The organism is Rhizobium leguminosarum (assembly GCF_001679785.1).
Lineage (GTDB): Bacteria > Pseudomonadota > Alphaproteobacteria > Rhizobiales > Rhizobiaceae > Rhizobium > Rhizobium leguminosarum_R.
Genome location: NZ_CP016286.1, coordinates 3,387,256 through 3,444,170, shown reverse-complemented (window position 1 = coordinate 3,444,170; position 56,915 = coordinate 3,387,256). Strand labels below are relative to the sequence as shown.

The window sequence follows — 56,915 nt, the reverse complement described above, 5'->3', positions numbered from 1 at the left end:
ATCGACCGCTCGCTGGTCATGGGCGTGAGCGAAGACAGACGCCAGCGCGAGATGCTGCAGGCGACGGTAGCACTTGCCCGTTCGCTCGATATTCCGGTGACGGCCGAAGGCATCGAGACCGAGGAGCAGGCGATCGCCATGCGCCTCTTCGGCTGTGACTGCCTGCAGGGCTATTTGTTCGGAAAGCCTGTGACATCGGACCTTATCACCGAGATGCTGAACGAGCGACGTGCAGCGGAGCCGGAAGCTCGGCCGCGCATCCAGGCGGCAGGCTGATCCAATCCGAATCCTGGCTCAGCTGCCGATATGTCGCTGGCCGCGCTTCTTCGCCAGGGCGATCTGGTGCTGACGCTGACGGTAGCGCAGCCGATCTTCCTCCGTGCGCGTGTGGTAGCAGTGGCTGCAGGAAACGCCTTCCTCGTAAAGCCGCGACGTAATTTCCTCGGCAGTGATCGGGTTGCGGCAGGCGTGGCAGAGCCGGTGTTCGCCTTCCTTCAAACCGTGCTCGACGGAGACGCGCTCGTCGAAGACGAAGCAGGCGCCATCCCAGAGGCTTTCTTCCTGCGGCACTTCCTCCAGATATTTCAGGATGCCGCCCTTCAGATGATAGACCTCGTCGAAGCCCTCAGCCTTCATGAAGGCGGTGGCCTTCTCGCAGCGTATGCCGCCGGTGCAGTACATGGCGACCTTCGGCTTGTTGTGCAGCCCGGGATTCTGACGCACCCATTCCGGAAACTCACGGAAGCTCTTGGTCTTCGGGTCGAGCGCGCCGCGGAAGGTTCCGATCGCCGTCTCGTAGTCGTTGCGTGTGTCGATGACGACGGTGTCGGGATCGGAAATCAGCGCGTTCCAGTCCTTGGCCGCCACATAGGTGCCGACCACCTTGTTGGGGTCGATATCTTCGACGCCCATGGTGACGATTTCCTTCTTCAGCTTCACCTTCATGCGCAGGAAGGGCATTTTCGAGGCGCGGCTTTCCTTGTGCTCCAGGCCCGAAAATTCCGGCTGGGCGCGCAGGAAAGTGAGCACGGCGTGAATGCCGGCATCCGGGCCTGCGATCGTGCCGTTGATGCCTTCATGCGCCAGAAGCAGCGTTCCCTTGACGCCGTTCTGCTCGCAAAGCGTCTGCAGCGGCGCCTGCAGGTCGGCAAAGCGCGGCACGGAAACGAAATGGTAGAGTGCGGCCACGAGGAACGGGCTGGTGTGTGTCAGGCTGTCGGTCATAGGCCGGAAATACAGAAAATCGGCGGGCCGCGCAATTGTCTTCGCCAGTGGCGGCCTTCTCTCAGTTTCCAGCCATCAACCAGAGAAGCTCGATGCGCTGGGCTTCCTCGTCGGCATCATCGGCGAACACCGCTTCGGCTTTGACCAGGGCTTGCCGCCGGTCTTCCTGCTGACGGAAGATGATGATGTCGAGCAGATGCGCCAGGTCGTCATTGCGGGTGAAGAGCTGCGGTTCGGCTTCGACCAGTTCGGAGAGCACGGTGAGATCGTGGATGTGGCCGAGATCCTCGACGAGTTCCTTGGCGGCATCGCGCTTGGCCTTCATCGCGCCCGGCCAGACGTCACGCAAAAGGGCATGGTAGAGCCGATAGGCATAGGTGCGTTTGCGCAGATCGTGGAAATCGTCGGCCGATGCCTCGCCATGGCAAGCCGCAAGCGCAGTCTTGGCCTTCCGCGCCGTGCGGCGCCAGCTCTTTGCCAGCATACGGGCATTCTTGCGGTGGCCGCCATCAAAGGAGATGGCATCCAGGGCGGAGATCGCTTCCTTCAGAACGTCGGAGGTTTCCGCGAGCCGCTGTTCCAGGCCGCTCTCGGCCTGCGCCATCCAGTCACGGCGCCCTTCGAGAATGGTGACGATGCGGCCGAGCGCCTCGCTCTCCTCTTTCCCGCGGGCTGCATGCTGCAGATATTCCGCGGTGCCGATGAGGGCGGCAGCGTCGCGGATCGCCGAAAGCGAGCGTGCGGTATCGCGCAGCCTCGCATTTTCCTGGGCCTGAAAATCCGGCACCTCGCGGGCCACGAGGCGGTAGAGCGAGCGCAGTCGTTTCAGGTTCTTGCGGAAAGAATGGATCGCCTCATGCGCGCCGTCCGGGCGTTCCTCAAGGAAAGTGACGGCGCGTTCCAGCTGCTCTGTCGCGACGCTGCGGAATGCCTTGGTGAAATCGGCGTCAGGCCGAATGCGATAGGCCATGCCTGTCGTGCCCGTATTCTGTGGCAAGGGCCTGATTGGAATAGCGGAAATCGCCGGTCACTTCGCGGCCGAGCCAGGTGGGCAGGGCCGGATCGTCGGTCTCCGCCGTCATTTCCACCTCGGCGATTACCAGTCCGCGATGCTCGCCGGTAAAGACGTCGACTTCCCAGACGAAATCCTCATGCGGAACGCGGTAGCGCGTCTTCTCGATGACGACGCCGATCGCGTTCTGCAACAGCTCTTCGGCATCGGCGATCGGGATGTCGTATTCGAATTCGTCACGGGTGATGGCGCTGCGGCCGATCTTGATCGTCAGTTTCGCCTTCCTGCCGTCGAGGATGCGCACCCGCACGGAGCGGTCGTCCATCGAGGCAATATAACCCTGCCTGAGGACAGACTTCGTCTCGACGGCGGAACGCCATCCATCGCTGCGTACAAGAAACTTCCGCTCGATCTCTTTCGCCATACCGGTGAACCTTTTGTGACGATTGCGGCACGGTAGCCCAATTTCCACGCATTTCATACCCTTCTTGGCATGCGGTCCGGTTTTATCTCGACAAGGTTCCGCGGGGGCGTTATTCGGGGTCCGAATTCAATCGTTTCAAGGAGGTCGCGCGACCATGGGCGAGAAAACAGAGAAGCTCCTTTCCATCCTGAAACTCCAGCCTGTCGTTCCGGTCTTGATCGTCGACGATGCGAAGACGGCGGTGCCGCTGGCCCGTGCGCTCGTCGCGGGCGGCCTGAAGGCGATCGAGATCACCATGCGCACGCCGGCGGCGCTCGAGGCCGTGCGCGCTGTCGCCGCAGAGGTCGAGGGGGCCGAAGTCGGCGCCGGCACTATCCTCAATGTCGCCCATTGGGAAGCCGCCGTCGAGGCCGGTTCGAAGTTCATCGTCAGCCCGGGCACGACGCAGGAGCTGCTCGATGCCGCCGCCGATTCCGACGTGCCGCTGCTTCCGGGCGCTGCGACCGCTAGCGAAGTCATGGCGCTGCGCGAAGAAGGCTATCAGGTGCTGAAATTCTTCCCGGCCGAGCAGGCTGGCGGCGCCGCCTATCTCAAGGCGCTGTCCTCGCCGCTTGCCGGCACGCTGTTTTGCCCGACCGGCGGTATTTCGCTGAAGAATGCCAATGATTATCTCTCGCTGCCGAACGTCATTTGCGTCGGCGGCTCGTGGGTGGCGCCAAAGGAACTGGTCGCGGCCGGCGACTGGGCCGGCATTACCAAGCTCGCGGCAGAGGCGGCGGCGCTGAAGGCCTGAGTTTCGGCAAGGGCGGGTGAGCCTCACGGCTCAATCCCGCTTCCCAAGTTTGTATTTCAGCCGTCGCAAACCTATGTTCTCCTCCAGCTTCAACAGGGAGATGACGAGGAATGTTCGACGCAAAAAAGCTTCTCGACCAGTTCTTGGGTTCGCAGGTGCCGGGTCTCGGCGGCTCGGTCCGCGACAGGGCGGGTGATGCCGTTCAGACGGCCAGGAACAATCCGATGAAGACCGGCGCCATTGCTGCCGCGCTCCTCGGCACCAAGACCGGCCGCAGTATTGCCGGCAATGCACTGGCGATCGGCGGTCTTGCCGCGATTGCCGGCCTCGGTTACCAAGCCTACAAGAATTATCAGGCCGGGCAGGCCCCCGCTGCCCCTTCCGATGCACCGTCGGCCAACAATCCGGTGCTCCTGCCGCCGCCCGCCGAATCCGGTTTCGGGCCGACGTCGCCTGCCGGCAGCAATGAGTTCGCCCTGGTGCTGATCCGCGCGATGATTGCCGCCGCCAAGGCCGACGGCCATATCGACGATGCCGAACGCGCCCTCATCATGGAGAAGGTCAAGGCCGCCGATGTCAGCGGCGAGGCTGCGGCCTTCATCGAGCATGAACTCGCCTCGCCGACGGATATCGATGCGCTCGTGGCCGCCGCGGTGACGGAAGAACAGCGCGTCGAGCTCTACACCGCCTCGCGGCTCACCATCGAGCCGGATTCACGCGCCGAGCGCGGTTATCTCGACCTGCTCGCAGGCCGCCTCGGCCTCGCCGACCAGCTGGTCGACCATATCGAGGCGACGGTGTCGTCCGCCAAGGTGACCTTGTCGCAGTGACATCTAGGCCGGTTGCCTTTGTCGGGCGGCTGGCCTATCCACTCTTCCGAAAAGGGGAGTGAAGATGCGCGATCTTGCAAATTTCAAGGGCTGCCCGGCGCCGAAGCCGGTGACGCTGAAGGGCCGTTTCGTCACGGTAGAACCCTATCGGCGCGCGGAACATCTCGAGGTGCTGTGGGACGGGCTCGGCGGCATGGGCATCAACCCGCTGCTTCTCTATTTTGCCCAGGACGATTTCTCCGATATCGACGATTTCGCCAACTGGCTGGAAACCGTCAATACCAAGTCCGGCTGGCTGACCCATATCTTCCGCGACAACGCCACCGGCAAGATTGTCGGCATGGCGAACTATATGCGCGCCGACCCGGCGAACGGCGTCGTCGAGATCGGCGGGGTGGCGCACGGGGCCGAGATGAAGCGTTCGCCGCTGTCGACCGAGGCGCATTATCTGATGGCCAAGCACGTCTTCGAGGAGCTCGGCTACCGCCGCTACGAATGGAAATGCGACAATAAGAACGAGGCGAGCAAGACGACGGCGGCGCGTTACGGCTTCAGCTTCGAAGGGGTCTTCCGCCAGCACATGATCTCCAAGCATCGCAACCGCGACACCGCCTGGTTCTCGATGATCGATGCCGAATGGCCGGTGATCAACGATGCCTTCGAAGCATGGCTTTCCCCCGGGAATTTCGACGCCGAGGGCAACCAGATCCGCCGCCTGCAGGATATCCGCGCCGATCTCGAAAAGGAAAGGCTCGTATGAGCCCGGAAAGCCGCTCGCAGGCGACCGCCGCCGGCATCATCCTGCTTAGCGCTGCCCTCGTCATCTATTTCCTGCCGACCATCGTGCTCTGGATCGGCAATTTCTCGCCGACGTTGGCGATCGTCGTCGGCGTCTGCCTGATCATGGCGTTTTTCGCTGTCTTCTGGTTGCGGGCGCGTTACCAGCGCAGCCGGGGAAAGTAGCCTATCCCTGCAGCGAGGCCCCAAGCAGCAGGGCGCCCATCAGCATGACGAGCACGGCGCCGAGGATTTCGATGGCATTGCCGACCCAGATCGAGGCGGGCGAGCCGCGTCCGGAGAGGCGGACGGCCGCGCTCTTGGCAGTGACGGCAAGTGTGGCAAGCAGGGAAACGGTAATCGCCGTGCCGAGCGACATGGCGACGACCGACAGCACGCCGCCGAGATAGAGCCCATTCAGCAGTGAGAAGGTCATGACCAGCAAGGCACCGGAACAGGGACGCAGACCGACGGCAACGATCGCCGACCAGGCCTCGCGGACGCTGAACTTATCGGCGCCGAGCAGGGCCGGGTCGGGCACATGGGCATTGCCGCAGGTCTCGCAGGCCATGCCGGGAACAAAGGTGTGGCCGGCTTCGACAGCCTGCGCCTTGCCGTTGAAGGCATAGGCCTGGCGTTCGGCTGCATTATCTTTCCAGTCGAGCATCATGCTGACCGGGCCGACAGGCGTCGCCATCAGCCGGCGCCGTGGCATATTGCCGGCTATCGAGCGCAGTTTTCGAAACAGCAGCCAGCCGCCGAACAGAATGACCATGACGAAGCTTGCGATCTCCATTGCGTGGGTCGCCTCCGTCAGCGTGATGCCGGTGCCGCGCAACACCAGCCAGGCGCCGCCGACCAGCGCCACCGCCATCACGCCCTGGACGAAGGCCGAAATGAAGGAAATCACCACGCCGCGCTTCAGCTCGACCTCGTTGGCGATCATGTAGGAGGAGATGACCGCCTTGCCGTGGCCTGGGCCGGCGGCATGGAAGACGCCGTAGGCGAAGGACAGGCCGATCAGCGATGCCAGCTGCCACGGGTCTTGGCGCATCGCCTTCAAGGCGCCGGTCAACGCCCGATAGAAGGCCTGCTGCTCATAGTTCACATAGAGCAAAAGCGGTGCGAACGGCCCGCCGGTCGGCTGGAAGCTCGGCTCCGCCGTGCCGATACCGAGCGGAGATTGCGCATGGGCCAGACTTGCCGCCGCCAGGAGCGCAAGGACGACAGCGGAAAAAATGAGGGGCAGGCGTTTTGTCAGCATGTGACCTCCAGCCGGGTGGCGAAGAGTTTGGACATGTTGGTGCCGGTGGGATCGTTAAAGAAGGCGTCCGTCAGCGACTGTTTGTTTTCCGATATCACCTGGTCGGCATCGGGCCGCACCACCTGATGTTTGCAGGCCTTGAAGCCGTCTCCGACGATCGCAAGCTCACCGTCCGTGGGAAAGTCGATCGAGGTATAGAGCGTCGGGTCATAGACGCCGAAGCTGAGCCTGCCCTTGAGTGGCATCTTCTCCACCGGCTTCACCGCAAAGAACATCAGCAGTTGACCTTCCTTGTAGTCGACATGGATGATGTCAGGCTTCTGGACGGTGATGTTCTTCCCGTTGATCGTCAGGTTCATGTAGTAATCGTAGTCGGCAAGCGACTGCTTCACCGTCTTTCCGACCTCCGCGAGCTCGTTCGGCTCCAGCTTCAGGTCGGTGTTCTTGTCGAAATCCATGACGACGGAGGACGAAAAGACCTCGTCGAAGCGCCAGACATTGCGCAGCTCCTCGACACTGCCGTCCTTGCCGGCCACGACTTCGAGGCGCGCTTCCACGAAGATGTGCGGATGGGCAAAGGCGGCGGCCGGCGCCAGCGAAAGAAGCGCCGCCATCAGTATCGTTGAATGTTTCATCTATTCCGCTGCTCTGTTCGGTGACCCTGACTTCTTGCCAGAAATTGGGACGGAATTGGGACGGGCTTCACTGGCGGATCCCCGATCGTCGCCGTCCGATCGTCTGAGCCATGTGGATCAACATGGAACCTGTTGTCGCATCATGGGTGCTTCTTGAACCAGTTGTGCAGGTAATCGACGAAAATCCTCACCTTGGCCGGCAGGTAGCGCCGGTGCGGGTAGACGGCATAGATGCCGCGGTCGGTGGGAATGTAATCGTTGAATAGGGTCACCAGCTCGCCGCTCTCGATTGGCTTGCGGGCGATGAAATCCGGGATGAAGGCTACGCCGATGCCGGCCAGTGCTGCGCGTAATGTCGCATGCGGGCTGTTCACCTCTATCGGTCCGGAAACGGCGACGGCGAACGAGGTGTTGTCAGGATTGTGGAAGCGGATGCTCGCCTGGGTGCGCGCATTGGTATCGACGATGAAGGGGACGTTGGAAAGGGCCGTCGGGTGATCGAGATCGGGATAGCGCTCGAGAAATTCAGGGGTGGCGCAGATATGGATGCGGAAATCCGAGATCTTGCGGGCGATCATGCCGGAATCCTCGAGCTTGGTGATGCGGATCGCCACGTCGAAGCCTTCCTCGATCAGATCGACGAACCGGTCGTCGGCGGCGATCTCCAGCGAAAGGTCCGGGTTCTCCTTGGCGAAATCGATCAGCGACTGGCCGACATCGGCATCGACGAAGGTGCGGGGCACCGAGATGCGCAGCCGTCCCTTGAGCTGCGCATTGTTCTCACGCACGAGATCGGCGAGGTTGTCGATCTCCTTCAGGATATCGGAGGCGGTGCGGTAATAGGTATGGCCGGCCTCGGTCATCGAGAACTGACGGGTGGTGCGGTTGAGCAGCAGCGCACCGAGCTCGTCCTCCAACTCGCGCACATATTTGGAGAGCAGCGCCTTGGAGCGACCGGTGCGCCGTGCCGCGGCGGAGAAGCCTTCAGCCTCGACGACATCGATGAAGGCGCGTATGCGGGTCAAGGTATCCATGGCACCCCTCAGGCTGTTTCGGAATGTTGAACAAATTGGCTCGTCTTGTTCAATAATTTTTTTAGCCCCAAGATCAAAAAATCGCTTGATTATGAAGGCGAATATTCTTATTTCCCACTCAGCCCAAAGTCGCACGTGCCCATGGGTGTCCGCCGAACCCTCGAATTGGTGAGGAAATCGGTAAGGTACCTGGAATTAACCCCTCCAGTCGCTATTCCGGCCAACCGGAAAATGCGAGGACGCCTGAAGCAACGACGGTGCGGGCCTTTTTGTTCTCTCCCTGCTTTCCATCAGCGGGGGTTACTGAAGAGGCACACCATCATTGCCGGAAGTGCGGTTGGGATTCTCCCTCCAATCCATGGCAGACAAAGCCGAACTTACACCGCATCGCGGCGTTGGTTCACTATCTGCGCATCGAGCGCTTGCTATGGTTCCGGGGTCTCCACCGGCTGGTTCCAATGCGAGCTATCGTATGCCCTTTGTCCTCCGGTTCATGCCGGAGCTCTGGAATTGGAAGAGGGAATCGATATGACCACCCAGCGCATCCGCGACTTTCTCGCAACCCGACGTCCCGATGGTCCCTGCCTCGTGGTTGACCTCGACGTCGTTCGCGACAATTTCCACGCCTTCCGTCACGCCATGCCGGACAGCGCCATCTATTACGCCGTCAAGGCCAACCCGGCTCCCGAAGTGCTGAAGCTGCTTGCAGGCCTCGGCTCCAATTTCGATTGCGCATCCGTTGCCGAAATCGAAATGGCGCTCGAAGCCGGTGCGACCGCCGCCCGCATCTCCTATGGCAACACGATCAAGAAGGAACGTGACGTTGCCCGCGCGCATGCGCTCGGCGTCAGCCTCTTTGCCGTCGATAGCCACGAGGAAGTCGAGAAGATTTCGCGCGCCGCTCCCGGCGCCCGTGTCTTCTGCCGCGTGCTCACGGATGGCGAAGGCGCCGAATGGCCGCTGTCGCGCAAGTTCGGCTGCGTTCCGCAGATGGCTGTCGACGTTCTCGTCTACGCCCATCAGCTTGGCCTGCAGTCCTATGGCGTATCGTTCCATGTCGGTTCGCAGATGACCAAGGTCGATGCCTGGGATTCGGCGCTCGCCGATGCCAAGCGCGTCTTCGTATCGCTTGCCAAGCAGGGCATCCACCTGCAGATGGTCAACATGGGCGGCGGCTTCCCGACTAAGTACCTGCGTGACGTTCCGTCCGCAGAAGCTTACGGCAAGTCGATCTACCAGGCGCTGCGCACGCATTTCGGCAACCAGATCCCGCAGACGATCATCGAGCCGGGCCGCGGCATGGTCGGCAATGCCGGTGTCATCAAGGCGGAAGTCGTTCTGATTTCGAAGAAGTCGGACAATGACGATGCCCGCTGGGTCTTCCTCGACATCGGCAAGTTCGGCGGTCTCGCCGAGACGATGGATGAAGCCATCCGCTATCCGATCCGTACGGAACACGACGGCGACGAGATGGAGCCCTGTGTCATTGCCGGTCCGACCTGCGATTCGGCCGACGTGCTCTACGAGAAGAACCTCTATCCGCTGCCGATCTCCCTTTCGATCGGCGACGAGGTCCTGATCGAAGGCACCGGCGCCTATACGACGACCTATTCGGCGGTCGCTTTCAACGGTTTCGACCCGTTGAAGGCCTACGTCATCTAAGGTCGTTTCCGCCGGCCCCGTAACCAGCCGGGGCGGCAATTTCACAATTTTCCTTCATCGCCGCTGATAACGGTATTGGGTACGGGAGGCCAAGATGGCCGCTGTTCTTGATTCTGTCCGCGCATTCTTTGCGCCTACCACTTTCGTCATCGACGCCGAAAATCCCTCGGATGTCGTTGCGCGTGAAAATCTGCTCGACCGCGTCATGGGCCCGGGTCGCCGCAAGAAGTCGTCGGAGAAGATCCGCCGCAACCGCGTTCCGGCCGAGGGTCTTGCGCTCGTTGCGCGCGATCGCGACGGCCGTCTCATCGGTACGGTGCGGCTCTGGAGCATCGAGGCCGGCGTCAATGACGAAGGCACGCCGATCAATGCGCTGCTGCTCGGGCCGCTCGCTGTTGCCTCGCAGCATGGCGGCAAGGGCATTGGTGCGGCGCTGATGCGCGCGGCGATCCTCGAAGCGAAGAATCGCGGGCATGGGGCCGTCCTGCTCGTCGGCGATGCTGCCTATTACGAACGTTTCGGCTTCTTTGCCGAAAAGGCTCGCCATCTCGTCATGCCAGGTCCGTTCGAACGCTCGCGCTTTCTGGCGCTCGAGCTCACGGAAGGTTGGCTTGACGGCGCGGCCGGCATGATCGTCCCCTCGGGACGCATGCTGACCGGTGCGCCGGTTCGCCGCCCAGCCTAGCGCATCGGCCCGAAAAGACGCGCGGAGCCGTAAGGCTACGCCGACCGGCCGCCAGGTTGGGAATTTTTCCCCCGGCCGGTAAATATCCGCGCCGTTTGACTACCCAGGCTGGCGGGCCTGGTGTGGTTGCGGCGCGGATTGTCTTTCTGGCGGGTGAAGCGGCGCGGTCGTTAGCTCCCCCACGCACGCGGAAACACAATCGCGTGAGATGGGTCGTCGGCCCGCGAACATATCGCGGCGATATCCTATCTTGCGTCGCATGATCCGCCTTCTTTTTTCCCTGCTGCTTTTCTTCTGCCTGCCGCTTGCTGCAACGGGGCCGGCGACTGCCCAGAGCACAGCTTCCGGCGTCGGCGGGCTTGGTCCGCGTCTCGATCGCGCGGCGAGCGACCCCGCGATGAGACCTCTCAAGACGGTGATTGTCGCTCGCGACGGGCGCGTGCTCAGCGAACGTGGCTTCCATGGTCATTCGCCCTCGGAATCGACCAATATCAAATCCGCTTCGAAGTCGATCATTTCGGCGTTGATCGGTATCGCCATCAACAAAGGGCTGCTGACGGGGCCGGACCAGAAGATCGCGCCGATCCTGAAGGCCGATCTCCCTGTAATGCCAGACCCGCGCATCAACGACATCACCATCGGCAATCTTCTCTCTATGCAGGCTGGGCTCGATCGCATGTCGGGGGCGAACTACGGCCGCTGGGTCTCCTCGCGTAACTGGGTGCGCTTTGCGCTGTCGCAGCCTTTCGTCGATCAGCCCGGTGGCGAGATGCTCTATTCCACCGCATCCACGCATCTGCTTTCGGCCATTCTCACCAAGGTCGGCCGGCGGCCGACGCTGGTGTTGGCGCGCGAATGGCTGGGTCCTGTCGAAGGTTTCCGAATTGGCGCATGGGAGCGCGATCCGCAGGGCATCTATCTCGGCGGCAATCAGATGGCGATGAGCGCGCGGTCCCTGCTTGCCTTCGGCGAACTCTACCGCAACGGCGGCAAGACCGCCAACGGCCGCCAGATCGTCCCTGCCGACTGGATTGCCCAGTCGTGGCAGCAGCGCACCAACTCGCGTTTCTCTGGCGATGAATATGGCTATGGCTGGTTCACGCGGCAGATCGGCGGCGAGCAGGTGCATTTCGCCTGGGGATATGGCGGGCAGATGCTCTACATCGTGCCGTCGCTCGATCTCACCGTCGTCATGACCTCGGAAGAGAGCGGTCCGTCTGCCCGAAGCGGCTACAGGGACTTGCTGCACGGTCTGTTGGCGGACATCATCGGCTCGGTGCGTGCCGCCTGACGACAGGGCCGCGCGTCTTTCAGACGCGCCAAGGGTGCTGTAGGACTTTGAATTATGCAGCGGCGAAAAACGCCGATCGTTAAATTTTTAGCGAAGGCTCCAATCAAACCGCAAAACGCTTCCTGTAAGTTCCGCGAGAATTTCGGAAAAGCGCCATGCTGCTGGATCTCAGGACAATCTATTTCATTGTTGCCGTGAGCTGTTTCGTGCTGGGCATCCTCCAGCTTGCAGCCTATGCGACGGGTCGCTTCGAGAGATGGCCGCTGTGGTGGGGCTTGAGCAACCTTCTTGTCGGTGTCGGCTCGTTTCTCGTCGCGCTGCGCAATCTCGTTCCCTACTCGGTCTCGGTCGACGGCGGCAATATCGTCACCATCGCCGGCTACATGCTGATGTTCTTTGCCGTGCGCGTGTTTTCGGGACGAGCGCTCGACCAGCGCACTTTCTGGCTTGCCATCTTGCTCGTCAGCGTTCCTGTCGTCCTCATCGTCAGCGATCCATCGGCAGTCTCGGCCAGGCTCCTCTACGTCTCCGTCATCTGCTGCCTCTGCGATCTTGCCGTTGCAAGGGAGGCGATCAGCATTGTCCGGCGCGAGAGGCTTTATTCGGCAGCCTTGCTTGTCGGCCTCTACGCCTGCACTGCCGCGATCTTTGCGGTTCGCAGCATTCTCGCGGCGACCGGTGAGATCGGCGGGCCGGATCCCTTCGGCGGCAGTGCAATTCACAGCTGGATGGCGGTATCGGCGGTCGCCTTCATCATGCTGCGCAGCATGGCCATGGTGCTGATGGCCGCCGAGCGCAGCCGAAATCAGCTGACTGAGCTCGCTCACCACGATCCGCTGACCGGCGCGCTCAATCGCGGCGGCCTTGCCCAGCATCTGCCCGCCCTCGGCTCCCGGCCGGTATCGCTGCTGATCATCGATATCGACCATTTCAAGCAATTGAACGACAGGCATGGCCATGCCGCCGGTGACGACATCCTGCGGCTTTTCGCCAGTGTTTCGAGGGGCATCATGCGCTCGGACGATCTGCTTGCCCGTCAAGGTGGGGATGAATTCCTGGCGGTGCTGAAAAATACTTCCCGGGAGGAGGCGATGGCGATTGCCGAGCGCATCCGTCTCGGCTTCGCCGCTGCCGTCATGCAGCGGCCGGATCTGGCCGTCTTTCCAACGCTGAGCATCGGCGTTGCCGCGCGCGCGGAAAGCGGCGGAGATTTTGAACGGTTGATGCAGAAGGCCGATGAGGCGCTCTACCGTTCGAAGCGCGAAGGCCGCAACCGGGTCGAAGCCTTCGGGGAGAATCAGCAGGCCGCGTAGGAACGGGGCGACCCTAGATATTCTGGTCCATCGTCTCGGCCGGAATTTCGTCGGCGCGGTGGATGCGCACGACCGTTGCCGGCACGCCGGCAACCGTGCAATGCGTGGGAACCGATTTGAGCACGACGCTGCCGGCGGCGACTTTGCTGAAGTCGCCGATTTCGATATTGCCGAGGATCTTGGCGCCCGCGCCGATCATCACGCCGTGGCGGATCTTCGGGTGGCGGTCGCCGGTCTCCTTGCCGGTGCCGCCGAGCGTGACGTTCTGCAGGATAGACACTTCATCCTCGATGACAGCCGTTTCGCCGATGACGATGCCCGAACCGTGGTCGAGCATGATGGATGCGCCGATCCGTGCCGCCGGATGGATATCCGGGCCGAAGACCAGCGAAACGAGATTGGCGAGCCAACTGGCGATCTCCGGACGGCCGGCGATCCAGAGCGCATGGGCGATGCGATGCGTCTCAAGCGCATGAAAGCCCTTCAGATTGAGAAGCGCGTGCAGAAATGTCGTGCAGGCCGGATCGCGCTCGCGCACGGCGATGAGATCGGCCTCGACCTTCCGCATGATATCGTCATCAAGTGTGGACAGGATGAGATCGAACAGATCACCCGTTTCCACCTGCGCTACGGAGAGCCGCGCCGCCAGCACGCGGGCGATGATCTCATCGTTGTTGGCAGTGTCCGTTACCTGAGCGGCAAGCAGCTGCCGCAATATCGGCTCGCGCGCGGCGAACTCGGCCGCCTCGGCGCGGATCACAGTCCAGACGGATGCGTCGGCCAAAGGCTGCGGCTGTTGCCCGGCTAAACCGAGGCGGGTCGATTTCGACATTTCCGTTTCCTCTGTCAGCCACGGCAGCGCAAAGCGCTTCCTGCTCGTGGTTCACGTTTCGCCCGGGCACGGCGTTTGGCAAGCCCCGATATCCTACGGACTTGAGTCCGATAGCGTATTCTAACCACCGGATGGCTGCGGGCGAGGAGTCAGCTCCGGAAGCCGGCGCCAATGATGGAGCACATCAGGCTCCCGCTCTTCGTTGTCGGCGCCATCGGTCTCCTTTTCAGCGGTAAAACCATGCCGTTCGTAGAAAGCACGAGCGCCTGCATTACGCTTAAACGTCCAGAGCCTCATCTCGTTCATCTCCTCCTTGGCGCAGCCGAGGAGTGAAGAGCCGATGCCCATGCCCTGGAAACCGGGGAGAACGTAAAGCTGCTCTACCCAGTTGTCGCCATAGGCGATGACACCGACGAGCCGGTTGCCCATGGCAGCGCCGAGGATGGAGCAATTCGGCAGCAGATGCATGCGCCAATACTGCTCTTCCTCCTCGGGCGTATGCACATCCGGCAGCCAGGGCAGCCGCTGCCACAGGGAAGCACGTCTGATTGCGGCCGCGGCTTGCATGTGATCGGCGGTGAGCGCCATGATTTCGGGTTCCGTCAGGGCGTCGTCCATTACCGGCAACGGGCCTCAAGCCGAAATATCGATGACACCACAATCGCCAGCTTCCGAGCCGAAGGCGAGCAACTTGCCGTTTTTGCTCCAGCTCATCGCTGTGATCGCACCCTTGCCGGGCCGGCGCAGCAGGGCTTCCTTGCTGTCGGCGATGCGCACGGCCAGGATCATGCCGTCGATGAAGCCGATGGCGAGGATGTCCTCGAGCGGATGGAATTTCACCGCGGTTGCCATGATATTTGCGCGGGTGCCGAGCTCCAGCGGCGCCTTGCCCATCGGCCCGTCCTTGCCCTGGAAGGGCCAGACGATTGCCGCAGGCGCGCCCGAAGACGCGAGCCACTTGCCCTTGACCGACCAGGAGAGCGATTTCACCTTGGAAGGGTAGCCGGTCATGCGCATGTGGCGGGCTTCGGTGCCGGGCTTGATGTCGAGCTTCCAGCCGTGCAATGCGTTTTCCTGCATCGAGGTGACGAGGAAATTACCATCAGGCGAGAAGGTGACGCCGGTATGCGCACCCTTCCATTCAAGATCGATCGGCTTGGCATTCATGCCGATCCAGTGCAGCGACACACCGTTGTAGCGCGCCGCGGCGATGCGCAGGCCTTTCGGTGCAAAGGCAAGACCTTCGACGGTGCGCTCTTCGGGGAATTCCTTGGTCGTGCCGTCGGCAAGGCGCACGAGCGAACTCTTGCCGTAGGAATAGGCAACGGCGCCCTGCGGGCCGGCTGCCACCTGCGAAATCCACTTGCGCGGCGCGGTCGCGATTTCGCTGACGCTGCCGTCGGCGGCAATGCGCAGCACCTTGCCGTCCTCGCCGCCCGAAATCAGGCTCTCGCTGTAGGGATCGCGGATGGCGGTGAGCATGCCCTGGTGGGCTTCAGAAACCCTGTCGCCGCCGTCCAGCCGGTGGAATGTACCGTTTGCGCTTGCGAAGAAGGGAACATCACCTAAAAATTCGACGGCCAGAACGTGGCCGTCGAGATCAAGCGGTGCAACTGTCGGCATCAGGCGGCTGCCTCGCAGGCCTTGAAGGAGGATTCGAGCTTCTCGCGGTCGAGTTCGCGGCCGATGAAGACGAGACGGCTCTCGTGCTTTTCGCCTTCCTTCCACGGCCGCTGGTGATCACCCTCAATGATCATATGCACACCCTGAACGACGTAACGCTCGGGATCGTCCTTGAAGGCGATAATGCCCTTGAGACGCAGAATATTCGGCCCCTGCGTCTGGGTGATCTTCTGGATCCAGGGGAAGAAACGCTCCGGGTTCATCTGACCGCCGCGCAGCGACACCGACTGCACCGTCACATCGTGGATCGCCGACATCGCGCCATGGTTATGGGCGCCATGGTTATGGGCGCCATGGTGATGATGGTCGTGGCCGTGATGGTCGTGATCGCAATCGGGGCCGCAGACGTGGTCGTCATGGCCGTGCTCCAGGAAATGCGGATCGTTTTCGAGCGCGCGCTCCAGGTTGAAGGCGCCCTGATCGAGCACGCGGGCGAGGTCGACGCCAGAGCGGCTGGTCTTGTAGACGCGGGCGGCCGGGTTGATGGCGCGGACGATATCCTCGATCACATCAAGTTCTTCCGAGGTCACCAGGTCGGTCTTGTTGATGATGACGACGTCGGCGAAGGCGATCTGGTCTTCGGCCTCGCGGCTGTCCTTCAGGCGCAGCGGCAGGTGCTTGGCATCGACAAGGGCGACGACGGCGTCGAGCTCGGTCTTGGCGCGCACATCGTCATCCATGAAGAAGGTCTGGGCGACCGGCACCGGATCGGCAAGGCCGGTCGTCTCGACGATGATGCCGTCGAAGCGGCCGGGGCGGCGCATCAGGCCTTCGACAACGCGGATCAGGTCGCCGCGCACCGTGCAACAGACGCAGCCATTGTTCATCTCGTAGATTTCCTCGTCCGACTCGACGATCAGGTCGTTGTCGATGCCGATTTCGCCGAATTCATTGACGATGACCGCATATTTCTTGCCGTGATTTTCGGAGAGGATGCGGTTGAGCAGCGTCGTCTTGCCGGCGCCGAGATAACCGGTGAGCACGGTAACGGGAATGGGCTTATGGGTGGAGATCGCGTCGGTCATGAGAACCTCTAGGATTAGGCGTGCGGCCGAGCGGCTTGGGATCGGCTGCTTGAACGGTTGGTCTCATATAATGGCTTGAGCGTGGCAGTTCAAAGGGTTTTATAATGTTATAAGATCACATCATCTGGCCGGTGCAGATGACCCATATTCACCTGAGTTGCGCCACATCGAATGCATCGACATCGCTCAGCAATTCCACCAGTCCTTTTACCGCATGGGCAATCAGCGCCTCGCCTTTCTTTGCCGTCGCAGCTGCGGCATTGCCCGCCACGCCTTCGGCATTGAGGTCCGACATCTTCCAGCCGAAGGCGTGCGGCCCGTAGGCGCGCAGATGTTTGAAGCGCTCGGCAAATTCCGTCTGTCGCGAAGAAAAGTCCGCCGCCTTCGCCATATCCACCTTGTCGGGATGAAGCGCCAGCATCACCGAGGTCTCGATATCGCCGCCGTGGATGCCGATCGCCTTTTCCTCCGGCGTGATCACGCCATCCGGCACGCCGAAACGGGTCCAGCTCGTCGCCACCGCCAGCATGGCAAAGCGGACCCGCGCCTCGGTTGCGACGATTGATATGACGGAAGAATTGCCGCCATGGGCGTTCAGCATCACGAATTTGCGGATGCCCTGCTTTGCAAGCCCCTCGGCGATGCCGAGCCAGCGGTTTACCGCTTCGTCGAAGGCAAGCATCTTCGTTCCTTCAACATCCATATGCTCTATGGAATAGCCGACAGATTCGGCGGGCAGGAAGGTGACCGGCAGGCCGGCGGGCAAGGCCATCTTCAATCGCCCGGCGATGCCTTCGGCAATCAGGGTGTCGGTTTCGAAGGGCAGGTGAGGGCCGTGCTGCTCATGGGCGCCAAGCGGCAACACGGCGATCAGATGGCGCCCGTCAGGCGCAAAGGCCGGGTTGCTGACCTCGAAGCGCGGCGAAGGTGTCATCATCCGGTCGTTGCCTCTTGTTTATGACGAGATCCTGAGCAATGTCATATCGCAGCGGCGTCGGGGCTTAAAGATCAAAGGGATGGCTATGGGAAAGAAGCACAAGGACGGCAAAAAGAACAAGTCCAAGAAGAAGGACCAGACCGAGTATACGCTCGTCGATCTCTCTCCGGCGCTCACCCAGGCGGCGCGTTCCATGCGGACGGTGCTCTCGCGTAACCTGCTCGAAAGCGGTCTCTATGCCGGCCAGGACGGCGTCATTCTCTCGCTTGCCGAGAGCGACGGCATGACGGCAGGCGGTCTTGCCCAGAAGCTCGGCGTCAAAGCGCCGACGATGACGCGCACCATCGGCCGCATGGAGGCGCAGGGCTTTCTCGAGCGCAAGCCCGATGCGGAAGATGCGCGCCTCACCAAGGTCTATCTCACCGAACTCGGCCGCGGCAGCGTTCAGGGGATCGAGATGGCGGCCTCGGCCTGCGACAGGCTGGCGACGCAGGAGTTCTCCGAGAAGGAAATTCGCAATCTCGTCCGCTTGCTGAAGGCGATCGATGCCAATCTGCAGGCCGAAGCCATTCATATCGAAGAACCGGACGAAGACTGAAATTTCCCCGAAAGACGAATTGCTTCCATCGATTAAATCTTTTAATTAAACATTTTAAGGGCCGCGCCGGTTTGACGGCGGGGTCTTGGCTGTCTTACGTGCTGCCTGGAGGAGGACACGTGGTCCAGAAGATCAAGCTTTCGACAATCGCCGAAACGCTCGGCATTTCAACGGCGACCGTATCGCTTGCCTTACGCGACAGTCCGCTCGTCGCCGGCAATACCCGGGAGAAGATCAAGGAACAGGCGCGCGCGCTCGGTTATATCTACAATCGCCGTGCCGCCAGCCTTCGGACTTCCCGCTCCGGCATCATCGGCGTCGTCGTGCACGACATCATGAACCCCTTCTACGGGGAGATCCTGAAGGCGATCGAAAGCGAGCTCGATCGTAGCCGCCACACCTTCATTCTTTCCAATCATTACGACAATGTCGAAAAGCAGCGCACCTTTATCGAGACGCTGCTGCAGCTCGGCGGCGACGGCGTCATCATGTCGCCGGCGATCGGTACGCCGCCGGAGGACGTGCAACTGGCGGAAGACAACGGCATGCCGGCGATTCTGGTCGCCCGCTCGATGGAAGGGCAGGACCTGCCGACCTATCGCGGCGACGACAGCTACGGTATCTCGCTTGCCACCAACCACCTGATCGGCCTCGGTCATCGCTCGATCGCCATGATCGGCGGCACGGACCAGACATCCACCGGCCGCGATCGCTACCAGGGCTATGTCAATTCGCTCCGCAAGGCCGGCATCGAGGTCGATCCGAACCTGCGCATTCCCGGTCCGCGCTCGAAACAGGGCGGTTTCGAGGCTGCAGTGCATTTCCTTTCGCTGCCGCAGAAGCCGACCGCAGCCGTCTGCTGGAACGATCTCGTGGCGATCGGCCTGATGAACGGCATTGCGCGCGCCGGCCTGGTGCCGGGACGCGATATTTCCGTCACCGGCTACGACGATCTCGAGGAGGCCTCGATCGCTACGCCTGCGCTAACGACGGTCTGGAACGGTCAGGCCGAGGTCGGGCGCCTGGCCGCCCGGGCGCTGCTCGATCGCCTTGCCGGCAGCCATGAGCCTGACGGCATGCATCTGATCAAGCCGGAAATGCGCATTCGCCAGTCCACCAGTCCCCATCGGCCGCGCGCCTGAACCAAGACCATCATCCAAGAGGAAAAGCCATGTCCCGCATCGCCATTCTCGTTCCTGGGAAGATACACGAGCGTGTTCTCGGCAGGCTGAAGGATCGTTTTGAGATTATCGCCGTCCCGCGCGAGGAGACGCTTGCGCTTGACGGCGAGATTGCCGGCCGCATCCGCGGCGTCGCCGTATCCGGTTCCTTCCCGGGCGCCTGGATGGACCAGCTGCCGCATGCCGAAGTGATCGCCAATTTCGGTGTCGGTTATGATGGCGTCGATGTGAAACATGCCGCCGAAAAAGGCATTGTCGTCACCAATACGCCTGATGTGCTGAACGATGAGGTCGCCGATACGGCGATCGGCCTGCTGCTGAACACGGTCCGCGAGTTGCCGCGGGCCGAAGCCTGGCTGCGCGCCGGCAACTGGAAGCCGGGCACGGCCTATCCGCTGTCGCGCTTCTCGCTGAAGGGCCGGCATGTCGGGCTTTATGGCCTTGGTCGCATTGGCCTCGAAATTGCCAAGCGGCTGGAGCCGTTCAAGGTGAAGATCAGTTATCACACACGTTCGCGCCATGCCGATGTGTCCTACGATTATTACCCGACGCTGAAGGGGCTGGCGAATGCTGTGGATACGCTGATCGCTATCGTTCCGAAGACGCCGCAGACGCATAAGACGATCGGTGCCGATATTCTGGCAGCACTCGGCCCTGACGGCATTCTCGTCAATGTCGGCCGCGGCTGGACGGTGGACGAGGAGGCGCTGAGTGCCGCGCTTGCTTCCGGGGCGCTCGGGGCTGCCGGTCTCGATGTCTTCTATGAAGAGCCGACCGTGCCGGCCGACCTGCTGGAACCGACCAATGCCGTGCTGCTACCGCACGTCGCCTCCGCGTCCGTGCCGACACGCAATGCAATGGCCGATCTCGTCGCCGACAACCTCATTGCCTGGTTCGAGAAGGGTGCGGCGCTGACGCCGGTGCCGGAGACGCCGCAGAAGGCTTAGGCGTAGCTGGCTCTGCGGACGATGCTTGCCGAGTAACAGACATAGCGCTTCGCGGGCGCCTGGAGGAGTCAGGCAATCGCCTGCGCGGGGATCATCGGCAGCTTGGCCGCGGCATAGCTGCGGACGGCGTCGCCGAAAGCGGCGAATAGCTGGTTCGAAGACTTGTCGGTTTCAGCCCAATATTCCGGATGCCATTGCACGCCGACGGCAAAGGCCTTGGCGTCGATGACGGAAACGGCCTCCACCGTGCCGTCTTCGGCGATCGCTTCCACCTGCAGGCGTGGGGCGGTCCTGGCGATTGCCTGGCGATGCAGGGAATTCACGCGGATCTCGCCCGGACCAAGAATGCCTGCGATGCAGGAGCCTTCCTTGACGTGGACGGTCTGGCGAATGGCGTACATGCCGTCCCGGTCGACGCCTTCCGGCCGGCGGTGGTCCCAGATGCCGGGTTGCTCCTGGATCTCGCTTGCCAGCGAGCCGCCGAGGGCGACATTCAGCTCCTGGATGCCGCGGCAGATGGCAAGCAGCGGGACGGCGCGGTCGATGGCGCGGCGGATGAGCGGCAGGCTGGTGGCGTCGCGGGCGGGGTCGAACGGGCCGTGCTCGTCATTCGCCTCGGTACCGTAGAGCGAGGGATGAACATTGCTGGCCGAGCCGGACACCAGCAGACCGTCGACGCGGTCGAGGATCGCATCGGTATCGTAGCCTTCCTCGAAGGCGGGGATCACGAAGGCCATGACGCCGGCGGCATTCAATGCGGCACGCAGATATTGATGCTGCACGGCATGCCAGGTTGCGCCGTCGAAGCTGCGGATATCGGCAGGAATGGCAACGATCGGTTTCGTCATATCAGCCCAGGTGAAATCTTTGTGCTTGCCGTTTTTGCCGCCAGAACGGCAGTGAAGTCAACGCTTGGCTGCGTGAGATGGCAGAATTCCTGCGAAAGCGGTGCCGAATCTCCCCGATTGCCGCTAAGCTGCTGATTTTGATAGGCGCCTACGGGCGACCTTATTGCTGTCCTGATGCCAAAGGCTAATAGACTAAAGCTTGAATCGCGGCCCTCGCCATGCTTAGGTTTGCCTTTGATGCGGGTAGGGGTGAAGGCCGCCGCACAGTACCATCTATACGGGAGGTTTTTGATGGATCGTCGTTCGTTTTTCAAGAAGGCGGGAACCGCCGGCGCCGGTGCGGTTGCCGCAACGGCATTGGCAGCGCCTGCGATCGCGCAGGAGAATCCGAAGATCGCGTGGCGCATGACGTCGTCGTTTCCGAAGAGCTTGGATACGATCTATGGCGGAGCTGAGGATATCGCCAAGCATGTTGCCGCCGCGACGGACGGCAATTTCACGATCCAGCCCTTTGCGGCCGGTGAAATCGTGCCCGGCCTGCAGGCTGTCGATGCGGTTGCCGCCGGTACGGTCGAGGCAGCCCATACCACCTCCTATTATTTCGTTGGCAAGGACCCGACCTACGCCATTGGAACGGCCATCCCGTTCGGATTGAACAGCCGCCTGACCAATGCCTGGTACTATGAAGGCAACGGCAACAAGCTGATGAATGAATTTTATGCCACCCAGGGCATGTATGCGCTGCCGGCCGGCAATACCGGTGCGCAGATGGGGGGCTGGTTCCGCAAGGAAATCAATACGCTCGATGACCTCAAGGGCGTCAAGATGCGCATTGCCGGCCTTGCCGGCCGCGTGATGGAGAAGGTCGGCGTCATCCCGCAGCAGATCGCCGGCGGCGATATCTACCCGGCGCTGGAAAAAGGTACGATCGATGCGGCGGAATTCGTCGGCCCCTATGACGACCTGAAGCTCGGCTTCCACAAGGTGGCGAAGTACTACTACTATCCGGGCTGGTGGGAAGGTGGCCCGACGGTGCATGGGTTCTTCAATCTCGAAAAGTGGAGCAGCCTGCCGAAGCATTATCAGGCGGCGCTGACCGACGCCTGCGCCTTTGCCAACACCAACATGCTGGCGAAATACGACACGAAGAACCCGACCGCGCTGAAGCAACTCGTCGCCGAAGGCGCGACGTTGCGCCCGTTCAGCCAGGAGATCATGGAAGCCTGTTTCCAGGCAGCGACAGGCATCTACAGCGAAATCTCGGGCACGAACCAATATTTCAAGAAGATTTACGACGACCAGACCGCCTTCAAGCGGGACGCATATCTCTGGATGCAGCTGTCGGAATACACCTTCGATACGTTCATGATGATCCAGCAGCGGGCCGGAAAGCTTTAAGCTCTCCGCCGTCGACGCTTCAGACGAGCGCAATAACAAAACCCCGGATCTCCATCCGGGGTTTTGCTTTTTGCTGGACTAAACATCTATTTGGCCGGTGGCGGCGGTGCTCCCGGCAGGCCGTTTAGCGGTGGCAGGGTCAGGCCTGGGATCTGCGGCGAGCCATTGCCGCCGCCGCCCAGTGGCGGCAGGCCGAGCTGGCCGCCGAAGCCCGGGACTTCGATCTTGATCGAGTTCGGGTCAACCTTCGGGCCGTGATCCAGCCAATAGGTGACCGATTGCGGCCAGAAGATCACGATCGCCACCAGGATCAGTTGCATACCGACCCAGGGGAGAGCCCCCATGTAAATATCCGAGGTCTTGACGTCCTTGCTGGCGATCGAGCGCAGGTAGAAGAGTGCGAAGCCGAAGGGCGGATGCATGAAGCTCGTCTGCATGTTGACGCAGATCAGCACGCCGAACCAGATCAGGTCGATGCCGAGACTGGAGGCGACGGGTGCGAGCATCGGGATGACGATGAAGGCGATCTCGAAGAAATCGAGGAAGAAGGCGAGCACGAAGATGAAGATGTTGACGAAGATCAGGAAACCGACCGGCCCGCCGGGAATGCCCGACAGCATGTGCTCGATCCAGCGCGAGCCGTCCATGCCCTGGAAGACCAGGCTGAAACAGGTGGAGCCGATCAGGATCATCACCACCATCGATGTAATGTGCGTGGTCGATGCCATAGCCTCGCGGATCAGCGGCCAGGTAAGGCGGCGATTCATGGCCGCCAGCGCCATGGCGCCGACGACGCCGAGCGCGCCTGCTTCCGTCGGCGTTGCGAGGCCCATGAAGATCGTGCCGAGCACCAGGAAGATCAGCACGATCGAGGGGACCATGCCCATCAGCACCTTCATCAGCAGCGCCCAGTTGAAATCGCCGCGCACCTCTTTCGGCAGCGGCGGCATCGATTTCGGCCGGATAATCGACATCACCAGGATGAAGAGCACGAAGATCGTCACCTGCAGGATCGAGGGGCCGATCGCGCCAAGATACATGTCGCCGACCGACCTGCCGAGCTGATCGGCGAGGACGACGAGCACGAGCGAAGGCGGGATGACCTGGGTGATCGTGCCCGAGGCGGCTATGACGCCGGTGGCAAGGCGCGGATTGTAGCCGTAGCGCAGCATGATCGGCAGCGAAATCACCCCCATGGTGATCACGGAGGCGGCCACCGTGCCGGTGATCGCGCCGAGTACGGCGCCGACGAGGATCACGGCATAGGCGAGGCCCCCGGGTATGCCGCCGAAGAGCTTGCCGGTGCCCTCGAGCAGGTCCTCGGCCAGCCCGCAGCGCTCCAGCACCGCGCCCATGAAGGTGAAGAAGGGGATGGCGAGCAGGAGGTCATTGGAAAGGATGCCGAAGAAGCGCGGCGGCAGCGCTTGTAACCAGACCGCGCCGAAATGGCCGGTGACGATGCCGATAATGCCGAAGAACAGGCCGACGGCGGCAAGCGAAAAGGCGACCGGAAATCCGTAGAGCATGAAGATGACCATGCCCAGGAACATGGCCGGCGGGATGATGCCGAAATCAAACAAATCCGTGTCTCCCAGCCCGCCTTACTGCAGCGGCTTTTCGTATTTCGTGTCGATGCTGATGTGGCCGGTGAGCGCTGCGATCCGCTTGACCAGTTCCGAGAGACCCTGAAGCGACAGCAGCGCGAAGCCGGCGACCAGGATCAGCTTGACGGGCCAGCGGATCAGCCCGCCGGCATTGCCCGATATTTCCCCTTGCCGGTAGGACAGTGCGAAGAAGGGCCAGCAGACCCAGGTGAGGAAGACGCAGACGGGAATGAGGAAGAGAATGAGGCCGACGATGTCGATCCAGATCTTCGCCCTGTCGGAAACCGAACCATAGATCAGATCAACACGGACATGCTCATTGTTGCGCAGCGCATGCGAGGCGCCGAGCATGACGACGAAGGCGAAGAGATACCACTGGATCTCCAGCCAGCCGTTCGAACTGTAGTTGAAGGCATAACGGACGATGGCGTTACCGGCGCTGATCAGACAGCAGAACAGCACCATATATTCGGAAAGTTTGCCCATGAACTGACTGATCGAATCGATCAGCCGGCTTGCGGCCAGAAGTACCGACATTCGCCTCCCCTTATTCTTGTCCCGCCGGTTTTCCGGCAGCTTTTCCCTCTTGCAATCGATGTAGACCACAGCCTTCGAAATTGGAAGGATAAATGCCTCGCGTTGGAGTATAGTCTTAGACGCATCGGCCCCGCCGTAGGGTCGTCAAATATTTCAACAACCCAGGCGTGGATAAATTATTTCAGTAATCTCGCCGGTAGGCTGCATTAACTCGCGTAGGCTGTGCGGTTCACCCTCTGGTTTTAGAAAATTTGACCAAATGTTTGATTCCATTGAAATCAATTTTTAAAGGGTTGGGCTTAGAATTCCCGCGCACAGGGAAAGTGTGGATGAAGCCAGATAACCCGAACAGGGTCCCAATAGATGTGTATCTGTCGTTTGTGAGTTCCCTCTCCGGGAATCGCATGACGCTTCTTGTTGGCGTGATTGTACATGTTGCGACGTGCCTTGCCGTGGCTGCCAAGACACAATACTCCATCTACATCCTGCTGTCGGTCGCCTTCCTTCTGGTCTTCGGCGCTCGCATGGCCATCTTCCGGCAGTTCGATCGTGTCGACAAGCAGAGCCTGTCGCACGCCGGAATCGAACGGTGGGAGCGGATTCTCGTTGCCAGTGGAGCCTGCACCACGGCGCTCCTCGGCATCGCCAGCGGCTACGCCATCTTCGTCGTGCGCGATTCCTTTGCGGAGCTTGCCTGCATTTCCGTCACCATGGCAACCATGGTTTCCGTCGTCGGCCGCAACTACGGCTCGCGCTTCGCAGTCGACCTCCAGACGTTTTTCTGCTGCCTGCCGATGATCGTCTGCAGCCTGCTGGTGCTAGATTTTTATCGCGGCGTGCTGTCGATCTTCCTCATTCCTTTCTGGCTGACGACGCGGGCCATGGCAAACGGCGTGCGCGAGTTTCTCTATGAGAACGTCATTGCGCGCCGGGAAATCACCATCATTGCCGACCGTTTCGATACGGCGCTCAACAACATGCCGCACGGCCTCGTCATGGTCGATGCCGAAAACCGCATCCAGGTGGTCAATCGCAAGGCCTGCGAGCTTCTGAAGATCGGTGCGCCGGAGCGGCTGAAGGACCGCGACCTCGGCGCCGTGCTGCGCTACGGCGCGCGCTACAGCTTCATGGATGCCTCGCAGCCGGAGCTCATCCTGCGCCAGCTCACCCAGGTCGCCGAGGGCAGCCTGTCGCGCACGCTCATTCATTTTCCCGAGAGCCTGTCGCTCGAATTCTCCGCCAGCCGCAGGGCCGACGGCGGCGCCGTGCTGATCTTCGAGGACGTGTCAAGCCGGGTGAAGGCGGAGCAGAAGATCCTGCACATGGTGCGCTTCGACGCGCTGACCGGCCTGCCCAACCGGCAATATTTCGGCCAGTTGGTGCAGGAGTATTTTGCCAAGTCTCCGAAGAAGAACGGGCCGCTCGGCTTCATGGTGCTCGATATCGACGAGTTCAAACATGTCAACGACATGCGCGGCCATGTGACCGGCGACCATCTGCTCTGCGCTATCGCCGCCCGCATCAAGCAGGCTTCCGGTAATGCCATCCTCGGCCGGCTGATGGGCGATCAGTTCATTCTGTTCTTCCCGCGTGCGAAGGAGCAGGTCTCGCTCGACCGCGAAATTCGCCGCGTTCATGCCGCGATCCAGGGTAACTACGAGGTCGACGAAGTGACTTTTCTCGTTTCGCTCAGCGCCGGCTACGCGATTCTCGAAAGCGACGCGTTCGCGATGGACGAATGGAGCGTCAAGGCGGATCTTGCCCTGTTCGAAAGCAAGTCGCGCTTCAAGGGCGGCATCTCAGGATTCGAGCGGGAGATGGACGGCCGCTATATCGAGCAACAGAAGCTGAAGGCGGATCTGCGCGATGCGGTCTCGGCGCAGGCGCTGCATCTCGTCTTCCAGCCGATGTTCCGGGCCGACGGCTCGCGGATCGAATGTGCCGAGGCCTTGGCGCGCTGGGTGCATCCGGAGAGGGGCTCGATCCCCCCCGATGTCTTCATCCGGCTCGCCGAAGATATGGGCATCATCTCCGACATCACCCGCTTCGTGCTGTTCAAGGCGTGCAGCGAATGCATGAACTGGCCGGAACATATCGCCGTTTCGGTCAACCTTTCGGCGCGGGATCTGCGCGATGCCGACATCCTTTCGGTGGTTGCCGAGGCGCTTGCCCATTCCGGCCTCGCCGCGGCACGACTGCATCTCGAAGTCACCGAGAGCTGCCTGATCGACGAGCCGGCGGCGGTGCGCGCCATCCTGGCGGAGCTCAGGTCCCGCGGCATCACCATTGCCATCGACGATTTCGGCACCGGTTTCTCCAGCCTCAGCTATCTCGACACGCTGCCGCTTGATATCGTCAAGATCGACCGGTCCTTCGTGCGCAACATCGTCGAGGATGCGCGCCGCCTCAAGCTCTTGCGCGGCACAGTCAATCTCGCCCGCGAACTGGGCCTGAAGATTGTCATCGAGGGCGTTGAGACCGAGGAGCAGCTGGCGCTGCTCAACAAGCACCGCAGCGCCGATCTCGTGCAGGGTTACGTTTTCTCGCGGCCGGTGCCTTCCCAGAACATCACGCTGCTACAAGAGGGCATCGGCCGCCGCACCGTCCAGCGCCGTCGCAACAAGGTCGCCTGAGCCGCCTGCAAGTGACTGGTTATCCCAGCCGAAAATCTTGCGCGCCGTTAACCTTAATAGTTTAAATTCAACCCAACTTTTCAGATTTTCTTGCCTATATATCGGCGGCGTATGATTAATGATCCGTTAACGAGCGGATCGAGAGAATGTCAGACACACTTTTTACGCGTAGCGATTTCAGCAGGAAAATCCTTGAAATTCTAGATCACGTCGAATATCGCCGGGTCGAAAGCAGTGAAGACATGGAGGACGTGGAGCGGCTGCGCTACAAGGCCTACAAAGCCCACGACGCGCTGTCGCTTGCCCCGGAAGGTTTATTGGACGATGTCGATTTCGACAGCCATGCCTATATCTTCGGTCTCTATTATTATGGTGAACTGGTCAGTACGATCCGAATTCACTATGTGACGCCGGAGCATCGTATCAGCCGGTCCGGAGAGGCCTTTCCCGAGGCGATGGATGAGCTTTTGGACGCCGGGCTGACCTTGATCGACCCGGCGCGTTTCGCGGCCGATCCGGAGCTCACCGCCGATCTGCCGTGGGTTCCCTATCTGACGCTGAGACCCGCCATCGTTGCGGCAGCGTATTTCCGGGCTGACCGCGTTATTCAGTCCGTCCGGCCCCCGCATGCCGCCTTCTACAAGCGGGTCTTCTATGCCGATACCATCGTGCCCGGCCGACTGGCGGAGAGTTACGGGGTTGACGTGACGCTGATGGCGACGAATGTGATCGAGGTCGGACGAAAGCTGCTGACGCGCTATCCCTTCTTCATCTCCAGCGCCAGCGAGCAGCGTATGATGTTTTCGCGCACTCCGAACGACACGCTACCGCCGCTCACCATCATTCCGACGGCGCGTTTCGTGCCGCCAGGCGAACTTGGCACCGATCTGCCGCTGTGATTTCCCTTTCTCCGCGATAGAGAGGCGATGCCGTCAGGGCAGATGAGGCGTGGACGACAGGCGAAGCCGCATCTGTCGCCGGACCTCCTTTCATCCGACCGTTGAGGTCGTCTTCTCGTCCGAATGAGGTCGCTGCGAGGCGCGCTTGCGGCATTCTCATGCATTGCGCTTTCGCCTGTCATTGTGTAATTCCTGCAGGAAGGGATTTCCCTCGCTCAGGCTAGGGAATCAAGCAGCGCAGAGGCATTTCAGGGAGACGATATTTATGGCCGAACATCATACCGGACCGGTCGAGACCGGCGCGCCGATGGACTACAAGGAACATGAAAAGACCTACGACATGTTCGTCGCCAGCGCGAAATACGGCTCGATGCTTCTCATCGTCCTCCTGCTTGCAATGACCGCCGGTTTCTTCGGCGGCGCCGGCCTTCTCGGCGGTCTCTTCGTCTTCATCATTCTACTCGCTGCCGGCATCTTCCTGCTCCGCTGATCGCGTAGATTCAGAGGGTCAGAGCGCCCTTTGTGCGTCCGAAAGGCCGCACGGCGCTCTGAGGGAGGAGAGCTTCTCCGAAGCTTTTTGAATGAGGTGCTTGGCCTGCGCAGGGAAGCCTGCGGCGGTCTGGCTGACCCGGAGGAGGGGGCAGTTGGGCAATATCGTTTTCGTTGCAAGGGAAAACACGGGCGAGGAGACGCGCGTCGGCGCCTCCGCTGAGACCGTGAAGAAGATGAAAAGTTTCGGCTTCGACGTCGTCGTCGAAGCCGGTGCCGGTGCGGCTTCGCGCATTCCCGACGGGGAGTTCGAGGCTGCCGGTGCCAGGATCGGCAGTTTTGCGGATGCAGCCTTGGCCGACGTGGTGCTGAAGGTGCGCCGTCCCAGCGGATCGGAAATTTCAGGCTATAAAAGCGGCGCCGTGATCGTCGCCATCATGGACCCCTACGGCAATGACGAAGCGATCGCGGCACTGGCAAGTGCCGGACTTTCGGCTTTCGCGATGGAACTGATGCCGCGCATTACCCGCGCTCAGTCCATGGACGTGCTGTCGTCCCAGGCCAATCTCGCCGGTTACCAGGCCGTCATCGAGGCGGCGGCGGTTTATGACCGCGCCATGCCGATGATGATGACGGCGGCCGGCACTGTGCCGGCTGCCAAGGTCTTCGTCATGGGCGCCGGAGTCGCCGGTCTTCAGGCGATTGCGACCGCGCGCCGCCTGGGTGCTGCGGTCTCGGCCACCGACGTTCGCCCCGCCGCCAAGGAGCAGGTCGCCTCGCTCGGCGCCAAGTTCATCGCCGTCGAGGACGAGGAGTTCAAGGCAGCGGAAACGACCGGCGGCTATGCCAAGGAAATGTCCGCCGACTATCAGAGGAAACAGGCGGCTCTGGTTGCCGAACACATCGCCAAGCAGGATATCGTCATCACCACCGCGCTGATCCCCGGTCGTGCGGCGCCGCGCCTCGTTTCGCGCGCCATGCTCGCTTCGATGAAATCAGGTGCGGTTGCCGTCGACCTAGCGGTCGAGCGCGGCGGCAATATCGAGGACGTCGTCCCCGGCGAGATCGCCGATGTCGAAGGCGTCAGGGTGATCGGTTTCGCCAACATGCCGGGCCGGGTCGCGGCCAGTGCCTCGGCACTCTACGCCAAGAACCTCGTCACCTTCCTCGAGACCATGGTCAACAAGGAAACCCGGAGCGTGGTCGTCAATCTCGACGACGAACTCGTCAAGGCGACGATGCTGACCTATGCCGGCGACGTCGTTCATCCCGCCTTCGGCGGTGCGAAGAAGGGAGACATCTAATGGCCAGTGAAGCAATGGACAGAGCGCTCGAGCAGCTCGACCAGGCGGTGACCGCCGTCATCACGGCAGCCGCCCAGGCACCGGAAGCGGCAAGTGCTGCGACCGGCGGGGCGATCGATCCCTTCGTCTTCCAGCTTGCCATCTTCGTATTGTCGATCTTCGTCGGCTATTACGTCGTGTGGTCGGTGACGCCGGCGCTGCATACGCCGCTGATGGCCGTCACCAATGCGATCTCCTCCGTCATCGTCGTCGGCGCGCTTCTGGCGGTCGGCATCTCGACCAGCGGGCTTGCGACCGGCTTCGGCTTCGTCGCCCTCGTGCTCGTCTCGGTCAACATCTTCGGCGGTTTCCTCGTTACGCAGCGGATGCTTTCGATGTACCGCAAGAAGGACCGGTGAGGGACTGATGACCAATATCGCAGCCTTCCTCTACCTCGTCTCCGGCGTGCTCTTCATCCTGGCGCTACGCGGCCTGTCGCATCCGGCCAGCAGCCGCAAGGGCAATCTCTATGGCATGATCGGCATGGGGATCGCGATCCTGACGACGCTGGTGCTGGCGACGCCTGACTTCGGCGGCTTCGTGCTGATCGTTCTTGGCCTTGCCATCGGCGGCAGCGTCGGCGCCTATGTCGCCCGCACCATCCCCATGACCTCGATGCCGCAGCTCGTCGCCGGTTTCCATTCGCTGGTCGGCCTTGCCGCCGTGCTGGTCGCGGCTTCGGCGCTTTACACGCCTGCTTCCTTCGGCATCGGCGAGATCGGTCACATCCACACCGAGGCACGCGTCGAGATGGCGCTCGGCGTGGCAATCGGGGCACTGACTTTCACCGGCTCGATCATCGCCTTCCTGAAGCTCGACGGACGCATGTCCGGCAAGCCGATCCTGCTGCCTTACCGGCATGTGATCAATGCGAGCCTGCTGGTGCTGATCGTGCTCTTCATCATCGGACTTGCCGCCACCGAGAGCCATTTCGACTTCTGGGCCGTCGTCGCGCTGTCGCTAGCGCTCGGCGTCCTGCTGATCGTGCCGATCGGCGGGGCCGATATGCCCGTCGTCGTGTCGATGCTGAACTCCTATTCGGGCTGGGCAGCGGCCGGCATCGGCTTCACGCTCGGCAATCTGGCGCTGATCATCACGGGTGCGCTCGTCGGTTCCTCCGGCGCGATCCTCTCCTACATCATGTGCAAGGGCATGAACCGCTCCTTCGTTTCCGTCATCCTCGGCGGTTTCGGCGGTGAGACGGCGTCCGGCGGACCCGACACATCAGACAGGACGGTCAAGCTCGGCTCGGCCGAGGATGCGGCTTATCTGATGGCCAACGCATCGAAAGTCATTATCGTGCCGGGATACGGTATGGCGGTCGCCCAGGCCCAGCATGCGCTGCGCGAACTCGCCGATAATCTCAAGAGGAACGGCGTCGAGGTGAAATATGCGATCCATCCGGTCGCAGGCCGTATGCCCGGCCACATGAACGTGTTGCTCGCCGAAGCGAATGTTTCCTATGACGAGGTTTTCGAACTTGAGGACATCAACTCGGAATTCGCCCAGGCCGACGTCGCCTATGTCATCGGCGCCAATGACGTCACCAATCCGGCGGCGCGCGACGACAAGACCTCGCCGATCTACGGCATGCCGATCCTCGACGTCGACCGGGCAAAGACCTGCCTCTTCGTCAAGCGCTCGCTCGGCTCGGGTTATGCCGGCATCGACAATACGCTGTTCTACAAGGACGGCACGATGATGCTGCTCGGTGACGCGAAGAAGATGACCGAGGATATCAACAAGGCGCTCGCGCATTGATCGCTGCAGCCGCCCTCCGGGCGGCTGTTTGATTCATGCAAACAGTTAACTGCTGTCTGCCTTGGCCGACGCGGCGGCTTCCGTCAGGTCTCGCCCGGCACGAGGGTCATTTTCTCGACGCCGATCGCCAGGTTCAGACCTTCCTGGGCCTGGACGTTCAACGGCTGCAGCATGAATGCCTTGTCGGTGCCGCCGGCGATAACCTTGGCGCCTGCGCCTGCACCAATGCTCGCATCGGCGCCGATCCCATAATATTCGCCGGCAAGGGCGAACTGCGGGATATCCGTGCCGGTCTTTGCCAGCACCTGCCAGATCATGACGCTCTTGCCGGTCTGGCCGATATCGAGGCCGAATTTCTCGATTTTGCCGGCATAGACCGCCTTGGCGCCGCCGGCCGATGGCGTATAGGTGCAGATAAGGTTCTTCTGCGAGGTGACGATCAGACCCTGGCCGCCATCCGATCCGCAGACCAGACGGCCAAGCGTGACATAATTTTCCGCGCCCGCCGGGCTCGCCCAGGCAACGGCTGTCAACGCCGCGGCTGCGATCATCGTTTGCTTGAACATGGTCTTTCTCCTTTGGAACGACCTGTCCGAAACGGGTGGAGATAGCGATTGTTCCGGGACGCAGATTCAAAGTGATAGAGCGTCCTTAGCGCGTCTGAAGAGACGCGCGGCGCTCTATTCTCGCTCCAGCGTGGCGCGCTGCGCCGTCAGCACCCATAACAGGCCTTCGGGCCGGAAATCGATCTCAACCGTGCCGCGAAAGGCGGAGGCGGCATGAGCCTTGATAACGGTCGTGCCGAAGCCCGAGCGCGATGGCTCGGTGACCGGCGGGCCGCCGCGCTCTTCCCAGGTGAAGCGGAGCAGGGCATCCGGCTTGTCCGCCTCGCTGACGTCGCGCCATTCGAAGTGGACACGGCCCTGCGGTACGGAGAGCGCCCCGTATTTCACCGAATTGGTGGCGAGTTCATGCAAGGCAAGGCCGAGATTCTGCACGGCATCCGGTTTCAGCACGAAGTCTTCGCCGCTGATGTCGATCTGCTCGCGCGATTGCGGGAAGGCGTGCAAATGGATGTCGACGACCCGCCGCAGCGATACCCCTCCCCATTGTTCGCTGGTCAGGAGTTCGATCGAACGCACCAATCCCTCGAGGCGGTCGGCGACGGCGGCGCGGAAGGTCTCGACGCTGTCGGATTGTTTGGCGAGCTGGCGCATCATTGCCTGGGCAAGTGTCAGAAGGTTCTTGGTGCGGTGGACGAGTTCATGCATAACGAAACGCAGCCGGTCCTCGGTCTGGCTACGGTCGAAAGAGGCATTCGAAAGGGCAATCGCCACCTGGTTGGCCTCGATGACGCTGGTCTCGACCGGCGAAACGATATGGCCTTCGCCCATCCGGTTTGCCATGTCGGCGATATCGCGGATGGTGGTGCGCACCTGTCTTGCGACGGCATAGGCGGCCAGCACCGCGACAAGCACCAGTGCCACGCCGCCGATGATCAGGAAACGCCAGGTGCTGAGGATCGAAGCCTGGGCGATCGGCCCCCAGATTACCGTCTTCCACGACCAGCCGGGAATCTGGGCATAACCGAGGAGCATGTGCGGCAGGATCGCCTCGTCCTCGAAGACGCCGCGGGACACGGTGAGCGCCGGCAGAATACGCGGATCGAAGGGTGTGCCGGGTTCGAGATTGGCGGGGCCAGTGGCCGCGACGACGTGGCCGCTCTCATCGATGACGGCGGCCGACCAGCCGGGGCCAAGGCCCTCGGTGGTCACAAGCTTGCGCAGATCCTGGGCGTTCTGCGTGATGATAAGGGCTGCGACCGGCTCATTCTTTCGCGGCAGGGTGACGTTATAGACCCATTCGCCGCTGGTCCGGCCGCGAAAGACGTCGGACGCTTCGATGCGACCGGACGCCATGACCGCCTCGAGGGCGGGGATATTCGCCGTCTGGCCGAGTGGCGTGCCGAACGCCCGACGGGTGTTGAGCAGTTGCTGGCCGCTGCGGTCGACGGCGATGACGAAAAGCGTATTGTCTCTGAGGGCCGTTTCCGTGCGCTCATGGAAGGAGGCGAGATTGCCGTTTTCAAGCTCCGGCGAACTGGAAAGCAGCCGAAGCGTCGTCGCCATATCCTGAAGCTGGCGGTCGATGATGCGTGAAAGGGCAAGCGCATCCTGGGCCGTCTCGCGCTTCAGCGTCGAACGCTGGTTGTCCTCCAGCTGCAGCAGAAGCAGCGCCACGAAGGCGAAGATCGGCAGTGCGATCGCCACAGCCATGGCGACGAGGTAGGTGCCGATCGAAGCCTTGGGAAAGAACAGCGCAACGATTTTCATCTGTTACGCCACATCGCATGCGCACATGCATAATTCCTTAAATCGGAATCGATTTAAGGACCAAATTATGGGGAATTCAAAGTGCTAAAGCGTCCTTTACGCGTTTGAAAAGACGCGCGGCGCTGTAATGCGCTTGGCCCGCAACGGTTTTGGCTTGCGGCCAGGAAAGCCAAGATCCGCATCTCTCGCAAACCGCCCCCAACACGTGTTCGAACATCCGATAGCGGGCTATCGAAGAAGGTCCATGTTAGGGGGAGCAAGAGCAGGTTGCAACACACTATGACAGGCCATCGCCGAGGATGGACGCTTTTTCGGCTTCTCTTTGCAAGGTGGTGCAGCGGCTTTGCCACAGCGTCGCTTTCTCCGCCCGGCATGGCACGATATCACCTCGATGATATCTAACGGCCGGAAGATTCGTTTGAACCATCAGAGACTTGGCCGCAGCCCCGACGGGCGGCGCCAGGGCCGCCCAATGATGTTCTTAGCCGGCTGGGGCGACGCCGACGCGAGCAAGGCCGTCACGAGCCGGCTGGTACTTCGGATCGAGACCGATCGCGTGGCGATAGGAGCGGGCAGCCTTCGCCTTGTCGCCGCGGCGTTCGTAGACGAGCGCCTGGTTGGCCCAGGATTCGGCGATGTTGCCGTTAAGCTCGATCGCATGGTTGAAATCGGCAAAGGCGTTGTCGTCGTCGTTCAGGGCGATATAGGAAATGCCGCGGCCATTGTAGGGCTCGGCCGAATTCGGGGCGAGCGAGATCGCTTTCGAGAAATCGTCGATCGCCTTATCCTGCTGATTGCGCTTCTGATAGATCAGGCCACGATTGTGATAGGCGCGGCCATCGGTGGTGCCGAGCTGGATCGCCTTGTCGAAATCGTTGAAAGCCTGGTCGTCCTGGCCAGCCATGCGATAGACATTGCCGCGGCCGATATAGGCGACGTCGTAGCTCGGATTGATCTGCAGGGCGGCATTGTAATCGGCAATCGCCTGGGCCTGCTGGCCCATGTTGCGATAGACGAGAGCGCGGTTGGCGTAAGCCTGGAAAAACCGCGGATTGATCTGCAATGCCGTGTTGAAATCGTTCAGCGCGGGGCGGAACTGGCCGGCGCGGCCATAGGCGGAACCACGGACGTTGTAACCTTCGGGATCCCTCGGGTTGGCGTTGATGACCGCCGTCAGCGACGCGATATTCTCTTCCGAACCCTGTGCCTTGTCGATGCGGATCACGGCATCCGTGGTATTGGTCGTCTCGCAGCCGGCGAGGCCGAACATTGCCGCCAGCGCCAAAGCGGGCAGGAATGCCGTTTTCTGCAAGCGCAAAGCGCGGGACGGATTAAAGGTGTTGACAGCCATTCGGGCTCGCTTTCCCCATGCGGCATATCCGGTGCGCGGATATGCGATCTTCAGCGGCAAACTAAAAAAGGCGGCGGCGAACCCATCGCCCCCGCCACAATGCATCTGAAAACGTCGAAAAAACGACGGCAACGCTCAGCGTGCTGCGACCAGACCTTCGCGCTGGGCGCGCTTACGGGCCAGCTTGCGAACACGACGAACAGCCTCGGCCTTTTCGCGAGCACGCTTCTGCGACGGCTTCTCGTAGTAGTCGCGCATCTTCATTTCGCGGAAAATGCCTTCGCGCTGCATCTTCTTCTTGAGAGCGCGGAGAGCCTGATCAACATTGTTATCGCGGACAAGTACCTGCACGAGAATCACGTTCCTTTGGTTGGTTGATGCCGGAGGCGGCGCAGCGGCCAGAGGCAAAACAATAACGTTCGCGCGGCCGCAGCCTTGCGATTGGTGATGCGGGATAGCAGATTGGGTACGGGAAGTCCAGATGGATATGGAAGGCGGGCGGAAAAATCACGCTTCGCCTGATCCGGTCATGATCCGGCCGGTTCGGGCGCGGCTTCATCCAGGGCGGCGATTACCTCCTTCAGCGCCGTCCTGACCCGGAGTCGGTCGGCAGGCTCCAGCCGGCTCATATCCAAATGCAGGTCGAGACCGAAGAGATGTTCGCTCAGAACGCGGTTCTTGTGATCGGCGCGAGCCTCAGCCCATCGACCGCATAGGGCACGATCTCGCGCTGTATGCCTTTCATCGTGATCGGCGGAAGATGCTGTTGCGCCGGTGGACGGAAAGAAAAAGGCGGGAAACCAAAAAGAGACGCCTGGAGCGCAGGTGCGAATGGCGTTCGGGCTGAAAGCGGCGTAGCCTGTCAGCCGGCAGTGCGGGGCCGCTCGAGCGGCCGTGGGAGGGACAGCCGGTGAGATCATGACGCGCGAGCAGCAAATCGGTGTCGTTATCGGTCTGATCATCGTGACTCTGCTGACCATGCTGCGCGCCGGCGATCCCGGGATGTTTAAGCTGATCCGCGGCGTGACGTTCGATGAGTATCAGCGGCTCGTTCCCAGGATCTTCGAGCCAATGCCGGTTCGTGTCATCGACATCGACGAGACTTCGCTCAGAGAGTTCGGCCAATGGCCGTGGCCGCGGGATCGGCTGGCCCTGTTGGTGGACCGGCTCTCGGAAATGGGTGCCGCGGCCATCGCCTTCGATGTTCTCTTCTCCGAGCCGGATCGGTTGTCGCCGCGCAATGTCGTCCGTGAGGTGGTCGGGGTCGATCCCTCGCTTGCCGAAAAGCTACCCGACAATGACGAAATATTCGCCCGTTCGATTGCCGACAAGCCCGTCGTGCTGGGCTTCGGCCTTTCCAACGCAGGCAATTACCGGCCGCCCGTAAAAGCGGGCTTCGCATTCACGGGCGAAAGCCCCATCTCGGCCCCGCCCCGTCTCGGCGCTTCGACGCCGCTCAGACCGCAACTGGAGGCCAACGCGGCGGGCCTCGGCCACATCAGCCTCAACCCGGGAAACCCTTCGCCGGTGGTGCGAGCGGTCCCGCTGTTCCTGACCGATGGGGAACAGCTCTATCCGAATCTCGCGGTCGAGGCGCTGCGCGTCGCGCAGGAAGCATCGACCTACGTGGTGTCGGGCGCGCCCGACCACGCGGGTATCATGACATCGGCTAAGATCGGCGATTTCGTCGTGCCGCTGACGGCGGCGGGCGAACTCTGGCTCTATGTCACTCCCGACCGGGCCGAGCGGTATATCTCCGTCCGTCAGGTGCTTTCGGCAGGTGGCGCCTCCGCGGAAGTCGAAGCCGCCATCGCCGGAAGCATCGTCTTCGTCGGCACATCGGCGGCCGGCTTGCAGGACATCCGCGTTACCGCGCTTGGCGAGAACGTTCCGGGTGTCTCGCTGCATGCGCAGGCGGTGGAGCAGATCCTCTCCGGTCAGTTCCTATCTCGGCCCGACTGGGCGGATGGCCTTGAAATCCTCGTCATCGCAGTGCTCGGATGCCTGCTCGTTGTGGTGACGACTTTCGTCAGCCCCGCCGTCGCGCTGGTCTGCGGTTTGCTGATTACCGCCATGGCGCTTGTCGCGTCGTGGCTCGCCTTTCTTTATGCGGGGCTTCTCTTCGATCCGCTGGCGCCGATCATCAGCGGATCGATCACCCATTTTGCCGCGACCTCGTTCAAGATCCTGGTGATCGATCGAGAGCGACGCGAGGTGCGGCGCGCCTTCGGACATTATCTTTCCCCGTCGCTGCTCCACCGTATCGAGCATAATCGCGACGCATTGCGTCTCGGCGGAGACGATCGCGAGTTGACGATGATGTTCGTCGACGTCAGGAATTTTACCGAAATGAGCGAGCGGCTGGCGCCGACGGATGTCGTCGCCTTCCTGAACACGCTCCTCGATGCGTTGAGCCGTCATGTCGTGGCAAATGAGGGCACGCTCGACAAGTTCATCGGCGACTCGATCATGGCATTCTGGAATGCGCCCGTCGATGTGGCGGATCATGAAGCCAAGGCTGTTCGCGCAGCGCTTGCCATGCGCGAGACACTCGCCGAATTGAACGCCGGCGACGCCTTTGGCTTCGGGCCCGATCAGGAGGTCAGCATCGGCATCGGTATTCATACTGGCCTTGCCTGCGTTGGCAATATGGGCGCCAAGACCCGCTTCAACTATTCGGCTGTCGGAGATGCCGTCAACGTTGCGGCTCGAATCGAGTCCTCCTGCAAGGAGGTCGGCTTCGATATCCTCATCTCCGACAGCACGGCACGGTCAGTGCCGGGAATGGCGCTGATCGAGGCCGGCGCGCTCCCGCTAAAGGGGAAGAGCAGCCGGACACAGATCCTCGCCGTTGTCGGCGATGAGCGGGTCGCAGCATCTCAGGAATTTGCCTCGCTCAAGGTCGTCCATAACCAGTTGATGCAGGCCCTGCAATCACACTCAAGGAATAGCCGAAAGCTTATCGGTACGGCAAAGCTCAGGGCTGTGCAGGTGATCGGCGGTCTGGCTGAATTCTACGAGCGCATATCCCGCAGGGCTGATCATTTCCGCGAGGTGCCGGAGGAGGTCGAAAAAAGCGCCGCAGACTGACAGGCCTCAGCGACCGCGATTGAAATTCTGACCCCTGTCGCGGTTCCGATCGTTGTCGTGATCGCGATCTCTATTATGGTGGCGCTCGTGCCCCCGATGATCCAAACCGTGATTTCCGGGCTTGCCGTCATCGTCATGCCGGCCATGGCCATCATGCTTGTCGGGCCTGTCCGGCTTGTCATGATGGGGCTTATCGTGGTGCGGCCTGTCATGATGAGGCCTGTCATGATGCGGCTTGTCGGGCTTGTTCGGTCGCTCCTTTTGCGGCTCGGCCTGTCTCTGTGGCGGATCCTGCCTTTGCGGAGCAGGCGCAACTGCCGGCGGAGGCCGCGTTCTGTCTTTTCTTTCCGGCGCAACCGAGGCCATATTGCAGCCGCCGAGCATGCCGATGCCGCCCGCAAGTCGCTGATTGCCGGAGAGAAAGGGCAGGGCGCGCTGATTTCCGAGCGTCGCGAGGATACTGGGGTCGACCCGGCGTGCCGCGGACATATCGCCATTCGGCTTGGCCACCACGCAATCGCAGCGTTGCTGCAACTGCCGGCAGCCGCCCGGGCCGCAGAAACGGGCAGCACCATTCAGCAACACGATGGCGGTCGTGCCATCCGGGCCGACGTAGAAATCGAAAGCGGTGCCACGTACGCCGATCGTGCCGGCGGGAGTCAGGATCTGGTAGGCCGACGAGTTGGAATTGCCGCTGACCCAGCGGAATGTGCCCTTCGCCGCCCTGATCGTCAGTTTCTTGACCGATTGGGAATCGTCGAAGACGTACTTGTCGATGACGACCGACGAACCCCAGCCGACCGCGAGCTTCGTACCGTCACGAAACAGGAATTGGCCAAGCCCGGATTGCGACGTCTTAATGCGTTCGTTGCGATGAACGCGGGTATCGACCTCGATCGGTCCGCTCTGTCCCGTCACCTGCGTCTTGATGACGACAGCCTGGCCGACCGGCTCGGCAGCGAGTGCCGGCCATGCGCCGCTTAACGCGATGCAAAGCATCGCGACTGATACTGAGCGCCAACCCCACATGATACACATACCCCACAACATGTGATTGTTAACATTTTAGTAATTGCTTGTCTTCTAACCCTCTTGGGTTAGGCGACCGGTCGACGGACAAGCAGAAATGCCGCCGCTTGCGTCATTCGCCTGAAGCGGCATTCTCTTCAGCGTGTCGAAACCAAAGCTCTCGCGCGTCGCAAAAGAACCGTTGTGCCGCATTTGGATTTGCGATTTGTATGAGCGCGGAGAACAAGCCCTTTCCCGAAGGAGAAGAAGGCGGATGCGGAAATATTCGGTTTTTGCCGTGGCACGGGAGGCCCTTCGTGGCCACAGGGGCTGGGAGAAGCAATGGAATTCGCCTGAGCCGCGCGCCGAATACGACGTCGTCATCATAGGCGGCGGCGGCCACGGGCTGGGTGCTGCCTATTATCTCGCCAAGGAGCATGGCATTACCAATGTGGCGGTGATCGAGAAGGGTTGGCTCGGCGGCGGCAACACCGGGCGTAACACCACCATCATCCGCTCGAACTATCTTTATGAAGAGAGCATGCACATCTACGAGCATTCGATGAAGCTCTGGGAGGGGCTTTCCCAGGAGCTCAACTACAATGTGATGTATTCGCCACGCGGCGTGATGATGCTCTCGCACAATATTCACGACCAGCAGTCCTTCAAACGGCATATCCATGCCAACCGGCTCTACGGCATCGACAATGAATGGCTGACGCCGGAGCAGGCGAAGGCCTATTGTCCGCCGCTCGATATCTCGGCCAGTGCGCGCTACCCCATCAACGGGGCGGCACTGCAGCGCCGCGGCGGCACGGCTAGGCACGACGCGGTTGCCTGGGGCTATGCGCGGGCGGCCTCGGACCGCGGGGTGCACATCATCCAGAATTGCGAAGTGACAGGAATCCGGCGCGGTCCGGACGGACGGGTGACCGGGGTAGAGACCTCGCGCGGCTTCATCGGCGCCAGAAAGATCGCCGTCTCGGCAGCCGGCCATACGACAACCATCATGCAGATGGCTGGTGTGCGCGTGCCGCTGCAATCGAGCCCTCTACAGGCGCTGGTCTCTGAGCCGCTGAAGCCGATCTTTCCCTGCGTCGTCATGTCGAACACGGTGCATGCCTATATCTCCCAGTCCGACAAGGGAGAGCTCGTCATCGGCGCCGGCACCGACCAGTACAATTCCTATTCCCAGACCGGTGGGCTGCAGATCATCACGCACACGCTCGACGCCATCTGCGAGCTCTTCCCGATGTTCCGGCGCGTCAAGATGATGCGGCAATGGGGCGGCATCGTCGATAACACGCCGGATCGTTCGGCGATCCAGTCGAAGACGCCGGTTCCCGGGCTTTACGTCAATTGCGGCTGGGGCACCGGCGGCTTCAAGGCGACGCCGGGCTCTGCCAATCTCTTCGCGCATCTGATTGCCCGCGACGAGCCGCACAAATTCAATGCCGGACTGACGTTGGAGCGGTTCCGCAGCGGCCGGCTGATCGACGAGGCGGCGGCGGCGGCGGTGGCGCACTGATGTGGACGGCGGCTCTCCTGACGATCGGGATCAGCGGCGCGGCAATGCCGGCCGGTGACGTTCTTCCCGGCGTCGGAGATTTCCGCCTGCAGAAGATTCACAGGGTTGCCGGCGAAAGCGAATGGCCCTTCGTTGCCGAGAGCGGCATGCTGCTTTGCGCGATGATCCTGCGCCAGCCAGCCGTCTATTTCGTGCCTGAGATCGGCGAAACGCCGGGACGTGCCTTCGTGATCGACAATGATATCGCCAAGATGGCTTTTGCGAATATCGGCATGACCGGTGTGCTGGAGCCCTATGACAATTTCGAACAGCTTCTCAAGCGCCTCATCCCCTATGTGACGATGGGAAAGCGTCTCTGCAATCAACCTCCTGGAACCAATGTTTCCGGATCGGAACTCTAAGACGGGTAACACATGCTGCTGATCTATTGCCCCTACTGTCAGGAAGAGCGCTCCGAGCTCGAATTCCGTGGCGCGGGTGACGCGCATATCGCGCGGCCCGCCGACATCGCTTCGATTTCGGACGAGGAGTTCGAGTCCTATTTCTTTATCCGCGACAACCCAAAGGGGCTGATCTTCGAACGCTGGCGGCACATTCACGGCTGCGGGCGTTTCTTCAATGCGGCGCGCGATACGGTGACCGACAAGTTCATCGTGACCTACAAGGCGGGTGAGCCGAAGCCTGAGATCGGTGCGGCGGCCGCGCAGCATGGGCCCGTCGAGACATATGAAGCCGTGGAAGGAGAAGCGCAATGAGCGGCGTGAACCGGATCGCCGGCAAGGGGCGCCTGACACCGGCCAGGACCGCGCGCTTCAGCTTCGACGGCAAGAGCTATACGGCGCTCGAAGGTGATACCGTCGCCTCGGCGCTGATCGCCAACGGTGTGCATCTTCTGGGACGTTCGTTCAAATATCATCGGGCCCGCGGTATCCTGGCGGCAGGGGCCGAGGAGCCGAACGCGCTGATCGACGTTTCCCGCGATACGGCGCGCAAGCAGCCGAACGTGCGCGCCACCGTGCAGGAAGTGTTCGACGGCATGATCGTCAGCTCGCAGAACCGCTGGCCCTCGCTTGCCTTCGACGTTGGCGCGGTCAACAATCTGATGTCGCCGTTCTTCGCCGCCGGTTTCTACTACAAGACTTTCATGTGGCCGCGCGCCGCCTGGAAACACGTCTACGAACCGTTCATCCGTCGCGCCGCCGGCCTCGGCGTCGCCCCGACGGAGGAGGATCCGGACCACTATGCCAGCCGCTATGCGCATTGCGACGTGCTGGTGGTCGGCGCCGGCGTGGCCGGGCTTTCGGCGGCGCTGGCCGCGGCCGAGACCGGCGCGCGGGTGATCCTTTGCGACGAGCAGGCGGAAGCGGGCGGCGCATTGCGCTACGATGTCGGCGTCAGGATCGACGGCGAGGACGGCAATAGCTGGGCGCAGAAGACCGTGGCGCGGCTGAAGGCGATGGACAATGTCGAAGTGCTGGTCCGTACGACCGCCTTCGGCTACTACAACCACAATTTCGTCGGTCTTGCCGAGCGCGTCACCGATCATATCGCCAAGCCTTCCCGCGATCTGCCGCGCGAGCGGCTTTGGCAGGTCCGGGCGAAGCGCGTGATCCTCGCCACCGGGGCGATCGAGCGGCACATGGTATTTCCGAACAACGACCGGCCAGGCATCATGCTCGCCTCGGCGGGGCGGATGTATCTCAATCATTACGGCGTTGCGGTTGGCACCAAGGTCGGCATCTATACGGCGCATGATTCGGCCTATGAGGCGGCTTTCGATCTGAAACGATCCGGTGTTTCGATCGCCGCCATCGTCGATAGCAGGCAGGCGCCGGGAGCGGCAGTGCTGGCAGAGGCGCGTGCGCTCGGCATCGATGTTCTGGTCGGCCAGTCGGTCGTCAACACGTCTGGGAGGCTGCGCATCTCGTCGATGACGGTGGCGCGCAACGGCGGCGGTTCGCCGCGCAAGATCACAGTCGATGCGCTCTTGGTTTCGGCCGGCTGGACGCCGTCCGTCCATCTGTTCTCGCAGTCGCGCGGCAAAGTGGCCTTCGATGCAGAAAGCCAGCGTTTCCTGCCCGGCTCCTATGCGCAGGATTGCCTCTCGGTCGGCGCCTGCAACGGCACCGACGACCTGCAGCGGACGATCGAGGAATCGCTTGCCGCCGGCGAGCTGATGGCGCAGGCCACCGGCAGAAGCAGCGGCGAGAAGATCGCAATTTCAGCCGAGCAGGCCTATGACTGGACTGGCGGCATGATCGGTGCTGCCGAAGGCGCCGGGCCGAAGACCAATGCCAAGGCCTTCATCGATTTTCAGCATGACGTCTGCGCCAAGGATATCCGCCTCGCCGTGCGCGAGGGCATGCATTCGATCGAGCATATCAAGCGCTTCACGACCAACGGTATGGCCTCGGACCAAGGCAAGCTCTCCAACATGCATGGCCTGGCGATTGCCGCCGAAATGCTCGGCAAGGAAATCCCGCAGGTCGGGCTCACCACTTTCCGTGCGCCCTATACGCCGGTCACCTACGGTACGCTGGTCGGCCATTCGCGCGGAGAGCTGTTCGATCCGACACGCAAGACGCCGCTGCACGGCTGGGAGGAAGCTCATGGCGCGGTCTTCGAGGATGTCGGCAACTGGAAGCGCGCCTGGTTCTATCCGCAGGCCGGCGAGAGCATGCACCAGGCGGTGGCTCGCGAATGCCGGACGGCACGCGAGGCGGCCGGCATCTTCGACGCCTCGACGCTCGGCAAGATCGAGGTGGTGGGGCCGGATGCGGCGGAATTCCTCAACCTCATCTACACCAATGCCTGGGATACGCTGAAGCCCGGCAAGGCCCGCTACGGCATCATGACCCGCGAGGACGGCTTCGTTTATGACGACGGCGTTGTCGGACGCTTGGCGGACGACCGTTTCCATGTGACGACGACGACCGGCGGCGCGCCGCGCGTTCTCCACCATATGGAAGATTACCTGCAGACGGAATTCCCGCATCTGAAGGTTTGGCTGACCTCGGTAACCGAACAATGGGCTGTCATCGCCGTGCAGGGACCGAAGGCGCGCGAGATCGTCGCGCCGCTGGTCGAAGGCCTCGATCTTTCGAACGAAGCCTTCCCGCATATGAGCGTTGCCGAGTGCACGGTCTGCGGGGTGCCGGCGCGGCTCTTCCGCGTCTCCTTCACCGGCGAAACCGGCTTCGAAATCAATGTGCCGGCCGATTACGGCCAGTCGGTGCTCGAAGCGGTCTGGGCCAATGCCGAGCCGCTCGGCGCCTGCGTCTATGGAACGGAGACGATGCACGTTCTTCGCGCCGAGAAGGGTTACATCATCGTCGGGCAGGATACGGACGGGACGGTGACCCCCGATGACGCCGGGCTTTCCTGGGCGGTTTCGAAGAAAAAGACGGATTTCGTCGGCATTCGTGGATTGAAGCGGCCGGATCTCGTCAAGGACGGGCGCAAGCAGCTCGTTGGCCTCGTCACCAAGGACCCGAAGCTGGTGCTCGAGGAAGGCGCGCAGATCGTCGCGAGCCCGAACGAGCCGAAGCCGATGACCATGCTCGGCCATGTCACATCTGCCTATTGGTCGGAAAATTGCGGCAGGTCGATCGCCTTCGCGCTCGTCGCCGGCGGCCGAGCGCGGATGGGCGAGACGCTCTATGTGCCGATGCCGGATCGGACGATCGCCGTCGAAGTGACGGATCTGGTATTCTTTGACAAGGAAGGAGGCCGCATCCATGGCTAATGTTGCAATTCGCAAACCGGCGCTTGCCGGCCGTCTCGGCGACTCCGCAACAGTGCGGCTGACGACTGCACCCGCCGCCAGCCGTGTGGCGCTGCGCGCGCCGGGGGAATCGCTCGCAGCACTTTCTTCTGCTCTTGGCCTGTCTCTGCCGGATGCTCCGAAGACATCCGGCCGGCAAGGCGCCCGATCGGCGCTCTGGATCGGGCCGGACGAGTGGCTGGTGATCGACGAGGCCGGCGCCGATCTGATGGCTGCACTTTCCGGCGCCGGCACGCTACATTCGGCGACCGACGTTTCGCATCGCAATGTCGCGATCATCGTCTCGGGACCGGGTGCGGAGGCGACGCTTTCGGCCGGTTGCCCGCAGGATCTGTCACTGTCTTCCTTTCCGATCGGCGCCGCATCGCGCACGGTTTTCGGCAAAGCCGAAATCGTGCTTTTCCGTACGGAAGAAGACGCGTTCCGAGTGGAGTGCTGGCGGTCGTTTTCGGATTATGTCTTCGGGCTGCTGAACGAGGCGGCTGAAGACGCGGGGCACTGAGTCTCAGCCATCGCGGGCGTGCGCTCATTCAAGGACTAAGCAAATGCTGCACCATGCCTCCCTCGGCGTTTCCGACATCGAGCGGTCTGCGGCATTTTACGATGCCGCCCTTGCCGCGCTCGGTTATGTCAGGGTCTGGGACGATATCAGACCGGGACAAACGGGGCAGGCCGTCGGCTACGGCCTTCCCGGCGGCGGAGATAAACTGGCGATCAAGCATCGCCCGGACGGCCAGCGTGCGCCCGGTCCCGGCTTTCATCTCGCATTTGCTGCTCCGAATCGGCAGGCGGTCGATCGGTTTCATGCGGCGGCAATCGCGCATGGCGGCAGTGACAATGGCCGCCCCGGCCTGCGGCCCCATTACGGTGAGCACTATTATGCGGCGTTCGTCATGGATCTCGACGGACACGCTCTCGAAGCCGTGTTCAATTCAGCCGAGTAACAAACGCAGTCTTGTTCAGACGTCCTCGGGACGGTCCTTCGGGTCGAATTGGATGATGGTGATCCATTTGGCCGTCAGCGCCGGCTTCTTCTCGTTTTCGATCTCGATCGTGACGTCATAGGTGGTCATTAGCATGCCGGCGCCGCGGAAGCGGGCTTCGGAAAGCAGGAAGCGGCCGCGGACACGGGAGCCGCTTTTCACCGGCGTCATGAAGCGGACGCGATCGAAGCCGTAATTGATGCCGAGGGTCTGTTCGCGCACTTTCGGCAGGCAGTTGTAGTTCATCGTCGACAGCAGAGACAGGGTCAGGAAGCCGTGGGCGATGGTGCCGCCGAAGGGGCTCTCGGCCGCCGCGCGCTCAGGGTCTGTATGAATGAACTGATGGTCGTCGGTCGCCGACGCGAAAGCGTCGATCATTGTCTGGTCGACAGTGACCCAATCCGAAAGGCCCGTTTCCATGCCGATCAATCCCCGCACGTCGGAGAGTGAAATTTCCGTGACCATGAATTCCTCGTGAAATAAGCCGCCGCGGCAAAGCCTTATCGTGCATTTGTGACGATTGCGACAAGGATTTGCGCAAGCGAGGGGCGGCGGTCAATTTTCTACGAAAAAGGCAATTGAGCGCGGCTCGACGATTGCGCGGCCAACGGTTTTCTTCACTCCATCCGGGGTCAACTGGCGCCAGTCCGGTTCGCCCTCAGAAGGCAGCGTGAAAAATTGGCGGCTCCCCGAGCGATTGAAAAGCACACCGAGCCGGGTCTGCCTGCCGCGAGAGGAGCGGTCACCGGTCGATAACAGCATGCCGAGGGTGGAGAGCGACGGCGTCTCCCATTCGGCAACGGTCATCGGCTCGCCGGAGAGCGAAATCCATTCGACATCGCCGTTTCCTGACAGGAAGCCCGGCTCGCAGAAGACGGTGAAGCGGCGGCGCAGCCCGGCAACGAAGGCGGTGTGGGCAATGAGATCCTCGTCCAACGCCTTCCAGTCCAGCCAGGTGATCTCGTTGTCTTGGCAATAGGCGTTGTTGTTGCCGTGCTGGCTGCGGCCGCCCTCGTCGCCCGCCGTCAGCATGATGCTGCCGCGGGTGGCAAAGAGCGTTGAGATCAGCGCCATCACATCGTCCCGGCGCCGCTTGCGGATCGTCGGATAGACGGTTTCGCCTTCGACACCATTGTTCCAGGAATGGTTCTCGTTATGGCCGTCGCGATTGTGTTCGCCGTTGGCGTCGTTGTGCTTTCCTTCGTAGGAGACGAGATCGATCAGCGTGAAGCCGTCATGGGCGGCGAGGAAATTGACGCTGCGCGTTTTCATGCCGTCGTTGCGCGAGAAGATGTCGGAGGAGCCGGCGAGTGCGGTTGCCAGCGCGCCGGTCTTCCAATCGTCGCCGCGCCAGTAGCAGCGCAGGTCGTCGCGAACCCGGTCGTTCCATTCAAGAAAGGGCGGCGGGAAATTGCCGAGCTGGTAACCGCCGGGACCGATATCCCAGGGTTCGGCGATCATGATCCGGTCGGCAAGCACATCGTCGGAGAGGATCGCGGCCAGTGTTCCGTCGCGTTCAAAACCCGTCGCGGTGCGGCCAAGCACGGGGGCGAGATCGAAGCGAAAACCGTCGACGCCGGCGTTAAGCACGAAATGGCGCAGGCTGTCGATCACGAGGCGGCGAACTTCGGGATGATCGCAGGCGAGCGTGTTGCCGGTGCCTGTGTCGTTGACGAGTTCGCCCGGGCAATTCTGGGCGTGGCGATAATAATGCAGGTTGTCGAGGCCGCGCAGCGACAGCGTCGCGCCATAACGGTCGCTCTCGCCGGTATGGTTGAAGACGAGGTCGAGGATGACGGCGATGCCTTCGGCATGGAGGGCCGCGATCGTCTCGCGCAGCTCCGTCATGCCGCCGGGGACGAGCCGCGGATCGAGCGCCATGAAGGCGACGGGATTGTAGCCCCAGCCGTTGGTGAGGCCGAGCGGCGGCAGATGGCGTTCGTCGATCCAGGCGGTGATCGGCATCAGTTCGACAGCGTCGACACCGATCCGCTTCAGATGCGCGACGACGGAGGGATGGGCAAGCGCTGCGACCGTGCCGCGTTGAGCCTCCGGCACGTCGGGATGAAGAATGGTGAAGGGCCGCACCGCCACCTCATAGATAAAGCCGCCCGGCTTGAACAGCGGCTTGCCGATCGCGGCTCGGGTATCCGTGGTGACAATCGCCTTCGGCATCAGATCCTGGCTGTCCTCGCCATAGATGCCGAGGCGGGGATCGTAGCGGAACGGCCTGTCGATCTCCTTGGCGTAGGGATCGATCAGCAGTTTGGAAGGATCGTACCAGAGGCCGTTATCGGGCGCATAGATACCGTCGGCGCGATAGCCGTAACGCGCGCCCTCCTTCAGTCCGTCGACAAAGAGACGATGGAAATAGTTGCTGTCGCGCGCCATCGGCAGGCGCGCGAATTCCCTGTTGCCGTCATCCTCGAAGAGGCAGAGTTCGATCTGTGCGGCATGATGCGACCATACGGCAAATTCGACGCCGGTCTCGAAGACGATCGCGCCGGCTTGCGCCGAACTGCTTCCCCGCATGTTTCCCCCGGATCAGGTGATCACGGTTGGCGCATCGCGTCCCGTGCGTTCACGAATGCTGGCTATGCTTTCGGCGGCGGCGATCAGATCGGCGAGCGCTTCCTGCGTTTCGATGTTGTGGCGAGTCGAATCCGGCTCGTAGCGCTCGATATAGACACGCAAGGTTGCGCCAGACGTGCCGGTGCCAGACAGGCGAAAGACGACGCGCGAGCCGCCCTCGAAGAGCACACGGACACCTTGATGCTCGCTCACCGATTTGTCGATCGGATCGTGATAGGCGAAGTCGTCGGCCTTCTCGACCTTCAGGCTGCCGAAGTTCTTGCCGGGCAGAGTGGGAAGCTGGTTGCGGAGATTGTCCACCAGGCCGTTCGCCGCATCGGTGTCGAGGCCTTCGTAATCATGGCGCGAATAATAGTTGCGGCCGTAGGTCTGCCAGTGCTGGGTGACGATGTCGGCGACGCTCTCGCCGCGCACGGCAAGAATGTTCAGCCATAGCAGCACGGCCCAGAGACCATCCTTTTCGCGGACGTGACTGGAGCCCGTGCCGGAGCTTTCCTCACCGCAGATCGTCGCCATGCCGGCGTCGAGCAGGTTGCCGAAGAATTTCCAGCCGGTCGGCGTCTCGTACATGCCGATGCCGCGCTTTTCGGCGACGCGGTCGGCAGCACCCGATGTCGGCATCGAACGGGCGATGCCGGCAAGGCCGCCGGAATAGCCCGGAGCGAGATTGGCGTTGGCGGCAAGAATCGCCAGGCTGTCGGAAGGCGTGACGAAGATGCCGCGGCCGATAATGAGATTGCGGTCGCCGTCGCCGTCGGAAGCGGCGCCGAAATCGGGCGCGTCATCGCCCATCATCTCATCGAAGAGTTCCTTGCAGTGCACCGGGTTCGGGTCCGGATGATGGCCGCCGAAATCCGGCAGCGGCATGAAATTGCGCACCGAACCCGAGGGAGCGCCGAGCCGATTTTCGAAGATTTCCTTGGCATAGGGACCGGTGACGGCGCTCATCCCATCGAAGGCAATGCGGAAGCCGAGGCTGATCAGATTGCGGATGGCGCCGAAATCGAACAGCTCTTCCATCAGCGCGGCATAGTCCTCGACCGGGTCGATGACCGAGAGGATCGTGCCGCCGGGAAGCTCGTCCTTGCCGATGCGGTCGAGATTGACGTCGGCGAAATCGGCGATCTTGTAGCTGTCGATCGTCTTGGAGCGCGCATAGATCGCGTCGGTGATCTTTTCCGGCGCCGGGCCGCCATTGTTGATGTTGTATTTGATGCCGAAGTCTTCGGTCGGGCCGCCGGGATTGTGGCTGGCGGAGAGGATGATGCCGCCGAAAGCCTTGTACTTGCGGATGATGTGGGAAGCGGCCGGCGTCGACAGGATACCGCCCTTGCCGACCATGACCTTGCCGAAGCCATTGGCCGCGGCCATCTTGACCGCCTTCTGAATGACCTCGCGATTGTAGTAGCGTCCGTCGCCGCCGATGACGAGGCACTTGCCCTGGTAGCCTTCCAGCGAATCGAAGATCGACTGGATGAAGTTCTCCGCATAGTTCGGCTGCTGGAAGACCGGAACCTTCTTGCGCAGGCCCGACGTGCCGGGTTTCTGGTCCAGATAGGGCGTGGTGGAGACGGACTTGATCATTTTAGGTCACATGCCTTTCGAGACGAGGCTTGAATAGAGGGCAGCGTAGCGTTCGGCGCTCTTCTCCCAGGAGACATCCGATTTCATGCCCTGCTTTTGCAATTGGGTCCAGAGTTTTCGGTCCTGATAAAAATGCATCGCACGGCGGATTGCCTGTAGCATGCCTGTTTCGGTCACGGGGGCAAATTGTATGCCGGTTGCGACTTTCGCTGCAAGTGCGGCGTGATTGGCGTCGATCACGGTGTCGTTCAAACCGCCGGTGCGGGCGACGATCGGCACGCAGCCGTAACGCAGGCCGTAAAGCTGGGTCAGGCCGCAGGGCTCAAAACGCGAGGGGATGATGATCGCATCGCAACCGGCTTGCATCAGGTGCGACATCGGCTCGTTATAGCCGATCGAGACGCCGACGCGGCCGGGATGGCGGCTGGCGGAGGCGAGCAGCGCGCCTTCAAGCGCGGCATCGCCGGAGCCGAGCACGACGAGCTTGCCGCCCATGGCGACGATCTCGTCGGCGACGTTGGCGACGATATCCATGCCCTTCTGCCAGGTGAGACGGCTGATGACGCAGAATATCGGGGCGTCGTCATTGTCGAGATGGAAGAATTCGGCGATCGAGCGACGGTTCTCCTCGCGGTTCTTCAGCGTCGTCGGGCCGTAATGGGTGTGGACGACAGGATCGGTCGCCGGGTTCCAGATATCGGTGTCGATGCCGTTGACGATGCCGTGCAGATCGTCGATGCGGCTGGCGATGACGCCCTCGAGCCCCATGCCGAATTCCGACGTCAGGATCTCATCGGCATAGGTCGGGCTGACCGTGGTGATCGCATGGGCGGTCTTCAGGCCGCCCTTGAGGAAGCCGACAGTGCCGTAATATTCGATGCTTTCGGTGGCGAAGGCATGGGCAGGCAGGCGTAGGCCGGGAAAGATCTCGGAACCGAACTGGCCCTGGAAGGCGATGTTGTGGATGGTCAGCACGCTCGGCAGTTCCGGCGTCGGGTAATAACGCATATAGACCGACGTCAGCGCCGCCTGCCAGTCGTGGGTGTGGACGAGATCCGGCCGCCAACCGGGCAGCAGGCCGGCGGCGATCTCGGAGGCGGCGAGCGACAGGGCGGCGAAACGGCGCCAGTTGTCCGGATAGTCCTTGCCGAGTGGATCGAGATAGGGTCCGCCCGGCCTGTCGTAATAGGCCGGCGCATCGAGGATGAGCAGATCGAGGCCCTCGTGCTCAACCTCGAGCACGGTCGCCCGCTCACCGAGCAGGTCGGGGAATTCGAGCCTGGCGACAGGGTCGCGAATGACCTTCATGACGGCGGGATAGCCGGGTAAGAGGGTCTTGGTCTCGACCCCGAAGGCTTTCAGTGTAATCGGCAGGGCGCCGGACACATCGGCCAGACCCCCTGTCTTGATCAAAGGGAAGACTTCGGACGAAACCGAAAGAACTTTCATACGTCAGATATCCAGCTTGTCGATCATCGGTTGGGTGATCAGGCAGATGCCGCTTTCCGTCCGCCGGAAGCGCTTGGCATCGAGCTCGGCATCCTCACCGACGACCAGGCCTTCCGGAATGACGACACCATGGTCGATCACCACATTCTTGAGCTGCGCGCGCCGCCCGATTTTCACGTTCGGCAGAATGACCGCACCTTCCATCTTGGAGAAGGAATTGGCCCTGACACCGGTGAAGAGCAGGCTGTTGTTGAGCATGGCGCCCGAGATGATGCAGTCGCCTGACACAACGGAGGAGGTCGCCGAGCCGCGGCGATCCTCGTCGTCATGGACGAATTTCGCAGGCGGGGTGATCTCTGCATAGGTCCAGATCGGCCAGGACTTGTCGTAGATGTCGAGTTCGGGAACGATCGCCGTCAGGTCGATATTGGCCTGCCAATAGGCGTCGATCGTGCCGACGTCGCGCCAGTAGGGCTCGTGCTCGAAATCGGAACGGACGCAGGACTTGGCGAAGCGGTGGGCAACAGCCTTACCGTTCTTGACGATATAGGGGATGATATCCTTGCCGAAGTCGCGGCTCGAGGTCGGATCGGCGGCGTCGCGGCGCAGTGCATCGAGCAGGAACTTGGTGTGGAAGACGTAGATGCCCATTGAGGCGAGGGCGAAATCCGGCTTGTCGGGAATGGGCGGCGGATCGGCCGGTTTCTCGACGAAGGCGATGATCTCGTCCTTCTCGTTGACATGCATGACGCCGAAGCCGACCGCTTCCATGCGCGGCACTTCCAGGCAGCCGATGGTGACGTCAGCACCGGAATCGACGTGCTGCTGCAGCATCCATTCATAGTCCATCTTATAGACGTGGTCGCCCGCAAGTATGACCATGTATTCGACGCCGTAATCCTGGATGATGTCGATGTTCTGATAGACGGCGTCGGCCGTACCTTCATACCATTGCGTCTCGGAGACGCGCTGGCTGGCCGGCAGAATATCGAAGCTCTCGTTGCGCTCGGGGCGGAAGAAGTTCCAGCCGCGCTGCATGTGGCGGATCAGCGAATGCGCCTTGTATTGCGTGGCGACGCCAATGCGGCGGATGCCGGAATTCAGGGCGTTCGACAGGGCGAAATCGATGATGCGGGCCTTGCCGCCGAAATAGACGGCCGGCTTGGCACGCCGGTCGGTGAGTTCTTTGAGACGGCTCCCCCTACCGCCCGCCAGAACATAAGCCATTGCATCGCGGGCAAGTGGCTGAACGCGCTTTTCTACCATTTTCTCCTCCCACCAGTCACTAATTTTCAGGTTCAAGCATGATTGTCGCCAAGGGCGGCAAGGTGATCGAGCAGGTAATGTTGCCGCCGGCATCGACGGCCTGCACGCGCCCGCCATTGCCCTTGCCGCTGCCGCCGTAGATGTCGGCATCGGTGTTCAGGATTTCCCGCCAGCGGCCTGCGGACGGCAGGCGGATCGAGTAATTCTCGCGATAGACAGGGGTGAAATTGGTGATGACGGCGACCGGCTTCTGGCCCGGCGCCTTGCGCAGCCAGGCAAAGACGGAATTCTGGTGGTCGTCGGCGACCAGCCATTCGAAACCTTCGCCCTCGCAGTCACGCTCATGCAGCGCCGGCTTGCTGCGATAGGTGAAATTGAGGTCGCGCACCAGGCGCCGCATGCCCTCGTGCATACGATATTGAAGCAGGTTCCAGTCGAGTGCCTTCTCTTCGCTCCACTCGCTCCACTGGGCGAATTCCTGGCCCATGAACAGCAGCTTCTTGCCGGGATAGCCCCACATATAGGCGTAGTAGGCGCGCAGATTGGCGAATTTCTGCCAGTCGTCGCCCGGCATCTTGGCGATCAGCGAGCCTTTTCCGTGCACAACCTCGTCATGCGAGAGCGGCAGGACGAAATTTTCCGAATAGGCGTAGAGCAGGCCGAAGGTGAGCTCGTTGTGATGGTGCCCGCGATAGATGGGGTCGCGGCTCATGTAGCTCAGCGTGTCGTGCATGAAGCCCATGTTCCACTTGAAGCCGAAGCCGAGGCCGCCTTCATGAACGGGCTGCGAGACCTTCGGCCAGGAGGTCGATTCCTCGGCGATGGTCATGACGTTGGAATTTTTGCCGTAGATGCGGATGTTGAGATCCTGCAGAAAACGGACCGCTTCGAGGTTCTCGTTGCCGCCATATTCGTTCGGGATCCATTCGCCGTGCTTGCGCGAATAATCGAGGTAGAGCATCGAGGCGACGGCATCGACACGCAGGCCGTCGAGGTGGAATTTTTCGGCCCAGTAGAGCGCGTTGTTGACAAGATAGGAAACGACCTCCGTGCGGCCGAAATTGTAGATCGCCGTGCTCCAGTCCGGGTGGAAGCCTTTGCGCGGGTCTTCGTGCTCGTAGAGTGCCGTGCCGTCGAACCAGCCGAGGCCGTGTTCGTCGGTTGGGAAATGCGCCGGCACCCAGTCGAGGATGACGCCGATGCCGACCTTGTGGCAGCCGTTGACGAAACGGGCAAAACCCTCCGGCTCGCCGAAACGGGCGGTCGGCGCGTAGAGGCCGGTCGTCTGGTAACCCCAGGAGGGATCGTAGGGGTACTCGGTAATCGGCAGGAATTCGATATGGGTGAAGCCCATGTCGGCGCAATAGGGGATAAGGCTGGAGGCGAGCTCGTCCCAGGACAGCATCGTGCCGTCCTGCCGGCGCTGCCAGGAGGCGGCATGCACCTCGTAGATCGAGATCGGCTGGCGGCGCTTGTCGGTCTCGCGCCAGTGCTTCAGATGGGCCTCGTCTTCCCACTCCTGCTCCAGCTCGGCGGCGGTGATCGAGGCGGTCTTCGGTCGCAGCTCACTGCGGCGTGCAAAGGGATCGGCCTTCAGCGGCAGCAATACGCCGTCCTGGCCGCGGATCTCGAACTTGTAGGCAACGCCGATCGGTACATCAGGGGCAAAGATTTCCCAGATGCCGCTGTCGGCACGGAAGCGCATCACGTGGCGGCGGCCGTCCCAATTGTTGAAATCACCGACGACCGAGACGCGCTGCGCGTTCGGCGCCCAGACGGCAAAATGGATGCCCTGGGCGCCGTCATGCTTGATGAGGTGGGCGCCCATCTTGTCGAACAGTCGCAGGTGCGAGCCCTCTCGGGCGAAATAATCGTCCATCGGTCCGAGCACCGGACCGAAGCTGTAGGGATCGGTAACAGCCCATTCGGCATCGCCGCGCCGGGCGCGGTAACGCACCGGCTGGACCTTTGTGAGGGAAACCGGACCGGCGAAGACGCCGTCGGCATGGAGCTGCTTCAGTTCGCCGATGACGCCGCCGTCGAGCGTCATGGCGGTCACCTCCTCCGCGCCCGGGATGAAGCACCGGGCGACGAAGGCGTCGCCGGCTTGGTGCACACCTAGGACGGCAAAGGGATTGGAATGCGAGCCGGCAAGGATTGCCGTGATTTCATCTGCCGAAATTTCCCAGGAAAGCTTTACTTCAGGGACGGTTTTCGGCGTTTTCATCCGGCTCTCCAGATTTCGTCTGCATATTGCCTGATCGTACGGTCGGAAGAAAACCAGCCCATCCGCGCCGTATTGTTGATCGTCTTGGTGTACCAGGCGGACTGGTTGGTCCAGATCTCGTCGACCTCGCGCTGGGCCTGAGCGTAGGCGTCGAAATCGGCCGCCACCATGAACCAGTCGTGCGAATAGATGCCGTCGATCAGCGACGTATAGCGGTTGCGGTCATCGGGCGAGAAGACGCCGGAGCCGATGGCGGCAAGCGCCTGGGCGAGTTCGCGCGATCCCTCGATGATGGCGCGCGGATTGTGGCCATCGCTGCGGACCTTCGAGACTTCGTCGGCCTTGAGGCCGAAGATGACGATGTTGTCCTCGCCGACATTGTCGCGCATCTCGACATTGGCGCCATCGAGCGTGCCGATCGTCAGCGCGCCATTGAGGCCGAACTTCATGTTGCCGGTGCCGGATGCTTCCATGCCGGCGGTCGATATCTGCTCCGAGAGGTCGGCGGCCGGAACCATGACTTCGGCGAGCGAGACATTGTAGTTCGGGACGAAGACGATCTTCAGCAGGCCGCGGACCGACGGATCGTTGTTGATCGTGCGGGAGACGTCGTTGATCAGCTTGATGATGAGCTTGGCATTGTAGTAACTGGGCGCCGCCTTGCCGGCGAAGACTTTCACGCGTGGCACCCAGTCGAGCTCGGGATGCGAGCGGATCTGGTCGTAGAGCGCGACGGCTTCGATGATGTTCAGCAGCTGGCGCTTGTATTCGTGGATGCGCTTGATCTGGATGTCGAACATCGCCGACGGATCGAGCTTCACGCCCATGCGGCTGGCGACGAGGTTGGAGAGTGCCACCTTGTTGGCGCGCTTTACCGCTGCGAACTTCTGCTGGAAAGCCGGATCGGAAGAATGCACGTCAAGCGCACGCAGCTTTTCGGCATCATCGAGGAATTCGTCGCCGATCGCCTCGCGGATCAGGCCGGTGAGGCCGGGATTACACTGCTGCAGCCAGCGGCGCGGCGTGATGCCGTTGGTCTTGTTGTTGATGCGGTCGGGATAGAGCTTGTGCAGATCGGCGAAGACCGTGACCTTCATCAGGTCGGTGTGCAGGGCCGAGACGCCGTTGATCGAATGCGAACCGACGAAAGCGAGGTTGCCCATGCGCACGCGGCGGTCGCCGCTTTCATCGATCAGCGAGATCGAGCGGATTTCCGCATCGGAGAAATTCTTGCCCTTGCGGGCGTCGATCAGGATCTTGGCATTGATCGCATAGATGATCTGCATGTGGCGCGGCAGCAGGCGCTCGAACAGCGGCACCGCCCAGCTTTCCAGCGCTTCGGGCAGAAGCGTGTGGTTGGTGTAGGAGAAGGTCCGGCGGGTGATGTCCCAGGCTTGGTCGAAATCCATCCCGTGTACGTCACAGAGCAGACGCACGAGTTCGGCGACCGAGACGGCGGGGTGAGTGTCGTTCAGCTGGATCGCCACCTTGTCCGGCAGCGAAGTGAAATCGTCATATTGCTGCAGATGGCGGCGCAGGATGTCCTGCAGCGAGGCCGACGAGAAGAAGAATTCCTGGCGCAGGCGCAGCTCCTGACCGGCCGGGGTGGCGTCGGCAGGATAGAGAACCCGGGTCAGGCTTTCAGCCTTGTTGCTTTCGCGCAGCGCCCCGATGTGGTCGCCGGCGTTGAAGGCATCGAGCAGGATCGGATCGATCGGCTGCGCCGACCAGAGGCGCAGCGTGTTGACGCGCTTGCCGCGCCAGCCGACGGCCGGCGTGTCGAAGGCTGCGGCGATGACGCGCTCGGCCGGTTTCCAGACGTAGCGCGGCTGGTCGTCATGGGTGGTAATGAATTCGACGGCGCCGCCGAAGCCGATTTCATAGGAGCTTTCGCGGCGCTCGAATTCCCAGGGATTGCCGTGGGCGAGCCAGTTTTCCGGCAGTTCCACCTGCCAGCCGTCGGCGAGTTGCTGGCGGAAGAGGCCGTGGACATAGCGGATACCGTAACCGTAGGCCGGAACCTCGACCGTCGCCATGCTCTCCATGAAACAGGCAGCCAAA

The 56,915-nt window shown here is 61.8% G+C and carries 52 protein-coding genes and 1 pseudogene (2 of these 53 only partly in view); 26 read left to right on the top strand and 27 right to left on the bottom strand.

What is annotated here, in order from left to right; genetic code table 11:
* Positions 1-276, top strand: the 3' end of a protein-coding gene (locus tag BA011_RS16955; RefSeq protein ID WP_065281307.1) for a putative bifunctional diguanylate cyclase/phosphodiesterase. 1,941 nt of this gene lie to the left of the window's left edge; the window shows 276 of its 2,217 coding nt (coding positions 1,942-2,217); its start codon lies off the left edge, out of view; its stop codon occupies positions 274-276.
* 18 nt (positions 277-294) lie between these two features.
* On the opposite strand, the gene BA011_RS16950 is transcribed toward BA011_RS16955, so the two are convergent.
* The 3 genes from BA011_RS16950 to BA011_RS16940 all read right to left on the bottom strand — a co-directional run bounded on the left by BA011_RS16950 (position 295) and on the right by BA011_RS16940 (position 2,660).
* The gene (locus BA011_RS16950) at positions 295-1,224 is read right to left on the bottom strand and encodes a rhodanese-related sulfurtransferase (protein WP_065281306.1); all 930 of its coding nucleotides are present in this window, start codon (positions 1,222-1,224) and stop codon (positions 295-297) included.
* 61 nt (positions 1,225-1,285) lie between these two features.
* Positions 1,286-2,194, bottom strand: coding sequence for a CHAD domain-containing protein (locus BA011_RS16945; RefSeq protein ID WP_065281305.1), 909 nt, complete (start codon positions 2,192-2,194; stop codon positions 1,286-1,288).
* Complete coding sequence (locus BA011_RS16940; RefSeq protein ID WP_065281304.1) at positions 2,172-2,660, bottom strand: CYTH domain-containing protein; 489 nt, start codon at positions 2,658-2,660, stop codon at positions 2,172-2,174. Before BA011_RS16940 ends, BA011_RS16945 begins: the two co-directional genes overlap by 23 nt.
* A 154-nt stretch (positions 2,661-2,814) precedes the next feature.
* On the opposite strand from BA011_RS16940, the gene BA011_RS16935 reads away from it, so the two are divergent.
* The 4 genes from BA011_RS16935 (at position 2,815) to BA011_RS16920 (ending at position 5,246) form a co-directional block, all read left to right on the top strand.
* A complete protein-coding gene (locus tag BA011_RS16935) occupies positions 2,815-3,453 on the top strand; it encodes a 2-dehydro-3-deoxy-phosphogluconate aldolase (protein ID WP_003543005.1) in 639 nt (212 codons plus the stop codon).
* A 110-nt stretch (positions 3,454-3,563) separates the two neighbouring features.
* Positions 3,564-4,283 (top strand): tellurite resistance TerB family protein, encoded by a 720-nt coding sequence (locus BA011_RS16930; RefSeq protein WP_020051681.1) that lies wholly within the window; start codon positions 3,564-3,566, stop codon positions 4,281-4,283.
* Positions 4,284-4,347: 64 nt separating this feature from the next.
* Positions 4,348-5,043 (top strand): GNAT family N-acetyltransferase, encoded by a 696-nt coding sequence (locus BA011_RS16925; RefSeq protein ID WP_065282575.1) that lies wholly within the window; start codon positions 4,348-4,350, stop codon positions 5,041-5,043.
* Entirely contained in the window at positions 5,040-5,246 is a 207-nt protein-coding gene (locus tag BA011_RS16920) for a hypothetical protein (RefSeq protein WP_017962148.1), read from the top strand. Before BA011_RS16925 ends, BA011_RS16920 begins: the two co-directional genes overlap by 4 nt.
* A gap of 1 nt (position 5,247) precedes the next feature.
* Here BA011_RS16920 and BA011_RS16915 read toward each other — a convergent pair whose 3' ends face one another.
* From BA011_RS16915 to BA011_RS16905, 3 genes are all read right to left on the bottom strand, one after another.
* Positions 5,248-6,324, bottom strand: coding sequence for a nickel/cobalt transporter (locus BA011_RS16915; RefSeq protein WP_065281303.1), 1,077 nt, complete (start codon positions 6,322-6,324; stop codon positions 5,248-5,250).
* Positions 6,318-6,959, bottom strand: a complete 642-nt coding sequence (locus BA011_RS16910; RefSeq protein ID WP_065281302.1) for a DUF1007 family protein — start codon at positions 6,957-6,959, stop codon at positions 6,318-6,320. The genes BA011_RS16915 and BA011_RS16910 overlap by 7 nt, the downstream gene beginning before the upstream one ends.
* Before the next feature lie 140 nt (positions 6,960-7,099).
* On the bottom strand, positions 7,100-7,993 hold the full coding sequence (locus tag BA011_RS16905; RefSeq protein WP_065281301.1) for a LysR family transcriptional regulator: 894 nt from the start codon (positions 7,991-7,993) through the stop codon (positions 7,100-7,102).
* Positions 7,994-8,521: 528 nt separating this feature from the next.
* On the opposite strand from BA011_RS16905, the gene odc2 reads away from it, so the two are divergent.
* The 4 genes from odc2 to BA011_RS16885 all read left to right on the top strand — a co-directional run bounded on the left by odc2 (position 8,522) and on the right by BA011_RS16885 (position 12,944).
* Positions 8,522-9,655: an ornithine/lysine decarboxylase gene (gene odc2 / locus BA011_RS16900; protein WP_003542992.1), complete on the top strand. Its 1,134-nt coding sequence runs from the start codon at positions 8,522-8,524 to the stop codon at positions 9,653-9,655.
* A gap of 94 nt (positions 9,656-9,749) precedes the next feature.
* The gene (locus tag BA011_RS16895) at positions 9,750-10,340 is read left to right on the top strand and encodes a GNAT family N-acetyltransferase (RefSeq protein WP_065281300.1); all 591 of its coding nucleotides are present in this window, start codon (positions 9,750-9,752) and stop codon (positions 10,338-10,340) included.
* Positions 10,341-10,599: 259 nt separating this feature from the next.
* Positions 10,600-11,631: a serine hydrolase domain-containing protein gene (locus tag BA011_RS16890; RefSeq protein WP_065281299.1), complete on the top strand. Its 1,032-nt coding sequence runs from the start codon at positions 10,600-10,602 to the stop codon at positions 11,629-11,631.
* 155 nt (positions 11,632-11,786) lie between these two features.
* A complete protein-coding gene (locus tag BA011_RS16885; protein ID WP_065281298.1) occupies positions 11,787-12,944 on the top strand; it encodes a GGDEF domain-containing protein in 1,158 nt (385 codons plus the stop codon).
* 13 nt (positions 12,945-12,957) lie between these two features.
* Here the strand turns inward: BA011_RS16885 and cysE are convergent, their stop codons facing one another.
* From cysE to BA011_RS16860, 5 genes are all read right to left on the bottom strand, one after another.
* On the bottom strand, positions 12,958-13,776 hold the full coding sequence (gene cysE, locus BA011_RS16880; RefSeq protein ID WP_065281297.1) for a serine O-acetyltransferase: 819 nt from the start codon (positions 13,774-13,776) through the stop codon (positions 12,958-12,960).
* A gap of 120 nt (positions 13,777-13,896) precedes the next feature.
* Positions 13,897-14,394, bottom strand: a complete 498-nt coding sequence (locus BA011_RS16875; RefSeq protein WP_065281296.1) for a GNAT family N-acetyltransferase — start codon at positions 14,392-14,394, stop codon at positions 13,897-13,899.
* A gap of 15 nt (positions 14,395-14,409) precedes the next feature.
* On the bottom strand, positions 14,410-15,399 hold the full coding sequence (locus tag BA011_RS16870; RefSeq protein WP_065281295.1) for a WD40 repeat domain-containing protein: 990 nt from the start codon (positions 15,397-15,399) through the stop codon (positions 14,410-14,412).
* Positions 15,399-16,484, bottom strand: a complete 1,086-nt coding sequence (locus BA011_RS16865) for a CobW family GTP-binding protein (protein ID WP_065281294.1) — start codon at positions 16,482-16,484, stop codon at positions 15,399-15,401. Before BA011_RS16865 ends, BA011_RS16870 begins: the two co-directional genes overlap by 1 nt.
* Positions 16,485-16,632: 148 nt before the next feature.
* Positions 16,633-17,421: a creatininase family protein gene (locus BA011_RS16860; protein ID WP_065281293.1), complete on the bottom strand. Its 789-nt coding sequence runs from the start codon at positions 17,419-17,421 to the stop codon at positions 16,633-16,635.
* An 85-nt stretch (positions 17,422-17,506) separates the two neighbouring features.
* Here BA011_RS16860 and BA011_RS16855 point away from each other — a divergent pair, with 85 nt between their 5' ends.
* From BA011_RS16855 to BA011_RS16845, 3 genes are all read left to right on the top strand, one after another.
* Entirely contained in the window at positions 17,507-18,019 is a 513-nt protein-coding gene (locus tag BA011_RS16855) for a MarR family winged helix-turn-helix transcriptional regulator (RefSeq protein WP_025396056.1), read from the top strand.
* A 119-nt stretch (positions 18,020-18,138) separates the two neighbouring features.
* The gene (locus BA011_RS16850; RefSeq protein ID WP_003542973.1) at positions 18,139-19,161 is read left to right on the top strand and encodes a LacI family DNA-binding transcriptional regulator; all 1,023 of its coding nucleotides are present in this window, start codon (positions 18,139-18,141) and stop codon (positions 19,159-19,161) included.
* A 29-nt stretch (positions 19,162-19,190) separates the two neighbouring features.
* On the top strand, positions 19,191-20,147 hold the full coding sequence (locus BA011_RS16845; RefSeq protein ID WP_065281292.1) for a 2-hydroxyacid dehydrogenase: 957 nt from the start codon (positions 19,191-19,193) through the stop codon (positions 20,145-20,147).
* A gap of 68 nt (positions 20,148-20,215) precedes the next feature.
* Here BA011_RS16845 and BA011_RS16840 read toward each other — a convergent pair whose 3' ends face one another.
* Positions 20,216-20,995 carry a gamma-glutamyl-gamma-aminobutyrate hydrolase family protein gene (locus tag BA011_RS16840; protein ID WP_065281291.1) on the bottom strand — a complete coding sequence of 260 codons (780 nt, stop codon included), beginning with the start codon at positions 20,993-20,995 and terminating at the stop codon, positions 20,216-20,218.
* Positions 20,996-21,286: 291 nt separating this feature from the next.
* Here BA011_RS16840 and BA011_RS16835 point away from each other — a divergent pair, with 291 nt between their 5' ends.
* Entirely contained in the window at positions 21,287-22,393 is a 1,107-nt protein-coding gene (locus tag BA011_RS16835; RefSeq protein ID WP_003552852.1) for a TRAP transporter substrate-binding protein, read from the top strand.
* Between the two features lie 86 nt (positions 22,394-22,479).
* Here the strand turns inward: BA011_RS16835 and BA011_RS16830 are convergent, their stop codons facing one another.
* A complete protein-coding gene (locus tag BA011_RS16830) occupies positions 22,480-23,973 on the bottom strand; it encodes a TRAP transporter large permease (RefSeq protein ID WP_065281290.1) in 1,494 nt (497 codons plus the stop codon).
* A gap of 21 nt (positions 23,974-23,994) precedes the next feature.
* Positions 23,995-24,534, bottom strand: coding sequence for a TRAP transporter small permease subunit (locus tag BA011_RS16825; protein ID WP_065281289.1), 540 nt, complete (start codon positions 24,532-24,534; stop codon positions 23,995-23,997).
* Positions 24,535-24,863: 329 nt separating this feature from the next.
* Here BA011_RS16825 and BA011_RS16820 point away from each other — a divergent pair, with 329 nt between their 5' ends.
* The 6 genes from BA011_RS16820 to BA011_RS16795 all read left to right on the top strand — a co-directional run bounded on the left by BA011_RS16820 (position 24,864) and on the right by BA011_RS16795 (position 31,659).
* A complete protein-coding gene (locus BA011_RS16820; RefSeq protein WP_065281288.1) occupies positions 24,864-27,167 on the top strand; it encodes a putative bifunctional diguanylate cyclase/phosphodiesterase in 2,304 nt (767 codons plus the stop codon).
* Between the two features lie 146 nt (positions 27,168-27,313).
* Positions 27,314-28,066: an N-acyl amino acid synthase FeeM domain-containing protein gene (locus tag BA011_RS16815; protein WP_017962130.1), complete on the top strand. Its 753-nt coding sequence runs from the start codon at positions 27,314-27,316 to the stop codon at positions 28,064-28,066.
* Between the two features lie 265 nt (positions 28,067-28,331).
* Positions 28,332-28,556 carry an aa3-type cytochrome c oxidase subunit IV gene (locus BA011_RS16810; protein WP_017962129.1) on the top strand — a complete coding sequence of 75 codons (225 nt, stop codon included), beginning with the start codon at positions 28,332-28,334 and terminating at the stop codon, positions 28,554-28,556.
* A gap of 154 nt (positions 28,557-28,710) precedes the next feature.
* Positions 28,711-29,859, top strand: a complete 1,149-nt coding sequence (locus tag BA011_RS16805) for a Re/Si-specific NAD(P)(+) transhydrogenase subunit alpha (protein WP_065281287.1) — start codon at positions 28,711-28,713, stop codon at positions 29,857-29,859.
* Positions 29,859-30,257 (top strand): proton-translocating transhydrogenase family protein, encoded by a 399-nt coding sequence (locus BA011_RS16800; RefSeq protein ID WP_003542949.1) that lies wholly within the window; start codon positions 29,859-29,861, stop codon positions 30,255-30,257. Before BA011_RS16805 ends, BA011_RS16800 begins: the two co-directional genes overlap by 1 nt.
* A gap of 7 nt (positions 30,258-30,264) precedes the next feature.
* On the top strand, positions 30,265-31,659 hold the full coding sequence (locus BA011_RS16795; RefSeq protein ID WP_065281286.1) for an NAD(P)(+) transhydrogenase (Re/Si-specific) subunit beta: 1,395 nt from the start codon (positions 30,265-30,267) through the stop codon (positions 31,657-31,659).
* Positions 31,660-31,742: 83 nt separating this feature from the next.
* Here BA011_RS16795 and BA011_RS16790 read toward each other — a convergent pair whose 3' ends face one another.
* The 5 genes and pseudogenes from BA011_RS16790 to BA011_RS45115 form a co-directional block, all read right to left on the bottom strand.
* Positions 31,743-32,225 (bottom strand): DUF992 domain-containing protein, encoded by a 483-nt coding sequence (locus tag BA011_RS16790; protein WP_065281285.1) that lies wholly within the window; start codon positions 32,223-32,225, stop codon positions 31,743-31,745.
* 114 nt (positions 32,226-32,339) lie between these two features.
* Entirely contained in the window at positions 32,340-33,992 is a 1,653-nt protein-coding gene (locus BA011_RS16785; RefSeq protein WP_065281284.1) for a sensor histidine kinase, read from the bottom strand.
* A gap of 481 nt (positions 33,993-34,473) precedes the next feature.
* On the bottom strand, positions 34,474-35,343 hold the full coding sequence (locus tag BA011_RS16780; protein WP_003542941.1) for a tetratricopeptide repeat protein: 870 nt from the start codon (positions 35,341-35,343) through the stop codon (positions 34,474-34,476).
* Positions 35,344-35,478: 135 nt separating this feature from the next.
* Positions 35,479-35,694, bottom strand: a complete 216-nt coding sequence (rpsU, locus tag BA011_RS16775; protein ID WP_003542939.1) for a 30S ribosomal protein S21 — start codon at positions 35,692-35,694, stop codon at positions 35,479-35,481.
* 176 nt (positions 35,695-35,870) lie between these two features.
* A pseudogene (locus BA011_RS45115) lies at positions 35,871-36,103 on the bottom strand (adenylate/guanylate cyclase domain-containing protein); the annotation flags it as partial.
* Positions 36,104-36,261: 158 nt separating this feature from the next.
* On the opposite strand from BA011_RS45115, the gene BA011_RS16765 reads away from it, so the two are divergent.
* A complete protein-coding gene (locus tag BA011_RS16765; protein ID WP_065281282.1) occupies positions 36,262-38,433 on the top strand; it encodes a CHASE2 domain-containing protein in 2,172 nt (723 codons plus the stop codon).
* A gap of 6 nt (positions 38,434-38,439) precedes the next feature.
* Here the strand turns inward: BA011_RS16765 and BA011_RS16760 are convergent, their stop codons facing one another.
* Positions 38,440-39,462, bottom strand: a complete 1,023-nt coding sequence (locus BA011_RS16760) for a FecR family protein (RefSeq protein ID WP_065281281.1) — start codon at positions 39,460-39,462, stop codon at positions 38,440-38,442.
* 253 nt (positions 39,463-39,715) lie between these two features.
* On the opposite strand from BA011_RS16760, the gene BA011_RS16755 reads away from it, so the two are divergent.
* The 6 genes from BA011_RS16755 to BA011_RS16730 are packed head-to-tail and all read left to right on the top strand — an operon-like array spanning position 39,716 to position 45,697.
* Positions 39,716-40,969 (top strand): sarcosine oxidase subunit beta family protein, encoded by a 1,254-nt coding sequence (locus BA011_RS16755; protein ID WP_065281280.1) that lies wholly within the window; start codon positions 39,716-39,718, stop codon positions 40,967-40,969.
* Positions 40,969-41,370, top strand: coding sequence for a hypothetical protein (locus BA011_RS16750; RefSeq protein ID WP_065281279.1), 402 nt, complete (start codon positions 40,969-40,971; stop codon positions 41,368-41,370). The genes BA011_RS16755 and BA011_RS16750 overlap by 1 nt, the downstream gene beginning before the upstream one ends.
* Positions 41,371-41,382: 12 nt before the next feature.
* Positions 41,383-41,724 (top strand): sarcosine oxidase subunit delta, encoded by a 342-nt coding sequence (locus BA011_RS16745; protein ID WP_065281278.1) that lies wholly within the window; start codon positions 41,383-41,385, stop codon positions 41,722-41,724.
* Positions 41,721-44,714 (top strand): sarcosine oxidase subunit alpha, encoded by a 2,994-nt coding sequence (locus tag BA011_RS16740; protein ID WP_065281277.1) that lies wholly within the window; start codon positions 41,721-41,723, stop codon positions 44,712-44,714. Before BA011_RS16745 ends, BA011_RS16740 begins: the two co-directional genes overlap by 4 nt.
* A complete protein-coding gene (locus tag BA011_RS16735; protein ID WP_065281276.1) occupies positions 44,707-45,255 on the top strand; it encodes a sarcosine oxidase subunit gamma in 549 nt (182 codons plus the stop codon). The genes BA011_RS16740 and BA011_RS16735 overlap by 8 nt, the downstream gene beginning before the upstream one ends.
* A 43-nt stretch (positions 45,256-45,298) precedes the next feature.
* Positions 45,299-45,697 (top strand): VOC family protein, encoded by a 399-nt coding sequence (locus BA011_RS16730; RefSeq protein WP_017962114.1) that lies wholly within the window; start codon positions 45,299-45,301, stop codon positions 45,695-45,697.
* A 15-nt stretch (positions 45,698-45,712) separates the two neighbouring features.
* Here BA011_RS16730 and BA011_RS16725 read toward each other — a convergent pair whose 3' ends face one another.
* The 7 genes from BA011_RS16725 to BA011_RS16695 form a co-directional block, all read right to left on the bottom strand.
* The gene (locus tag BA011_RS16725; RefSeq protein WP_017962113.1) at positions 45,713-46,201 is read right to left on the bottom strand and encodes a MaoC family dehydratase; all 489 of its coding nucleotides are present in this window, start codon (positions 46,199-46,201) and stop codon (positions 45,713-45,715) included.
* A 90-nt stretch (positions 46,202-46,291) separates the two neighbouring features.
* Entirely contained in the window at positions 46,292-48,268 is a 1,977-nt protein-coding gene (gene glgX, locus BA011_RS16720) for a glycogen debranching protein GlgX (RefSeq protein WP_065281275.1), read from the bottom strand.
* A 12-nt stretch (positions 48,269-48,280) separates the two neighbouring features.
* Positions 48,281-49,912 carry an alpha-D-glucose phosphate-specific phosphoglucomutase gene (locus tag BA011_RS16715; protein WP_065281274.1) on the bottom strand — a complete coding sequence of 544 codons (1,632 nt, stop codon included), beginning with the start codon at positions 49,910-49,912 and terminating at the stop codon, positions 48,281-48,283.
* A gap of 6 nt (positions 49,913-49,918) precedes the next feature.
* The gene (gene glgA, locus BA011_RS16710; RefSeq protein WP_065281273.1) at positions 49,919-51,361 is read right to left on the bottom strand and encodes a glycogen synthase GlgA; all 1,443 of its coding nucleotides are present in this window, start codon (positions 51,359-51,361) and stop codon (positions 49,919-49,921) included.
* Between the two features lie 3 nt (positions 51,362-51,364).
* Positions 51,365-52,627, bottom strand: coding sequence for a glucose-1-phosphate adenylyltransferase (glgC, locus tag BA011_RS16705; RefSeq protein WP_065281272.1), 1,263 nt, complete (start codon positions 52,625-52,627; stop codon positions 51,365-51,367).
* Between the two features lie 19 nt (positions 52,628-52,646).
* Entirely contained in the window at positions 52,647-54,854 is a 2,208-nt protein-coding gene (gene glgB / locus BA011_RS16700) for a 1,4-alpha-glucan branching protein GlgB (RefSeq protein WP_065281271.1), read from the bottom strand.
* A protein-coding gene (locus BA011_RS16695; RefSeq protein WP_065281270.1) for a glycogen/starch/alpha-glucan phosphorylase crosses the window boundary here: on the bottom strand, positions 54,851-56,915 show its 3' portion. 413 nt of this gene lie beyond the right edge of the window; the window shows 2,065 of its 2,478 coding nt (coding positions 414-2,478); its start codon lies beyond the right edge, outside the window; the stop codon is at positions 54,851-54,853. The genes glgB and BA011_RS16695 overlap by 4 nt, the downstream gene beginning before the upstream one ends.

Bases quoted from the DNA above. Each gene is read 5' to 3' on its own strand.
- BA011_RS16860 (WP_065281293.1), bottom strand. From the start codon at position 17,421: ATGATGACACCTTCGCCGCGCTTCGAGGTCAGCAACCCGGCCTTTGCG.
- BA011_RS16925 (WP_065282575.1), top strand. From the start codon at position 4,348: ATGCGCGATCTTGCAAATTTCAAGGGCTGCCCGGCGCCGAAGCCGGTG.
- BA011_RS16835 (WP_003552852.1), top strand. From the start codon at position 21,287: ATGGATCGTCGTTCGTTTTTCAAGAAGGCGGGAACCGCCGGCGCCGGT.
- BA011_RS16760 (WP_065281281.1), bottom strand. From the start codon at position 39,462: ATGTGGGGTTGGCGCTCAGTATCAGTCGCGATGCTTTGCATCGCGTTA.
- BA011_RS16845 (WP_065281292.1), top strand. From the start codon at position 19,191: ATGTCCCGCATCGCCATTCTCGTTCCTGGGAAGATACACGAGCGTGTT.
- BA011_RS16795 (WP_065281286.1), top strand. From the start codon at position 30,265: ATGACCAATATCGCAGCCTTCCTCTACCTCGTCTCCGGCGTGCTCTTC.
- BA011_RS16730 (WP_017962114.1), top strand. From the start codon at position 45,299: ATGCTGCACCATGCCTCCCTCGGCGTTTCCGACATCGAGCGGTCTGCG.
- BA011_RS16785 (WP_065281284.1), bottom strand. From the start codon at position 33,992: ATGAAAATCGTTGCGCTGTTCTTTCCCAAGGCTTCGATCGGCACCTAC.
- BA011_RS16905 (WP_065281301.1), bottom strand. From the start codon at position 7,993: ATGGATACCTTGACCCGCATACGCGCCTTCATCGATGTCGTCGAGGCT.
- BA011_RS16855 (WP_025396056.1), top strand. From the start codon at position 17,507: ATGGGAAAGAAGCACAAGGACGGCAAAAAGAACAAGTCCAAGAAGAAG.
- BA011_RS16915 (WP_065281303.1), bottom strand. From the start codon at position 6,324: ATGCTGACAAAACGCCTGCCCCTCATTTTTTCCGCTGTCGTCCTTGCG.
- BA011_RS16920 (WP_017962148.1), top strand. From the start codon at position 5,040: ATGAGCCCGGAAAGCCGCTCGCAGGCGACCGCCGCCGGCATCATCCTG.
- BA011_RS16930 (WP_020051681.1), top strand. From the start codon at position 3,564: ATGTTCGACGCAAAAAAGCTTCTCGACCAGTTCTTGGGTTCGCAGGTG.
- BA011_RS16820 (WP_065281288.1), top strand. From the start codon at position 24,864: ATGAAGCCAGATAACCCGAACAGGGTCCCAATAGATGTGTATCTGTCG.
- glgX (WP_065281275.1), bottom strand. From the start codon at position 48,268: ATGCGGGGAAGCAGTTCGGCGCAAGCCGGCGCGATCGTCTTCGAGACC.
- BA011_RS16790 (WP_065281285.1), bottom strand. From the start codon at position 32,225: ATGTTCAAGCAAACGATGATCGCAGCCGCGGCGTTGACAGCCGTTGCC.
- BA011_RS16755 (WP_065281280.1), top strand. From the start codon at position 39,716: ATGCGGAAATATTCGGTTTTTGCCGTGGCACGGGAGGCCCTTCGTGGC.
- BA011_RS16945 (WP_065281305.1), bottom strand. From the start codon at position 2,194: ATGGCCTATCGCATTCGGCCTGACGCCGATTTCACCAAGGCATTCCGC.
- BA011_RS16725 (WP_017962113.1), bottom strand. From the start codon at position 46,201: ATGGTCACGGAAATTTCACTCTCCGACGTGCGGGGATTGATCGGCATG.
- BA011_RS16885 (WP_065281298.1), top strand. From the start codon at position 11,787: ATGCTGCTGGATCTCAGGACAATCTATTTCATTGTTGCCGTGAGCTGT.
- BA011_RS16745 (WP_065281278.1), top strand. From the start codon at position 41,383: ATGCTGCTGATCTATTGCCCCTACTGTCAGGAAGAGCGCTCCGAGCTC.
- BA011_RS16735 (WP_065281276.1), top strand. From the start codon at position 44,707: ATGGCTAATGTTGCAATTCGCAAACCGGCGCTTGCCGGCCGTCTCGGC.
- BA011_RS16865 (WP_065281294.1), bottom strand. From the start codon at position 16,484: ATGACCGACGCGATCTCCACCCATAAGCCCATTCCCGTTACCGTGCTC.
- BA011_RS16890 (WP_065281299.1), top strand. From the start codon at position 10,600: ATGATCCGCCTTCTTTTTTCCCTGCTGCTTTTCTTCTGCCTGCCGCTT.
- BA011_RS16810 (WP_017962129.1), top strand. From the start codon at position 28,332: ATGGCCGAACATCATACCGGACCGGTCGAGACCGGCGCGCCGATGGAC.
- glgC (WP_065281272.1), bottom strand. From the start codon at position 52,627: ATGGTAGAAAAGCGCGTTCAGCCACTTGCCCGCGATGCAATGGCTTAT.
- BA011_RS16875 (WP_065281296.1), bottom strand. From the start codon at position 14,394: ATGGACGACGCCCTGACGGAACCCGAAATCATGGCGCTCACCGCCGAT.
- BA011_RS16935 (WP_003543005.1), top strand. From the start codon at position 2,815: ATGGGCGAGAAAACAGAGAAGCTCCTTTCCATCCTGAAACTCCAGCCT.
- glgB (WP_065281271.1), bottom strand. From the start codon at position 54,854: ATGAAAACGCCGAAAACCGTCCCTGAAGTAAAGCTTTCCTGGGAAATT.
- cysE (WP_065281297.1), bottom strand. From the start codon at position 13,776: ATGTCGAAATCGACCCGCCTCGGTTTAGCCGGGCAACAGCCGCAGCCT.
- BA011_RS16940 (WP_065281304.1), bottom strand. From the start codon at position 2,660: ATGGCGAAAGAGATCGAGCGGAAGTTTCTTGTACGCAGCGATGGATGG.
- BA011_RS16740 (WP_065281277.1), top strand. From the start codon at position 41,721: ATGAGCGGCGTGAACCGGATCGCCGGCAAGGGGCGCCTGACACCGGCC.
- BA011_RS16765 (WP_065281282.1), top strand. From the start codon at position 36,262: ATGACGCGCGAGCAGCAAATCGGTGTCGTTATCGGTCTGATCATCGTG.
- BA011_RS16715 (WP_065281274.1), bottom strand. From the start codon at position 49,912: ATGATCAAGTCCGTCTCCACCACGCCCTATCTGGACCAGAAACCCGGC.
- BA011_RS16870 (WP_065281295.1), bottom strand. From the start codon at position 15,399: ATGCCGACAGTTGCACCGCTTGATCTCGACGGCCACGTTCTGGCCGTC.
- BA011_RS16910 (WP_065281302.1), bottom strand. From the start codon at position 6,959: ATGAAACATTCAACGATACTGATGGCGGCGCTTCTTTCGCTGGCGCCG.
- glgA (WP_065281273.1), bottom strand. From the start codon at position 51,361: ATGAAAGTTCTTTCGGTTTCGTCCGAAGTCTTCCCTTTGATCAAGACA.
- odc2 (WP_003542992.1), top strand. From the start codon at position 8,522: ATGACCACCCAGCGCATCCGCGACTTTCTCGCAACCCGACGTCCCGAT.
- BA011_RS16800 (WP_003542949.1), top strand. From the start codon at position 29,859: ATGGCCAGTGAAGCAATGGACAGAGCGCTCGAGCAGCTCGACCAGGCG.
- BA011_RS16780 (WP_003542941.1), bottom strand. From the start codon at position 35,343: ATGGCTGTCAACACCTTTAATCCGTCCCGCGCTTTGCGCTTGCAGAAA.
- BA011_RS16950 (WP_065281306.1), bottom strand. From the start codon at position 1,224: ATGACCGACAGCCTGACACACACCAGCCCGTTCCTCGTGGCCGCACTC.
- BA011_RS16815 (WP_017962130.1), top strand. From the start codon at position 27,314: ATGTCAGACACACTTTTTACGCGTAGCGATTTCAGCAGGAAAATCCTT.
- BA011_RS16825 (WP_065281289.1), bottom strand. From the start codon at position 24,534: ATGTCGGTACTTCTGGCCGCAAGCCGGCTGATCGATTCGATCAGTCAG.
- BA011_RS16750 (WP_065281279.1), top strand. From the start codon at position 40,969: ATGTGGACGGCGGCTCTCCTGACGATCGGGATCAGCGGCGCGGCAATG.
- BA011_RS16840 (WP_065281291.1), bottom strand. From the start codon at position 20,995: ATGACGAAACCGATCGTTGCCATTCCTGCCGATATCCGCAGCTTCGAC.
- BA011_RS16895 (WP_065281300.1), top strand. From the start codon at position 9,750: ATGGCCGCTGTTCTTGATTCTGTCCGCGCATTCTTTGCGCCTACCACT.